General features: G+C 67.7%; 32 protein-coding genes (1 of these 32 cut by a window edge). 24 read left to right on the top strand and 8 right to left on the bottom strand.

The genetic code is table 11. The features are described 5' to 3' along the window. Positions 1-339: 339 nt before the first annotated feature. The gene (locus HUA78_RS39695; RefSeq protein WP_174478585.1) at positions 340-3510 is read right to left on the bottom strand and encodes a S8 family peptidase; all 3171 of its coding nucleotides are present in this window, start codon (positions 3508-3510) and stop codon (positions 340-342) included. A 289-nt stretch (positions 3511-3799) separates the two neighbouring features. Here HUA78_RS39695 and HUA78_RS39690 point away from each other — a divergent pair, with 289 nt between their 5' ends. Beyond that, positions 3800-4822 carry a hypothetical protein gene (locus HUA78_RS39690; protein WP_174455766.1) on the top strand — a complete coding sequence of 341 codons (1023 nt, stop codon included), beginning with the start codon at positions 3800-3802 and terminating at the stop codon, positions 4820-4822. A gap of 108 nt (positions 4823-4930) precedes the next feature. Then, positions 4931-5812, top strand: a complete 882-nt coding sequence (locus HUA78_RS39685) for an SMI1/KNR4 family protein (protein ID WP_174465094.1) — start codon at positions 4931-4933, stop codon at positions 5810-5812. A 176-nt stretch (positions 5813-5988) separates the two neighbouring features. On the opposite strand, the gene HUA78_RS39680 is transcribed toward HUA78_RS39685, so the two are convergent. After that, positions 5989-8004, bottom strand: coding sequence for a PQQ-dependent sugar dehydrogenase (locus tag HUA78_RS39680; protein ID WP_371745774.1), 2016 nt, complete (start codon positions 8002-8004; stop codon positions 5989-5991). 462 nt (positions 8005-8466) lie between these two features. Here HUA78_RS39680 and HUA78_RS39675 point away from each other — a divergent pair, with 462 nt between their 5' ends. Then, positions 8467-10110, top strand: coding sequence for a hypothetical protein (locus HUA78_RS39675; RefSeq protein WP_254624153.1), 1644 nt, complete (start codon positions 8467-8469; stop codon positions 10108-10110). 272 nt (positions 10111-10382) lie between these two features. Next, positions 10383-11858, top strand: coding sequence for a hypothetical protein (locus tag HUA78_RS39670; protein ID WP_174478584.1), 1476 nt, complete (start codon positions 10383-10385; stop codon positions 11856-11858). A gap of 455 nt (positions 11859-12313) precedes the next feature. Here the strand turns inward: HUA78_RS39670 and HUA78_RS39665 are convergent, their stop codons facing one another. After that, complete coding sequence (locus tag HUA78_RS39665; RefSeq protein WP_174478583.1) at positions 12314-16120, bottom strand: Ig-like domain-containing protein; 3807 nt, start codon at positions 16118-16120, stop codon at positions 12314-12316. A gap of 534 nt (positions 16121-16654) precedes the next feature. Here HUA78_RS39665 and HUA78_RS39660 point away from each other — a divergent pair. From HUA78_RS39660 to HUA78_RS39620, 9 genes are all read left to right on the top strand, one after another. Further along, positions 16655-17893 carry an MxcI gene (locus HUA78_RS39660; protein ID WP_174463502.1) on the top strand — a complete coding sequence of 413 codons (1239 nt, stop codon included), beginning with the start codon at positions 16655-16657 and terminating at the stop codon, positions 17891-17893. 33 nt (positions 17894-17926) lie between these two features. Next, positions 17927-18256: a hypothetical protein gene (locus tag HUA78_RS39655; RefSeq protein ID WP_174463503.1), complete on the top strand. Its 330-nt coding sequence runs from the start codon at positions 17927-17929 to the stop codon at positions 18254-18256. Beyond that, on the top strand, positions 18253-18528 hold the full coding sequence (locus HUA78_RS39650; RefSeq protein WP_246136997.1) for a hypothetical protein: 276 nt from the start codon (positions 18253-18255) through the stop codon (positions 18526-18528). Before HUA78_RS39655 ends, HUA78_RS39650 begins: the two co-directional genes overlap by 4 nt. Continuing rightward, complete coding sequence (locus HUA78_RS39645; RefSeq protein WP_174455760.1) at positions 18525-20075, top strand: PepSY domain-containing protein; 1551 nt, start codon at positions 18525-18527, stop codon at positions 20073-20075. The genes HUA78_RS39650 and HUA78_RS39645 overlap by 4 nt, the downstream gene beginning before the upstream one ends. A gap of 124 nt (positions 20076-20199) precedes the next feature. Further along, a complete protein-coding gene (gene mxcH / locus HUA78_RS39640) occupies positions 20200-22680 on the top strand; it encodes a TonB-dependent siderophore myxochelin receptor MxcH (protein ID WP_254614721.1) in 2481 nt (826 codons plus the stop codon). 226 nt (positions 22681-22906) lie between these two features. Further along, positions 22907-25018, top strand: coding sequence for a hypothetical protein (locus HUA78_RS39635; protein ID WP_174478582.1), 2112 nt, complete (start codon positions 22907-22909; stop codon positions 25016-25018). Positions 25019-25184: 166 nt separating this feature from the next. Beyond that, the gene (locus tag HUA78_RS39630; protein ID WP_174465099.1) at positions 25185-27455 is read left to right on the top strand and encodes a hypothetical protein; all 2271 of its coding nucleotides are present in this window, start codon (positions 25185-25187) and stop codon (positions 27453-27455) included. Positions 27456-27752: 297 nt separating this feature from the next. Next, positions 27753-29438 (top strand): LVIVD repeat-containing protein, encoded by a 1686-nt coding sequence (locus HUA78_RS39625; RefSeq protein ID WP_174478581.1) that lies wholly within the window; start codon positions 27753-27755, stop codon positions 29436-29438. A gap of 204 nt (positions 29439-29642) precedes the next feature. Then, a complete protein-coding gene (locus HUA78_RS39620; RefSeq protein ID WP_174463506.1) occupies positions 29643-31049 on the top strand; it encodes a hypothetical protein in 1407 nt (468 codons plus the stop codon). Between the two features lie 28 nt (positions 31050-31077). Here HUA78_RS39620 and HUA78_RS39615 read toward each other — a convergent pair whose 3' ends face one another. Then, positions 31078-32163, bottom strand: a complete 1086-nt coding sequence (locus tag HUA78_RS39615) for an aldo/keto reductase (RefSeq protein ID WP_174463507.1) — start codon at positions 32161-32163, stop codon at positions 31078-31080. A gap of 93 nt (positions 32164-32256) precedes the next feature. Here HUA78_RS39615 and HUA78_RS39610 point away from each other — a divergent pair, with 93 nt between their 5' ends. Next, a complete protein-coding gene (locus tag HUA78_RS39610) occupies positions 32257-32664 on the top strand; it encodes a MarR family winged helix-turn-helix transcriptional regulator (RefSeq protein ID WP_174455754.1) in 408 nt (135 codons plus the stop codon). A gap of 136 nt (positions 32665-32800) precedes the next feature. Next, complete coding sequence (locus HUA78_RS39605; protein ID WP_254624152.1) at positions 32801-33295, top strand: hypothetical protein; 495 nt, start codon at positions 32801-32803, stop codon at positions 33293-33295. Here HUA78_RS39605 and HUA78_RS39600 read toward each other — a convergent pair. Together HUA78_RS39600 and HUA78_RS39595 are read right to left on the bottom strand one after the other, a co-directional pair. After that, on the bottom strand, positions 33275-33799 hold the full coding sequence (locus tag HUA78_RS39600; protein WP_174478580.1) for a DoxX family protein: 525 nt from the start codon (positions 33797-33799) through the stop codon (positions 33275-33277). The genes HUA78_RS39605 and HUA78_RS39600 overlap by 21 nt on opposite strands. Positions 33800-33948: 149 nt before the next feature. After that, positions 33949-38886, bottom strand: a complete 4938-nt coding sequence (locus HUA78_RS39595; RefSeq protein WP_174478579.1) for a lamin tail domain-containing protein — start codon at positions 38884-38886, stop codon at positions 33949-33951. A 399-nt stretch (positions 38887-39285) separates the two neighbouring features. Here HUA78_RS39595 and HUA78_RS39590 point away from each other — a divergent pair, with 399 nt between their 5' ends. After that, on the top strand, positions 39286-40695 hold the full coding sequence (locus tag HUA78_RS39590) for a DUF4157 domain-containing protein (protein WP_174465103.1): 1410 nt from the start codon (positions 39286-39288) through the stop codon (positions 40693-40695). A gap of 53 nt (positions 40696-40748) precedes the next feature. On the opposite strand, the gene HUA78_RS39585 is transcribed toward HUA78_RS39590, so the two are convergent. After that, positions 40749-41174 (bottom strand): hypothetical protein, encoded by a 426-nt coding sequence (locus HUA78_RS39585; protein WP_174478578.1) that lies wholly within the window; start codon positions 41172-41174, stop codon positions 40749-40751. A gap of 240 nt (positions 41175-41414) precedes the next feature. On the opposite strand from HUA78_RS39585, the gene HUA78_RS39580 reads away from it, so the two are divergent. From HUA78_RS39580 to HUA78_RS39550, 7 genes are all read left to right on the top strand, one after another. Then, positions 41415-41639, top strand: coding sequence for a DUF1272 domain-containing protein (locus HUA78_RS39580; protein WP_217440736.1), 225 nt, complete (start codon positions 41415-41417; stop codon positions 41637-41639). A gap of 270 nt (positions 41640-41909) precedes the next feature. Next, entirely contained in the window at positions 41910-43217 is a 1308-nt protein-coding gene (locus HUA78_RS39575) for a glycerophosphodiester phosphodiesterase family protein (protein WP_174463511.1), read from the top strand. 32 nt (positions 43218-43249) lie between these two features. Then, complete coding sequence (locus HUA78_RS39570; RefSeq protein WP_174455747.1) at positions 43250-43606, top strand: twin-arginine translocation signal domain-containing protein; 357 nt, start codon at positions 43250-43252, stop codon at positions 43604-43606. A gap of 327 nt (positions 43607-43933) precedes the next feature. Next, entirely contained in the window at positions 43934-45091 is a 1158-nt protein-coding gene (locus tag HUA78_RS39565; RefSeq protein WP_371745773.1) for a hypothetical protein, read from the top strand. A 185-nt stretch (positions 45092-45276) separates the two neighbouring features. After that, positions 45277-45909, top strand: a complete 633-nt coding sequence (locus tag HUA78_RS39560; RefSeq protein ID WP_254624151.1) for a hypothetical protein — start codon at positions 45277-45279, stop codon at positions 45907-45909. A gap of 65 nt (positions 45910-45974) precedes the next feature. Beyond that, positions 45975-48110 carry a carboxypeptidase-like regulatory domain-containing protein gene (locus tag HUA78_RS39555; protein ID WP_174478576.1) on the top strand — a complete coding sequence of 712 codons (2136 nt, stop codon included), beginning with the start codon at positions 45975-45977 and terminating at the stop codon, positions 48108-48110. A 242-nt stretch (positions 48111-48352) separates the two neighbouring features. Then, positions 48353-49426 carry a PQQ-binding-like beta-propeller repeat protein gene (locus HUA78_RS39550; RefSeq protein ID WP_371745772.1) on the top strand — a complete coding sequence of 358 codons (1074 nt, stop codon included), beginning with the start codon at positions 48353-48355 and terminating at the stop codon, positions 49424-49426. Positions 49427-49489: 63 nt separating this feature from the next. Here the strand turns inward: HUA78_RS39550 and HUA78_RS39545 are convergent, their stop codons facing one another. Then, a complete protein-coding gene (locus HUA78_RS39545) occupies positions 49490-50194 on the bottom strand; it encodes a TetR family transcriptional regulator (protein WP_174478587.1) in 705 nt (234 codons plus the stop codon). A gap of 91 nt (positions 50195-50285) precedes the next feature. Between HUA78_RS39545 and HUA78_RS39540 the strand changes: the two genes are divergently transcribed. After that, on the top strand, positions 50286-50292 hold the 5' end (the start) of the coding sequence (locus HUA78_RS39540; RefSeq protein WP_174463517.1) for an O-methyltransferase. 659 nt of this gene lie beyond the right edge of the window; 7 of the gene's 666 nt are visible here — the first part of the coding sequence; it begins with the start codon at positions 50286-50288; its stop codon lies off the right edge, out of view.

Here is a 50292-nt window from a genome sequence, read left to right as displayed (position 1 = left end):
GGGGCTCATCCGGCGCAGCGCCGGACAGGCCCGCAGCATTGAACTGCTGCTGGCCCCGGAACTTCTGCCCGTCCTACGCTGAGTCGCTCAAAACCAATCGGTCAGAACCTCTGTGCCGAGGTACTAGCAGGAGTGAACTGAATGTGGGAATGAACCCACTCCCTCTTCGCTGCTTTCTCATGAAGGCCCTCCGCGACGACTGACAGCGGAGCACAACCTTCCCATCGAGGAGTCGGTCCACAAGCATCCTGCCCCCAAGGTGGACGCGAACGCCGCGAGGGCCCCGGGACTCCTGGGCGGATTGGGCTCGAAGGTCTACCCGGCCCAGGGAGCGCAGCTCTACATCCTCTCGCTGAGTGGCGGTGGCAGGACGCTCGTCAGCCCCCTGCAGCGCGACAACGTGAACCAGAGCCCCTCTGTCCAGCGGGCGGTGGTCTCTGGGGGCTCCCTCTTCTTCTCCCGTGTTCGCCCCGGGCGCCGGGATGGGCCGCGGCGCTGTAGCCACGGCAGGAGCGCGAGCAGCACGAGACCCCCAGGGAAGGCGCCCACCGTGGTGGAGCACCCGCCCTCATCCGGGGGCGCGGGGGGCGGTTCCGGCCGATACGCGGGGACCAGGACGACGGGGATGGTCGCGGACAGCCCTTCGTCATCGGTCACGGTGACGCTGAAGCCGAGCTGCTTCTCCCCTCGAGCCCACGACTCCGAGGCCGTCCAGGAGAGCCGTCCGGTGTCGCTCAGCTGGACCCACCTGGGGGCGTTCGCGCTCAGGGTGAACCGGAGCGTGTCACCCGCCACGTCATGGGCGGGGACCTGGTACTCCATTCGCTGCCGGGTCGTCACGACCTGCTCGGGGATGGGAAGGACAAGAGGGGCTGTGTTCTCGACGGGAACCTCGAAGGTCCGGTCGAAGTGGGTCGTCGCCGTCTCCGCGCGCACGATGCCCCGCTGCGAGGACTGGCCGGTGACGTTGTCCGCATACACATGACGGATGAAGGGGCTCTCGCTCTCCGCATCGAAGCTCCCGTCCGCGTCGAAGTCCCAGCGGTAGCGAAGGATGGGCTCGCAGGCCTGAACGGCGCGGGCGGTCAGCCTCGCGTCGACGGGCTCCACGCGCCCCGCGCTCTCCCACTCCACCTCCTGGATGAAGGGAGGGCCGCAGACCGCGACAGCGCCCCACGTCTGGATGGGAGAGGTCTTCCCTTTCGCGTCCATGACTCGCACGGCGAAGCGGTGGGGCCCCCCATGGGATGCGGAGAACACCCGCGTGAGTCGCCCGATGGCCTTGGGCCACTCCCCTCCCGCGGTGCTCAGGACGAGGTCCGCCGCGTATGGAGTGAAGCGCTCTCCGTCATGGAACAAGTCCCATTGCACGACCCAGGGACCGATGGTGCCGTTCGCCCGGAACCAGACGGTCAGCTCGAACGGATGAGAAGTCTCGGGCACCAGGATGTTCGCGTCGACCCGCACGTCGGAGGGATAGGGCTTCTGGTAGTCCGTCAAGAACTGCAGGGTGGGCGAGACGACCCCAAGGGAGTCGATGAGCTTCACGGCCGCAACCGTCGCCTCGGGGGCCTGTGGAACGAGCCGGACGGACGAGTTCGTCTCCTCGCCGGGGTGGGAGGTCCCTGGCGCCGCCGTCGAGATATCGACGTCGAAGCGGCCTTTGTAGTCGACATCCCACTGGACCTCCCAGGGCCCTGGAGAGCCACGTCCGCTGAAGTCGATGGAGAACAAGGCCACCTCTCCCAGGGCGGGATTCCAGGATGCGCGCCCCTTGTGGATGGAGGGGAGGGCAGGGAACCTGGGATGAACCGTCACCGCATCCTCTCCCGGGAAGGTGAAGGTGACGGCGCCCGTCTCCGGGGGGGACCAGTGCGCGGTGGCGATGCCATCACCGGCCACCAGGTCGGCGCCCAGGCCGTCGTCGAGGAGGTCGATGCTGCCAGGGGGGCTGCTCATGAGCACCGTCACGCGACCCGCGGCCTCGCCACAGCGGATGTTCAGCGCGGAGAGGGTGACGCGATCACCAGGCTCTCCCCAACTCGTGCCGCTGATGAACACCTCGCCCTGGGGCGCCAGTCGCCTTGCCACTGTCTGGTTCTCACAGCTCATCGAGCCCACTCCATCCGTACCGATGGCGCGGATGCGGCGGCCCGTCACGCTGACGTCCCGCAGGGCGGGCACCTGCTGCCCTCCGCTGAGCACCAGGTTGCGCAAGGTCCGCCAGTCGCGCGCGGGCACCTGCGCGGACAGGAGCGCCACGAGGCCGGCGACGTGGGGAGCCGCCATGGAGGTCCCGCTGTAGGCGGCATACCCGCCTCCCGGCACCGTGCTCAGGATGGCTTCTCCGGGAGCGAAGACGTCCACGCGCTGGGGACCGAAGTTGGAGAACCAGGCACGCCGGTCCGACGCGTCCGAGGCACCAACCCGGATGAGGTGCGGCAGCGAGTACTCCGCTGGATATTGGGAGCCCCAGTTCTCGTCGAGGCTCATGGCTGTATTGCCCACGGCGGTCACGAAGAGGATTCCCGCGGGCAGGTTGCGCGCGATGGCTCGTTCGAGCTCTTGCGAGGGGAGGCGCCCTCCCCAGGAACTGTTCGTGGCGACCACGTTCACCGGGTGTCGTGTCCGCGTCTTCAGCTCCGCGACGTAGTCGAGGCAGCGGATGGCGGCCGCGCCCGACAGGTTTCCATTCGCGTCCGTAATCCTGCAGGCGATGAGCTTCGTGCGGGGGCTCACACCCGTGACGCCGCGTCCGTTGCCACCGCGCGCGGCGATGATTCCAGCCACGTGTGTGCCATGGCCATCGTCGTCCCTGGGCGGCCTGGCCCCCGCCGCGTCCGTCGCGTCGATGCCGTGGATGTCGTCGATGTAGCCGTTGTTGTCGTCGTCGATGCCGTTGCCGGCGGTCTCCCCGGGGTTGACCCACAGGTTGTCGACCAGGTCCGGGTGCGTGAGGTCCACGCCCGTGTCGATGACGGCGACGACACCCAACTCACGCCCTTCGATGAGTTCCCACGCCTCCGGCGCATTGATATCCGCGTCCACGACGCCGAGCGTCTGCCCGACGTTGTGCAACCCCCACTGTTCGCGGAACCGTGTGTCGTCCGGCTGCGCGTTTTTCTCGAGGCGGTAGTTGGGCTCGGCGAACTCGACGCGAGGGTCCGCGCGATACTGTTCCAGGGCGCGCTCGACGCTCAATCCCACCGGAAGCCGGACGTGCTGAAGCCCGGGAGCCCCGCGGTACGCGTGGAGGACGCTCGCGCCCTTCACCACGTCAGCGCCGCTCGTGGCAAGTGCCTGCACGCCGCCACGGAACCGGACGAGGAGCTCTCCGTCGAAGTAGGGGCTCTCCTCGGTCGTGGGGCGGGACTCCGGCGACGGGGGCGGCGGCTCGGAGGGAGGGGACTCGCAACCGACCATCAAGACCGCCGCGAGCAGGCATGCCGCCGAGGGATGTCGAACGGGCAGCGTGGCACGCGAAGGCGTGTGCGGAGCAGAGCTGCGCATGGGGTTCTCCAAGGACGGGCCGAGGCCTGACTGACCCGGGTTCTCCCGTAGACCCCGCGCCCGCCCCGATTGCGCAACATGGGTTGTTGTCGCGTGTCGCGTGGCACTCATGGATGAGTCTGGCGAGCGGTGTTCAACGCGCATCCATTCTCGCGGCAAAATTGCGCGCCGCCGAGCGTGGGGAGTGGGTGGTGGATGTGTGGCTTGCGGTGATGCGGGAGGGGCATGTTAGCGGTGGGCCCTTCACGGGGTCCGCCGTCGCGCGGTCCCACACCCCGAGGTCCACATCATGAAGACACTGCTGTCGAAGACGGTGCGGCTGGCGGCGCTGGGCGGACTGGCGTTGGTCGGCGCTCCGGCCGTGGCGCAGACCGTGCCGTTCTCTCCCTTCGTTCCCTTCGAGCTGCGGGTGAACTTCCAGCCCGCCAACGTGGCGGTGCCCGCGGGCTTCGTCGCGGACTCGGGGCAGGTGTTCGGGAGCCGGGGCAATGGCCACACGTACGGGTGGAGCGCGGACAACACGGCCAACACGCGAGATCGCGATGACGCGAACACGCCGTCCCAGGCCTACGACACCGTCATCCGCACGCAGAACGGCGGCAACTTCACGTGGGAGCTGGCGGTCCCCAACGGCTACTACCAGGTCCGCCTGGTGGCGGGGGACCCGAGCTTCTTCGACAGCGACTACATCTTCAGCGTCGAATACTACGGCCACGTGCTGAAGGGCACGCCCACCACGGACAAGCGCTTCGTGGAGGCGGTGACCACGGTCGACGTGAATGACGGCCGGCTGACTATTCGCAATGACAGCGCCGCGGTGAACAACAAGCTGGCCTTCGTGGAGGTGACGCGGAAGTTCGGAGTGGACATCAACTTCCAGCCGGCCTCGGCCTCGCCCGTGGAGATCTACGCGATGCTCACCGACTACGGCCAGGTGTACGGGGGCCGGGCGTACGGCTTCAGCTATGGGTGGAACGTGGACAACACGGCCAACATGGTGGACGCGGGCTACGACATCGACATCCTGGCGCAGCGTCACGCGCGCATGCAGCAGGGGGGCGACCGGGTCTGGGAGATCGCCGTGCCGAACGGCGTCTACGCGATTGACCTCCTGGCGGGAGACCCGAGCACCAAGAACGGCTCATACCGCATCCAGGTGGAGGACTCGGTGCTGCTGAGCGGTGTGCCGACGGGTTACGGCTTCACCAACGGCTCTGGCGTGGTCGCGGTGTCCGACGGCCGGCTCACCGTGCGCAGCGCGCCGGGAGCCGCCAACAACAAGCTCAACTTCATCCGCATCCACCAGAAGTAGCCGCGCGCGCCCCTGCGTCAGCGCTGTTGGGGCGGAGTCGATGCGCGCCTGGAATCCATTTCCGGGCGCCGTGGCATCCCTTGAACGATGGGGTAGGGTGCGCGCCCCATGAGCAAATACTTCGCCAGGCTGAAGCCGCCCAAGGGGCTGACTGTTCCTCCGTTGCTCGCGCGTTTCGCCAAGTGGGTCGCGACGCAGAAGTATGGAAACTTCGGCTCGTTCGAACTCATGACCTCGGAGGTGCCTGGGGAGCTGAGCGACGCGTGGTGCTTCCTGTCGCTGCCAGAGGGCTCGTTGCTCGCGCTCGTCTCGACCGTGACGCCGCGGCCGGTCGTGCTGTTCGACTCGGAGTCGGACGTGCTGAAGGTCGTCGCTCCCAGCCTCGAGGCGTTCCTGCTGGCGCTCGGCGCGGGCAAGACGCGCTTGGATGACCTGGATGAGGGCGATGAGCGCGAGGCGCTGCGTGAGTGGCTCGCGAAGGAGAAGGTCAAGGCGCCGAAGCCCGCGAAGTTCAACGTGAAGGCGTACCAGCGTGACGCCGCGCCCGCTCCGGTGGAGAGCGAGGGCGTGAAGAAGCTGGCCCCCCTTCCGCGAGGGCTGGTGGCCCTGCTCGGACGGCCCGTGACTGACCCGAAGCTCTCGGCGGAGCTCAAGAAGCTGAAGCTGCCGACCAGGCCCCTGAAGGCCGGAGGCGCGCTCAGGGACAAGAAGCGTGGCATCACGGTCCACATCGGCCGCAATGGCGTGATTTCCGAAGTGCACCTCGGCGAGAAGTATGACGGCCCGCTCGCCTTCAAGCTGCCTCAGGGTGTGAACGACTTCACCGCGAAGAAGTTCCTCGGCAAGCCGACGGGCGTGCTCAAGAAGAAGGACGGCGGCAGCGTCTGGGAAAAGGTGCTCGATGCCGGACGCGGCATCTACTTCTCGCGGAGCCGAGGCCACTTCGACTGGTGGTCGGAGCACAGGTTCTTCATCAAAAAGAAGAAGTAGGCGAAAGCGAAGTCGGCACGCAGGCGCCCATTCAAGGGCGCCTCGTCGTCGAGTCGCTCGGGGTGTTGATACAAGCCGCCCGCTCTGCCTGGAACTGCGTGCGCGGAGCCCGCCTCTCGGAGCGAGGCGAGGCCTGCCCCCGGCGCCACAAGGGCCCCGGGGGCATTGAGCGCTCCCTACTGCCCGAGAACGACGCGGAAGATCTTCTCGTTGCTGTTGTCGGGGATGCTGTCCTTGTCGCCCTGGTTGGTCGTGGTCATCCAGAGGTTGCCGTCGGGCGTCGGCTCGACGGTGCGCAGCCGGCCGTAGGTACCGACGAAGAACTGCTGCACGTTGGTCAGCTCGGTGCCGCTGATGACCTCTCGGTAGAGGCGTGAGCCGCGGGCGCAGGCCACGTAGAGGACGTCGCGGACCACCGCGATGCCAGAGCACGAGCCTTCCGCCGTGGAGTAGGTCCGCTTCGGGGCGATGTACCCGGCCGTCGCGCAGCCCGAGCCTCCCTGGGACACCGTCCCTTCGCAGTTCGGCCAGCCGTAGTTCCCACCCCGTTGGATGAGGTTCGTCTCATCCATCACCGAGTTGCCGAACTCCTGCTCCCACAGGCGCCCCTGGGAGTCGAAGGCCAGCCCCTGCGGGTTGCGGTGGCCGTAGCTCCACACGAAGTTGCCAAAGGGGTTGTCGGACGGGCGCGTGCCGTCGGCATTGAGCCGCAGCACCTTGCCAGCCAGGTTGTTGAGGTCCTGTGCATAGGCGCCGTTCTGGGCATCCCCCGTCGACGCGTAGAGCTTCCCGTCCGGGCCAAAGCGCAGGCGCCCGCCGTTGTGGAACTTGTTGCGGCCGATACCCGAGAGCAGCACCTGGAGCGAGGAGGTGTTGAGGGCGCCGTTCTCATACTTGAGGCGCACGATGCGGTTGTCGGTGGGGGAGGTGTGCATCACGTACAGCCAGCTGTCGGTGGCGAAGGTGGGGGAGAGGGCCAACCCCATCAGCCCGCCCTCGCCGTCGGTGCTCTGCACGTTGGGGACGACTCCCACCGACGTCTTCTGGCCCGTCGCCGGGTCCAGGCGGACGATGTTCTGCGCGTCCCTGCGGCCGTAGAGCACCGAGCCATCCGGCAGGTTCACCAGTCCCCACGGGATGTCCGTGTCGGTGGCGACCTGGGAGACGGAGCAGACGTCGTTCGTGCAGGCCTGGCCGGTGGTGACCGTCGCGGCCGAGCTCTGGGCGGACGCATTGGCCTGGGCGTCACGGGCGAGCACGGCGTAGGCGTAGGTCGTGTTCGGGGAGAGTCCGCTGTCGACGAAGGTCGTCCCGGGCGGCGAGCCGGACACCGTTCCAATCTTCACGCCCCCTCGGAACACGTCGTACGCGCTCACGCCCACGTTGTCGGTCGACGCCGTCCAGCTCACCGTCACGCTGGTGCCCAGGGCGGTGGCGGTGACGCCTGTGGGAATGCTGGGGGCCTGGGTATCCACCTGGCATTGCGGCGGGGTGATGGTGAGCGTGGCGCTGCCCTGAGAGACGTTGCCGGCCGCATCCCGCGCATTCACATACAGGCCCCACGTCGCCCCGGGGACCACCGTGAGGCCGGTGGACACCACGGCGCCGGAGACTGCCTTCATGTGCTGTCCGTCGTGGTAGACGTCATAGAAGGCGACGCCCTCGTTGTCCGTGGACGGCGACCACGTGAGCGTGGCCGAGTTGCACGTCACGTTGGACAGGGTGAGTCCCGTGGGCACGGTGGGAGGCTGGGTGTCGACAGGCAGCGACCACTGCTGGTTCGTCTGGCCGTTGCAATTCCAGACCACCACGGGGGAGCTGTTGGCGGTGGCCTGACCGGAGACATCGAGGCACAGCGAGGTCGCCGTATGGACCACCGCGCCGCTGGTGTTTCGGACCCATCGCTGGTTGGCGGCCCCGGTGCAGGCGCTGATGACGGCTCGGCCCCCCGCGCTGGCGGTCGCGGGCTGGACGCACCAGGCGCCGTCGAACACGCGCAACTCGCCCTCGGGCGTGAACAGGAACCGCTGGTTCGCTTGTGCGTGGCAGTCGTAGATGTTGAGGCCTTGCCCCGACGTCTGGCTGTTCTGGGACACATCGAGGCAGCGGCCGGACTGCACGCCGATGAGCCGGGTGCCCGAGGTGACCGCGGCGGTTTGCGTTGAGAGTTCGGGATCGTTCTCCGTCTTCACTCCACAGGCAATAGCAGTGGCGAAGAGGAGGGCGAGTACGGCGCGGTGAGCTGCGAGGCGAAGGCGACCAACATGCATTGACACGCTCCTGGGTGTGCCACCTCCTTCCCGGTATTCCGGGTTGAGCTCAAGCAATCTTCTTGTGACTGCATCCTCGGATGTTGAACTCTCGGCAGCAGCGGCTCGCAATACCTCGCGCTCTGTCGCACCTCTCATCCGCTTCCCGCAATCCGCTCGCACCTTTTCGTCAGGGCGCGAAATTAATTTTCCACTGTCTGTCGATTTTTACATGAATGTCGAGTAAGACCATTTAAGGCGCGAGTGACGCCCGCCGCGAAACCCGCAGGCAAGACAGCGCCGATGGGACAGCCGACAGGCTGGCTCATCTGTCGAATTGTAACAGCCATTCCACTGCAAATGATGCGCAGCGCCATGCGGCCATGGGCCGCGAGAGGGAGAAGTATGCAGAAGCTGTCCATGACAGGCGTCCTGCTGTTCGGAGTTCTGGTATCGGCATGCAATGCAGGAGAGTGGGAGGAGCCCGCCCACGAACAGCCCGGTGGCACCGGCACCGAGGCGTCCGTCGGGTCCACCCGACAGGCCATCACCTCGCCTGAACTCATGGTGTCGCTCGCGTGTGTCGAGACGTATGTCAACGCGGGGACCTGCGACTGGGACCACTGGAGTGAGCTGTGGGAGACGTGCGCGACCTACGATCACCCGGCGCTCGAGGATGGCTACTTCCTGGAGGAGGTGCAGTCTGGGAACTGCACGGCGGCCAACTGGCCCACGATGCGCGAGTACCTCAGCACCCCTCGCTCGATGGAAGTCCGCCTGCGCGAAAGCTGCCACAGTGATTCCCAGGTGATTCAGGGGGCCGAGGCCAATGGCTGCTATATGCTGGAGCCAGCCGCTGGCGCCTCCTACGTCAACGTGGCGTCCGGCAAGGCCGTGACGCTCCATGCCGGCACGGGCTGCACCGGGGACTCGGTCACCGTTCAATCCGACGCGAGCCTCTGTGATACCTCGTTCGAGTCGGGCGCGAGCGCGGACGGCAACGTGCAGTCGTTCCGGATCGCGGACGCCGAGGTGCCGTCATCGGATTACAACTACACCTGCGCCGTCGGGGAGTCGGAGTGCGTCAGGAACTACAATCCCAGATTGGGCGTCGTGAACAGTGCGCACAGGGTCAATGTCGTTCGCGTCGCGCTCGCGGGCAAGACCACGCCTTCGATGAGTTCCATCATGGCCAACGTCCACAATATGTACGACTTCTTCGTGGTCGCGTCTCGCAATCAGGTGCACCGGAATATCATCGGCACGCAGACCGTGCAGGTGACGAGCAGCAACTGCGGGAAGGCGAAGGAACAGGCCGTCGCCCAGATCAGCGCGACCGCGTTCATGACCGTGTATGTGCTGCCCACCGGGCTCTGCTCCATCTCGCACGCCACCGGGGGCAACATCTACCTCAATGACAACCTGTTCCGGACCTACGTCCACGAGACCGGGCACATCCTCGGCCTCGCGCACGGCAACGCGCGAGATCCTTCTACCAACAAGCCCATCGAGTACCGCGACGCGAGCACGTTCATGGGCAGATTCCCGTCGGATAACTACAACCTCCCGCAGCTCCACTGGCTGGGATGGACGAAGAAGGCGGAGCTCACCCAGGTCAATGCGGTCCTCGAGCGCGATCGCTTCACCGAGGTCATCCTCCGGCCCGTGGACGTAAACGCCAACAAGCCCGACAGCCCCATCGACCACAAGCTGGGCGCGGTCTGGGAGACTCCCGACGGCAAGAATCGGCTGTTCATCGTCGTACCGAAGGCGCGCCTCAACAGCGCGAACGATATCGAGGGCGGCACGGTGATTGTGTATCGTGCTCCCACGTGCAAGCTGAGGGCGGACTGCCCGACTGTCATGGTCATGGGGACGTTGACGCTGGCGCGCTTCATCGCCACGAACACCAATGTGCACGCGGTGTTTGAAAGTCCCCTCAAGCTCTCCGTGGTCGGCTCCAAGAGCAAGAACGTCCAGGTGGCTGGAAAGACCGTCAAGGAGTACGAGTGGGTCAAGCTGCGCATCGCGCTTCCGCCACTTCCGTAACGCTCGCGCTCCCCGCCGCACGTTCACGGAGCGGCCGGTGCGCCTGCTGTCCGCGCAGGCGCACCGGCCACGCCGGCTGGCCACCGAGGGGTGCTCCGTTGCAATCACAGCGGGAGCAGAAGCCGGGGCCCGGCTGCTCAAGCCCCTGGCCACGCCCACCAGTCTCGCTCCCCTCCTGTGGCTGAGGCGCCGCGCCCCATTGCTTCCTGCCAGCCCCGCTCGAGTCCTGGGCCTCGACGACTGGGCGCTGCGCAAAGGGCTATGCTGGCGAAGTGAGCCACATTCTGAACGAGCTCCTGGCTCGCGCGACGGAGTCCTTCGAGCGGCACGAGGAGGAGGAGGCGCTCCAGAGGCTGTTGGAGGCCTGGGCTGAGGCCCGCGCGGAGCCCATCATCGCGCTCGCGCAGCAGCTCTCGGACCGCCTCGTGGTCGGCCTCACTCCGCTCGACGTCAACGCCTCTTGGTGGCAGAAGCGGGATCCGAGGCATCTGATGGACCTACCGAGGGAGCTGATGCCGCTCCTGGCGCATGCGCGGCAGGGTCATGGGCAAGAGACCGCGCGGCAGATCCCGAAGTTTCGAGAGCGGGCCGCGGACCCCCGGCTCATTCAACCGCTGCTCGCCATCGCGCTCATGCCGGTGGCCAAGCACTCTCAGGTCCTGGACGAGCTGTGCGGCCTGTTCATGCACGTGGGGCCGCCCTACGACGTGAACGTCCTTCATGCGCTGAGAGTGAGACTCCCCGCCGAGCTGTTCTTCGTGGCGGAGAAGCTCGACATCGTCATCCGTCTGGGGACTGGCTGGGTCCCTCCCATTCTCGACGAGGAGACCCAGGCGCGGTGTGAGGCGTTGAGGGAGGCCATCGACGCGCGCACGGCCGTGGAGCAACGGATCTCCTCCACCCGGGATGTGCTGCTCGCTCGCATCCATGCCGTGCCGGAGGATGACTCCTCGCGCAGAGTGCTGGCCGACCAACTGCTCGAACTGGGCGACCCGTTGGGTGAATTCATCGTGCTCCAATGCGCCGAGGTGCCCGACGAGGACCGCATCACTCAGTTGCTGGTGGCGAACAGGGAGAAGTGGGAGGCCCCGCTGGGGGCCGTCATCGAGCGAGGGTATGCACGCTTCGCACGAGGCTTTCCGGTGGCGGTCCGGATGATGGAATCCAACGTCATGGAGGGAGCGCCCGCGCCAGGACCGGCCTGGGGCACGGTGGAGGAAATCGACTGGAACGGCATTGCCGACTGGACTGGCCCCGCCGTGCATTGGAGCCGGTGGCTTGCCCATCCGCACCTGCGCGGCGTGACACGGTTGAGGAACGTTTCGGAGGCTCTGGCGCGTGAGCTGGGCGCCCACGCGTTGCCGGTGCGGCGCCTGGAGGTGACGGGCGCACGCGGGCCTGGGCTGTTCGAGGCACTGGCCGCCCTGCCGCACCTGTCCTGGCTGGAGTTCCCCAGGGCTGAGCCGGGCACGGTGGTCCTCTGTGCCGATTCTTCCCTGGCGCCCAGGCTGCAACGCTTCGATGCCGCCCTGGCTGGAGCCTGGAAACTCTCGGTGGACCTCGGCGCGGAAGTGCCTGTCCAGGCGACGCTGGTGAGTGAGCGGCACGTTGAATCGCTCGTGACAGTCCTTCGCGCGGCGGTGAGGTTCAGTGACCGGGGCCTTCACCTTCGCTGCCAGCGAAAGCTCGATGCCAAAGCCATGGAACGGTTGAGGGGCGCCGCCTCCCTCTACTCGCGTGTCGACTGAGAGGAGTTCGAGCCGAACCCATCACCGCGGTCATCCATCAGCTCTCGGACCTCCTCGCGGTCTGTCTCCCTCCGCTCGAGATGGCCTTGCCCGAGCGCCACTGCCAGGGATGGTCAAACCCGGAGGGCTCGGCTTTCATTGGCCGGCGCCAGTCCTGTTCCGGCACACTCCGAAAGGCCCCCCCGTGAAGCTCCCCAGGACGCGGACGTGGGAACGGTGGACTCCTCCCTATGTGAGGGCTGGGAGGCGGGTGGGCGCCGCTGCTGCTTCATCTGCACCCCGGGGTTCCCCTGGATGTGCATGGGTGAAGGGGTCCCCTATGAACAGTGCCAGAGTGTCGCGAACACCTATTGTGGGAGTCCCGCCATCAATGTCTGCTGGAGCCGCTGAACGCCGAGGCGCATGGGCACGCGGCGCGCGCAGCTCCGGCGCATCCTCGTGGAGGTTGGAAGAATCTAGAGGCCCGTGCTGGCGTGGAGCGCGTGCACACCCTGCTGCGCGGGCTGGAGCCAGGTGGCTCGGTAGGAGCCCGCCGCGAAGTCCCAGCTCACGCTGCCGTCGATGACGGGCTGGGACGGCTCGTGGGGCGAGGCGCCCTGCTGGAAGGCGCTCGTGCCCGGCGCGTAGGACAGCGCCAGGTTCACCGGCGTCCCGAAGACAGGTCCTGTCGCCAGTCCACAGCCCTTCGTGTCGCACCGCAAGGAGCCCGTGGCGTGAGGGCGGCTGACCTGGGTCGCCTCCTTCACCCACTCCGACCCGCTCCACTTCCACCAGCTCATGCCCGTGTGGAGCCGCAGTCCCTGGGGCGATGCGGCCAGCAGTCCCTTGCCGTCCGCGGGAGAGGAGAGGGTGCGCTGCGCAGACCAGGCGGTGCCGTTGTGGACGAGGTACCGGAACTCGTTCTCGAAGCCGGTCAGCAGCATGACGGTGCTCGCGTCGGCGGCGAAGTCAGGCGCCGTGTTCGACGCGGTCGCATCGGCCCGTGTCTGCCAGGCGCCCCCTGCGTGGACGCTCGCGCTCAACGAACTCCCGCCACGCTGGACCGATATGGCGTAGGAGGTGCCCGCCACCACGAGTCGCAGGCGGGTCGCGCTCCCGCCGGACACCGCGCGCGGGATGGCGGTCACCGGCGCGGACCATGTCTGTCCATCCACGCTCTGGGCGGAGCGAATCTCGAGGTCACCCCACACGGCCATGAAGCCGCTGGGGCCATGGGCCAGGGCGAGGTCCGCGTTGGCGTAGGTGGCCGCCACGCTGTCCAGCTTGAGGGGCGTCCCCGGTACGCCGGCCTCGTGCGTCACCCTCCATGCCTCCACATTGCCGGCGGTTCCAGGCTGGAGGTACGCGACGACGGCCAGGTTGTCGTCCACGGCCACGCGAGGCCTGGAGCCACCTCGCGCCACGCGCACGGGCTCGTGCCAGGCCGTCCCGTCGAACTCGGCGAGGAGGATGCTCCACGCCCCCGCCTCGAACTGCTCCCACGCGGCGGCGCCATGGCCGTCGGCGGCGAAGTGGACCGACGGGTTGCGCACGCTGCCCACGAGCTCCGGAGTCACCAGTGCGTGACTCTCCTCCCACTGCCCGCTGCCCAGATAGGCGCGCAGGGCCACCAGACCCGGAGCCGCGAAGACGGCACCCACGCGGGCGCCTTGCATGGCGAGCCTCGCGCCGGCCTTCTCCATGTCGCGCAGTCGGACGCTCGGCCGCCAACCCTGGGACGTGAGCGCGGTGCCCCAGATTTCATACGCGGAATTGTCGACGTTGTTCCTCTCGGTGAGGACCAGCAGGTCGTCACCGGCGGCGCGGACGTCGCGCACGCGGTTCGCGCCGGTCGTCACCACTCCCTTCGCGGCGGACGCCCAGGAGCCACCTGTCTGCGCCGCGGCGTGAAGCTGCGTGGCGGTGCTGCTCCACAACGCGACGGAGTTGCCATGGTGCTGGACGAGCGCCCAGAGCTCCCGGACTGGAGTGCTCTCCAGCAACACCGCGGGCTGCCAGGTTCCGTTCACGCGGTCGGCCCCGAAGAGCCCCGACGAGGCACCGAAGACGGCGGTGATGGTATTTCCATCCGAGGCGATGCGCACACTGCTCGCCTGCGTGGAGGAGATGAGTTCGGGGGCGCTCCACTGGTGGGTGTCGGCGTTGAAGAGCGCGAACTCCGTGCCTCGGCTGGACACCCACGCCCGGCCGAAGCGCGTCCCCACGCGGATGTACTGTGCATCCACGTTGGAGATGACGGAGGACTCCGACCACCGCGCGCCGTCGAAGACGACCGCGACCTCGGGGCTCGTGCCCCACCCGGAGCTCACCAGGATGGAGTCTCCATTCTGGAGGAGGGAGAGGATGGGGGAGCCGAGGTTCGGGCTCGTGTGGACCTCGGTCCACTGGGTGCCATTGAGGACCCTGAAGGTCTTCCCGTTGAGGACGTAGAGGTTGTTGCCCAGGCCGAACAGGTCACCGCTGACGTTGGGTGTCACGGAGGTGAACGACGTCCCGTCGAAGAGCATGACGCGTTTGCCCAGGGCCCACGCGTCCGACCAGCTGACGATGAAGCGATTGCCCCACGAGGACACCTCTGGCGGCAGTGTGTTCGCGCCTGCCTCGCCAAGGACGGTGGAGTCCGCGAAGCCCGCGCCGGTATCAAAAGCCGCACGGACCTGGATGCTCGTGCCGGTGTCCACGCTCCAGACGGCCAGTGTTCCCAGCGGGCCGGTGGCGAACGCTGGCAGGGCGGGCTGTCCAGGGAGGTCCGCGCTCACCTTCGTCCTCGAAGCCACCGTGCGGAGGGCGTACGTGAAGGGCGAAGCGAGGCTGGCGCCCTGCGGAGTGCGCACGTCCCTCACCGTCACCGTGTAGTCCGTGGCCGGCGCGAAGGGTGGCACGGGTCGGAACACCACCGTATTCGTGGAGGCCTCGTAGTTGACGAGCCCGGTGACACCCGCGACGCCAAAGTTCGCCGCGTTGACGGTGGCCGGGTCCAGGGGGCGGTCGAAGCTCACGCGGAGCGGGCCTCCGAGTGAGACGAAGCGCATGTCCGGAGCAGGCACTGCGCCACGGACCATCGGAGGCGCGGGCGGCAGCTCCGTGATGAAGTCGAAGTCATTGAACACCCCCAGTGAGTTTCCGGCGAGGTCCTCCACGGCGTGAGCCCGACCCCGGTAGCGGGTCTGGTACTTCAAGGGCGCGCTCGGAGAGAAGGCGGCCTGGAGTCTCGCGTCGTCATACCGCACGGTGCCCGCGATACGCCGCACCGCCTGGGTCCCCGCTTCGTTCAGCTCCTCCAGGTAGACGGCGTCCGTCGTCACGGACTCGGGCCGAAGCGGCTCATCGAAGCTCACGGTGAAAGGGGCGTACCGCACCGCGACACCCACGGTCTGCGAGACGGGCAAGGTGCCCAGCACGCGCGGGGGCGAGGTGTCCCTTGATGCTGTCACCGCGAATGAGAACGAGTACGCCGCGACGAGCGCGTTGCCCGCGAGGTCCTTCGCCTGGGTGGACAGCGCGCCCGTGACACGGGCTCCGGGAGCGGGAGCGGGGCTCGTGCGGAAGTACACCGATTGGGTCCGAGGCTCGTAGGAGATGACACCGGAGAGAGGGGCGGCGGGATTGGCTCCCAGCACCTGTTCGAACCGGAGCGACTCGGCCGTGAGCGACCGGGGGTCCATCGGTTCGCGGAAGGTGATGACGTACACGGGACGCGTCGGCGCCACGCCCGCGGCGTTGTCCAAAGGCAGCGTCGTCAGTACGGTCGGTGGCGTCGTGTCCCTCTCTTTCCCCACGGAGAAGACGAAGACGTGGGGCGCGGGCAGGGACCTACCCGTCACGGTGCGCAGCCCGGTGGAGACCGCGACTGTCACCAGCGAGTCGGCGGTGAACGGCCGCGCCGGGACGAAGCTCAGGGTGCGGGTGGCGGCGTCATGACTCACGGCGCCCTCCAGCGCCACGCCGTTCTCCGACAGCGTGAGACTGGTGGCGCTCACCGAAGTGGCCTCGAGCACTTCCGTGAAGGCCACGATGACGCGCGCGTTCAGGGGCACGGCTTCCATGTCCGCCGAGGGGAGCGTGTAGTCGATGAAGCCCACGCCGTCCGAGGTCTGGGGGCCGCCATCGACGGGCCCTCCATCGGGGTTCACGCCTCCATCGGAGCCACCCGCGTCGGGCTCTCCGTCCATGGAGATGGGAGGGTCCTCGTCGCCGGGCGCGGCGTTCTTGCAGCCGGGGGTGAATGCCCAGAGGCCAAGGACGGCGAGGGCGCATCTCATCCAAGTGGTATCGAAGGTCATTGGGGGGCGGGCATGGCGCGGCGAGAGGCGAACAGGTCGCCCCCCTCATTCGCAATCAAGCTGCATCAGTAAGAACGTAGGGAATGCGTGAGGTCGCACGAACTCCCGTTCAATTGCGACCGCTCGACGCCTCGGGGGCCCCATGTCGCGGGCAACCCGCGGAGTCCAAACCCTGTTTGCTGAAGCCACCTTCGGGCACACCGGACCAGGGTTGAAGTGCCCCCTCCACCCACGGCTCCGCTCCCGCCGGGTGATGCCATGCGTGCGGCCCCCTCCACTCCCAGTCCTCCGCGGCCACCGATATCGAGGAATACCCGCGACAAGCCGAGTGGGTCCTCGTGTCTGTTCTGTCCTCCTCCCTGACGTTGCTTGACACCTGGCTTGCGAGAGGGCTACTCCAGCACGCCTGTATTGATTTTGATACTGAGTCTCAAATTCATATCGGGAATTGACCGGATCTCACGGTGCTGACGGACAGCGCTGGGAGGCCGGTCCAGGTTCGAGGAGAGCGCGATGCACCGCGGAGCACTGAGGATTGGCAAGGGCGGTTTCTCGAAGGGGCTCGTGGCGTGTGCCGCCCTGTTCCTGTCCGCGTGCGGCGACGATGAGCCCACCCTCCCTGGGGGGCCGGGTGGAGGCGAGGAGGGCGCGCTGTACCTGGTGCACTCCGCCGTGGAGACGAACGGCAGCCGGATGAACTACTTCACGCTGGTCGACTCCCTGGACGAGCCCAAGACGCTGGACTACTCGAAGTCGCTGGAGCTGCCGGGCCGTCCCCGGCTCTACGCGGCCAAGGGCGTGGGCTTCTTCGCCATTGGCGCCGGAGAGTCTCCCACCATCACCCGCTACGAGGTGAAGGACGGCGCGCTGACGCCGGGTGCCAGCATCTCGTTCCAGAACCTCGGCGTGAAGCGGATGGGCGCCCAGGCCGTGCACTTCGTGAGCGCCACGAAGGCGTATTACAAGGACGACGCCCAGGGGCAGATCATCGTCTGGAACCCCGCGGAGATGGCGGTCGAGAAGACGCTGGCGCTGCCGGCGGAGTTCACCAAGGCGGGCTACGTCACGGGGCTGAGCCAGTGGGCCACCCGCGAGGGCGAGGCGTTCTTCGCGGTGGGCTGGTCGACGTCGACGTACGACACCGTGCTTCCGGGCTCGGTGCTCGTTCGCATCGACACGGCGACGGACGCGCTGAGCTGGTCCTCCGACGAGCGCTGCCGCGACCTCACCAAGACGGGCCGGCAGGGTGACACGCTCTACTTCTTCAGCGGCGTCATCAACGGCCTGGGCTACGCGGTCAAGGGGGCCCAGGACGCGGGCCAGCAGGACTGCTTCCTGCGCATCCCGGCGGGGCAGCAGACCTTCGACACGGGCTTCGTCGGCAGCGTGGCCTCCGCGCTCGGCGAGAACAAGGTGGGCACCATCATCGCCCTCACGGAGAACGGCACCGCGTGGCTCCAGGTGGCGGACACCACCATCACCCCGTCGGCGCCGGGCACCACCTACAGCGAGTGGTACAGCAAGGGGTGGAGCTGGTGGCAGGTGCCGTTGGCGACGCTGAGTGCCCCCTCGCGCGTGGACGCCGCGCCCGGGGCCTACAGCGGCTTCACGCTCACGTCAGGCTCCAGCTTCTTCGTCAGCCAGAGCGCGGCTACCTACTCCACCTCCACGCTGATGGACCTGTCCTCGGGCACCCCCAAGCCCAGCATCTCGTTCCCCGGCTTCGTCCTGGACGTCGCTCGCATCCGCTGAGCGCTCGCCCTCGATTCCCGCGAGGTCTCCTGGATGGATGTCCTGGTTCCCACGCTGCTCTGGCTCGGAGTGGTGGGTCTCTACGGCGCGTGGTGGTGTCGCCACGCGGGCCGGTGGCCGGACTCCTCGCGCGTGCCCTCCGGCTTGAAGGGCGGGGGGCTGGTGCTCGTCCTCGCGGGTTTCGCCATGTCCCTGTCGACGGCTCCCACTCCGGGGGCCGCCCTGGGCTCGGCGATGGCGTACGTCATGGCGGGGGGCACTTCGCTGGCCGTCCTTTCGCCGCTGGTGCGCCGTCCCATCCGGGCCATGGTGCTGCTGGCCCCGGTGGGCCTGTTGCTGGGTGTGCTGGAGCGCGCGTCGTGAGCGCCAGGACGCGGCGCCAGCGGGGCGTGAGCTGGCTGCTGGCGGCCGTGCTGGGGGCTCCGCTCGCCGCGCTGCTGGTCTCGGTCGCCTTGCCCGCGGTGGTGCCCGCCTCGTCGGACGTGCGCTACCTGGTGGCCTGTATCGTCGTGATTCCCCTGATGGCCGCCGCGCCGTGCATGGCGCTCCTGGCTCGCTCCGCGGCGCGTGCATGGGCCGGCGTCCTGGTGGCGAGCGGGGCGGCGCTGCTCGTCCTCTGGAGATGTCTCCCATGAAGCTTGGGTCTGGGACGTACCGCGTCCTCTGGGAGGCGCATGCATGGGCGGGCGCGGTGGCTTCCGTCCTCCTGGTGGGCATGTTCCTGCTCGGCGTCGTGTCGCTGTTCCGCCACGAGCTGATGCCCTGGCAGGAGCCGCGCTTGAGGACGCCCGTGGCCGCGGACGAGGCGCGGGCGCTGGAGACGCTCCAGCAATGGCTGGACGCACGGGTGGGAAAGGACGGGCCCTCCCAACTGGACGTGGACCTGCCCGCTCCGTATTCCCCCTGGCTCCGGCTCGAGTGGAAGGAGCGGGGGGGCGAGAAGACCGCCGTCTGGGTGAACCCGCTCTCCGGCGAGCAGGCCCCGGAGCGCAGCGACCTGGGCTACTTCCTGTTCCTGGTGCACTTCCTCTACCCGCTGCCGGGGGGCATGTTGATCGCCGGCCTGGTGGCCATCGTCCTGTTGCTGGTGGTGGGCACGGGGCTGGTCATCCAACTGGGCCGCTTCCGCAAGGACTGGGTGCGCTTCCGTCCGCGCGAGGCCCTGCGCACCGCGTGGGGGGACCTGCACAAGGTGCTCGGCAGCGTGGGGTTGCCCTATCAGGCGGTCATCGCCTGGACGGCGGCCATCATCTGCCTGAACTCCGCGGTCCTCCAGCCGGTGGTGGTGCGCACGGCCTTCGACGGTGACGTGGACGCGGGGCTCAAGAGCATCGGCTACCCGCGCGGAGCCAAACCCTCCAAACAGCCCGCCGAGGCGCCGCGAGTGGCCACGGTGCTGGCGCGGGCGCGCGAGGCGCTGCCGGATGCGCGGCACTACCGCTTCTCCATGCGCAACCTGGGGGATGCCCAGGCGTATGTCGATGTCCGAGGCTACGCGCGTCAGGGTCTCCACGAGTTCACCACCGTCCGCGTGTCGGGGAAGGGTGAGGTGTTGCACGTGCGGCAGGCTGGAGGGCCTGGCGCCACGGCGCGGCTGATCGAGTCCGCGTACGTGCTCCACTCCGGGCTCTATGCGGGGATGGGGCTGCGGCTCACCTATGCGCTGCTGGGCATCTTCAGCGCCCTGTGTGTGCTGACCGGCAACCTCATCTGGTTGGAGCGGCGGGCGCGCGACATGCGCCGGGTGGACGTCCTCCTCGCGCGCTTCACGGCGGGCGGGTGCGGAGCGGCGGCGTTCGCGCTCGCCGCCGTCTTCCTGGCCAACCAGCTGCTGCCCGACACGCTGACGCGTCGGGCGGATTGGGAACACACGATTTTCTTCGGGAGCTGGTGCGCCTGCGTGCTGGGTGCGCTCCTGTTTCCCCGCCCCAAGGTGTGGTCCCGGTGGTCGCTGGCCATCTCCGGCGGCATCCTGTTCCTGTTGCCCTGGTTGGATTCCTGGCGCAACGCCCGGCGCGTGTTCGACCCCGCGGGCTCACCCTATGTGTTCTGCGTGGAGCTGGGACTGGCCCTGCTGGGCGTCCTGTTCCTGGTCTCCGCCTGGGCCATCGGGCGCATCGTGCCGAGAGATCCCAGGGACGCGCGGGCGCCCGCGCCGGTTCTCGCGCATGAGTCGCCGTGAATGTCCGGACTCCCGACGCACCCTTCACTCGCGTCCCGCTCGATGTGCTCGGGCTCGCCTTCTTCCAGCGCCCCCCCCGTCGTTCGCGGGGCCCGGACTCCTCTCGTGTTTCATGCAACGGACCATGACCCTCCTCGTTGACGCGTTGGCCCGCGCGAAGTGCTCGGTCTCCTGGACCTGTCCCCCGGTGTCCCTCGGGCGGACGTGGCGAACCGTGGGTCTGCTGGCCATGGTCGTGGCGCTTCCCTCCGCCGCACAGGACGCGGCGCAGGCGCCCGCCGTGGAGGCTCGCGCGACGGTGGGAGACCTCGCGGGACGGCTGTCCGCCTGTGAAGGGGGAGAGCTGGAAAAGGCCGAGGTCCTGCTGCTCGAGCCCGAGGGGCGCACCCAGACGCCGCGCCTCGATGCGCAGCGCCGCTTCGAGGTGAAGGGGCTCGCTCCGGGCACCTATGAGCTGCACGCCTATGTCCCGGGCTGTGAGCCCCAGGCGTACCGCGTCCAGGTGGCGGCGGGGGAGCGCACGGAGGTGGACGCGGTGCTCGCGGAGAGCGTCAGCCTGGAGACCACCATCGAGGTGACGGGGCGACAGTTGAGCAAGGGCGAGGAGCGCGCCCTCTCTGCCGAAGCGGTCAAGGTGGTGGAGTTGGAGGAGGCGCGGCAGCAGACCGCGGACCTGGGCGAGGTGCTCAGTCGCAACACGGGTGTCAGCGTGCAGCGGACCGGAGGGCTCGGCTCCGCCAGCCGCTTCTCGCTCAGTGGCTTCTCCGGCGAGCAGGTGCGCTTCTTCCTCGACGGCGTGCCGCTGGAGCTGGCCGGCTTCGGGCTGGGGCTCGCCAACGTGCCGGTCAACCTGCTCAAGCGCGTGGAGGTCTATCGAGGCGTGGTTCCCGTGCGCTTCGGCGCGGATGCGCTGGGAGGCGCGGTCAACCTCGTCTCCTCGGACGGAGACGAGCCGAGCGGGGCCTCCGTCTCGCTGCAGGCGGGCTCGTTCGGCACATACCGGGGGTCACTCGCGGGACAGTACAAGCTGGGGACCGGCGGGCTCTTCGTGAAGGGCCACGCCTTCGGCGACGTCGCGCGCAACGACTACATGGTGGACGTGGAGGCCGCCGATGACCGGGGGCGCCTGGTGCCCGCGCGCGTGCCGCGCTTCCACGATGGCTTCACCGCGGGCGGCGTCGGGCTGGAGGTGGGGGTGCTCGAGCGGCCCTTCGCGGAGCGCCTCTCCCTGCGTGTCTTTGGCACGCGCACGCGCAAGGAGCTGCAGCACAACGTGGTGATGACGGTGCCCTACGGCGAGGCCCGCTCCGCCGAGTCGAGCTACGGCGCGCTGGCGACGTGGTCCCAGGGAGGGCTGCTGTCCGGCAAGCTTCGGCTGGAGGGCGTGGGGGGCTACAGCCGGCGTGACACGGACTTCCGCGACATGGCGGGGTTCGTCTACGACTGGTACGGCAACGCGGGCGTGGAGCGTCGCCAGCCCGGAGAGCTGGGCACCACGCCGGCGGACCAGGTGCAATGGCAACACAGCGCCCTGGCGCGCCTTCATGCCGCCTACGAACTCACCGCGACGCAGTCCCTGCGGCTCTCGCTGGCGCCCACCTTCGTGACGCGCCAGGGTGAGGACCAGCTCAAGCTGGGGACGGGCCAGCGAGACCCCTTGAGCGCGCAGCGCGACCTGCTCACGCTGGTGGGCGGGCTCGAGCACGAACTGGCGCTGGGCGACGGACGGCTCAAGAACGTGGCCTTCGTGAAGGGGTACGTCATGCGCTCGGACTCGGAGGAGGTGCTGCCCGGGGGGGTCTTCCGGCGGGCCGACCAGGCCAGCGAGCATCTGGGCTTTGGAGACAGCCTGCGGATGTTCCTCCCGTATGGCGTGCTGGCCAAGCTCTCGTACGAGTACGCCACGCGCCTTCCCGGTCCGGATGAGCTGTTTGGTGATGGCGTGCTCGTGATGGCGAATCTGGGGTTGCGGCCCGAGGTCAGCCACAACGCCAACCTGGATTTCTCGGTGGATGACTGGCGCACGGGGATGGGGAGCTTCCGCGGAAGCGTGGGAGGCTTCGCCCGGCTCGCCGACGACTTCATCGTCAAGCTGGGAGACGACTCCACGGTGTCCTTCCAGAACGTGTATGCGGCGCGCTCGCTCGGAGTCGAGGCTGCCGCGGGATGGACGGTTCCAGGGGATTGGTTGTGGCTGGATGCCAACGTGACGTGGCAGGACTTCCGCAACACGGGCGGGCAGGGGACGTACGCGGCCTTCAAGGGCGACCGCATTCCGAATGTGCCCTGGCTCTTCGCGAACTTCAGCGCCCGGCTGCGGCGCCGCGCGCTCATCCTCCCCAGCGACTCCGCGTCGCTCGGCGTCACCTCGCGATTCATGAACGGCTTCTTCCGGGGATGGGAGAGCCAGGGCCTGCGCGAGTACAAGCAGGACGTCGATGCGCAGTTGACCCACTCGCTCAGCCTCACCTACGTGCGGGAAGGCTCGCCCACCCTGGGGGGCACGCTGGAGGTGCTCAACCTCACGAACGCGAAGACGTATGACTTCTTCGGCGTCCAGCGCCCCGGCCGCTCCTTGTCCGTCAAGCTGACCGCGGACTTCTGACCGCCACGGCGAATGCCCCGCCGCCTTTCAGCGGGTCGGAGTCCACCTACCTCGCCGCACATTGTCCATGGCGCGGGCCCCTGAAACCCGGGAACCCGTCCGCTGACGCCAGAAAATTGACCACTGACAGCAACTTTCACCCGGACGCGCGGAGAATCGACTAAAACAAATTGGTCGATTGGTTTTTTATCCGCGTTCGCAGCCCGCATCCGAGGAGTGAGAGTCCATGGCCCCGATTCGCCGCGCCGCCACCCCGACACCTTCCGCCGTGCCTCAGCAGCCGACCGTCGCCGCGCCCCCTCCGCCGCCTCCGCCTCCGCCTCCAGCGCCGAAGCAGGAGCCCGCGGCGGGCCACTCGGGGCGCAGCAGCTTCCAGTCGGGTCGGCGTCCCTCGATGGACCTGTTCGGCGGCGCGGGGCCGGCGAGCACGCTGCGCACGGAGGTGTTGGGCGACGGCAAGGCCAACTGCCTGGAGAAGGCCAACACGCTGTCGAAGCCAGGGGACCAGGTGCTGCTGCTCAGCGACTCGCGCGACAGCGTGGGCCACGCGCTGGTGCGAAAGCCGGGCGGTGCCGTCGTCGACCCGAACGAGCCCGGCAAGACGTACGCGAACCTCGCCGAGTGGAAGGCGACGCATTCATCCTACGGCCAGCCGGTGGCGGTGCCGGACGCGCAGCTCGCGCGCATCCTGTCCGTGCCTCCGGGCCCCGCGCGTGAGGCGCTCATCCACGGCTTCGGTCTGACGGGCGCCGCGGCGCGCTCGGTGGCGGACGACGCGGCGGCGACGACGACGGGGGATGCGGCGGACCCGACAAAGAAGAAGGAGCTGGTGGACCTGACGCCGTCCGTCAACATCTCCACCGATGGCACCCTCGAAGTGGGCATCAAGGCCGAGTTCAAGCCCGCGGAAGGGGAGAAGAAGAAGGGCGAGGTGAAGGGCACCATCTCCGGCGGCGCCTACGCGGAGACGGAGGTCAAGCTGAGCTGGAACCCCACGGAGCCCACCGCGGACGGCCGGCACCTCATCACCGTTACGTTCGATGCCACCGGTGGCCTCAAGGGCGGCGCGGGCATCGAGGCGGGCGAGGTGGGCCCGTTCGGCGTGGAGATTGGCGCGGAGTCCGGGAGCAAGAAATCGGTCAGCTTCCAGCTCGCGCTCACCGAGGGGGAGATTGGCCAGCTCATCATGAACCCCGGCGGCTTCCAGGTCCCCACGTTGAGCGACCCGCTGGCGCTGCCGCCCGGCAGCAAGCTCGTCATGGACGCCTCTGACTTCGTGACGACGTCGAGCGGTCTGTCCATCGGGCCCCTGAAGCTCAGTGGGGAGAATGGCAAGGAGCAGACCCAGTCGGTGGCGGTGGAGCGCACCGGAGACACCACGGTGCGCGTGACGGTGGGCCCGGAGGAGACGCTCACGTCGAAGCTGGAGCTGGGCTTGGAGTTGACCCTCAAGGGACACAAGGTCGGCGGCGGCATCGGCTCGGAGCACAGCTACACGCAGGGCAACTCCGCGAGCGTGGAGTTCGACCTGGCCACGCCAGAGGGCCGCACGGCCTACGAGACTTTCGTCCGGGAGGGCACGCTCCCCACGCAGACGGGCCCGGGGGTCCTGGACGTGCGCACCCAGCAGACCTGGTCCGAGGAGGGCTCGCTCAGCGCGGAGCTGCACCTGACGAAGTTCGTCGGCTTCGAGCACCAGTTCTGGGATGAGAGCCTGACGCAGACGGTGACGACGGTGAATGGCCAGACGACGGTGACGGCCGAGGGCAAGGTGGCCGGCACGGACAACTCGTTTGAAATCCAGTTCTCGCTCAACCCGGACGGCTCGCGGAAGTTCGAGGGGATGAGCATGGACATCCTCCAGTACGGCGGCACCGAGTACACCACCATCACCGTGACGGGCGCGGAGGGGCTGGCGAACGTGCAGAACGTCGCGGCCCGGCAGGCGCAGGACATGGTGGTGGGCTTCTTCGCGGACTCCAGCGACCCCGCGGCGCTCGCGGCCCAGCGTCAGAAGCTCAAGGCGGAGGGCGAGCCCTTCGCCACCCTGGCGATGACGCCGAATGACCCGGGCTACAGCCACGAGGCCTGGCTCACCGCGTATCGCGACTTCGACGCGACGCACGACTACCTGCCCGATGTACCCTCCACCACGATGATGTTGATGGAGGCCACGCCGGAGTCGATGCCCACGACGCTCTTCATGAGCCTGGGCACCGCGGGCCACGTGGACCAGAACCCCCTGGCCACGAGGACGGACGGCACGACGGCCAGCTACAACATGCCGGGGTGGATTGACCTGGGCCTCGGCCAGATGCCGGGCGTCGAGGTGAAGTGACGCGAGGACCGTAGGCGGCCGCGGCCCGCTCCTGAGTTCCGGGGTGGGCCGTCAGCCTTGGGATGAGGGAACGACCAGTCCTCACCCCTCCCTCCGTAGTAACTCCAGGGGTCGTGCACGGACGCGTGCCTGCCCGCGCGGAGTTCCTTCAGCGGAGGCGCCTTTCATGTCTCGAAGTAGAAGTCTTGGCAGCAGTGTGCTGTTGGCCGCCGCATTGGTCTCCACCCCCGGCCTCGCTGATGAGGAGGTGACGAACGTGCTCGCCTCGGACCGGTATCCGGTCCCCGCCGTCCGGGAGGGCAAGTACCGCAACCGCATCGCCTTGGAGCTGGGAGGAGGGGGCTGGCAGACGTTCGTGGGGGACCTGCACAACCACCCTCGCGGCCATGACTCCCTGGGCGGCGGGTCGCTCAGCTTCACGCCCCAGATCATCCGAAGCGAGGTGCTGCTGTCCGCCTTCCGCCATGGCTATGACTTCTTCGGCACCAGCAACCACACCACGTCGTGGAAGTCCTATGACGACGATGACCCCATCTCCCAGCTGAGCCCCGTGTTGGATGCGAACGGGCAATCCGAGCTGCTCGTCGTCAGGGGCAGGGAGTCCCATGTGGGCCCGGATGATGGGACGGGCTCCAGCCATGACCACCACTTCAACAGCTTCAACCGCAATCTGCATGTCAACTCCTCCAACATCGGGAACATGCACGACGAGATCGTCGACAACTACTCGGCGGACCCGCTGCTGAGCACCCACATCCAGCTGAACCATCCGAATGACGACGTGTATTTCACGCTCCCCACGGCGCCGGACCGACGCCAGAAGGTGAGAGATGCCGTCGAACTCGCCGAGTACAACGGGCTCCCCAAGTATTTCGAGCTGCTGCGGCGCGGCTTCCGCGTCGCCCCCGTCTCCAATACCGACGCGCACGCCTCCGTCCGCGCGCAACTGGGCTCCGAATTCCAGGCGCAGAACCCGGACGGCTCCTGGGTGCTGCCCTACATCGATGAGCCCGGTGTGCCTCGCGAGAAGATCCAAGGCTTCGACACGGCCCAGGGCCGCGCCGGTGTCGTCCTGCCTCCCGGTACGCCGTGGAACTACGAGAACTTCCTCACCGCGCTGCGCAACCGCTCGGTGTTCCGCACGGCCCTGCCGCCTGCCTCCGGCTTCTTCATGGCCAACGGCCGTCCCATGGGCTCCGAGTTCGCGCTGAGCCCCACCGAGCGGCGCCTGGACTTCACCGTGTGGGGGACGACCAAGGATGGCACCGGCGGAGGCAACCAGTGGACGGTGCTCCAGGTCTGGAGTCCCTTCCAGCCCGACGCCCCCATCAAGGAGATTACCTACGAGGATGAGCATCTCATCAACCTGAAGGAGGTCTTCTCGCTGACGCCGTACGAGTCCATCTACGTCGTCACACTCCGGCAGAATTGGGAGAATGCCGACGTCGTGATGGCGCCCATCTGGGTCACCAATCCCATCAGCAAGCCCATCCTTTCCCTCCCTGTCTCAGTGGTCACCCGTGGCTCCCAGCACCCATTCCTGTCCATCAGCGGCGGAGGCGACACCTTGCTCCTCCAGCGCGCGACAGAGCAGGCGCCCAATTCCTGGCAGACCGTCGCGACCATCACCAACAACTACCTCTATCCTATCGACCACCGCAGCCAGCGGAGGGTCTCCCACTGGCGGGTCGTGGACGCCTACCAGCAGACCGTCGTCTCCAATCCGGTGACGCTGACCGTCACGGATGTGATTGACGTCGACACGCCGTCACTGCCCACGCCCATCCTCGATGGCGTCAACGTTACGATCCACTGGACCTTCCCCACGCCCCTGAACGTCGACTACTACGCCTCGCGCGACGACGGCCTCACGTGGACCAAGGTTGGTGAGGATTCCTCCTGGGCGTATACGAATCGAAGCTGGAATTTCTACACGGGTGGATGGGGCAACTCAAACGTGATGATCAGGGTCGTGGAGCAGGGAGGCGCGGGCAGCGTCGGAGTCACGGCTCCCTTCTTCGTCGCCCCCGCCGTCGAGTACCTGATTCCCGTCTCGTTCACGCATGCCTCCATCAACCCCAGCACGGCCTACAAGGCGACGGATGCCGACCCGGGGACCTGCTGGTACACGAACAACGGCAATGAGCAGTTGGTGTACGTCGACCTGGGCCAGGTGCATCTGGTCAAGCGAATGGAGCTCCTCTTCGGTGCGTCGAATCCGCCCAGCTGGTCCCTGGGCATCAGCGCGAACCAAAGCACCTACACCACGACCGACAGCGGAACGCTGACCTACGCCGCCAACCAGGCGCTTGTCAGGGATTACAGGCTGCAGCCCGGAGGTGGACTCAGTACGCGCTACCTGCGCTTCTCGCTCTCGGGGACCTTCCCGGGCGTCACCACCCAGTCCCAGATCTGCAACCTCCGGTTCTACCGGTAGCCCCGTCACCCATGTCTCGCGCCCTCCTTCCGCCCCTGTTGGGCTGGAAGGAGGGGACATGCCCTATACCCACCTGGAGGATCCCGGGGAGCCCTGTCTCCGTCGGTGCCCGAGTCCCCACCTGAACTGCAAGGGGAGGACCAAAGAGGCTCGAGGTGGGGCGGCCCGGCGCGCTGGCGGGGATTCCGTTGCCAGATGACAAGCATCGGCGGCTCGCTGGGGAACATGGCGCCTCCCTCGCCGTATCGGGGATGACCCTCCACGCCTTCGTGGATGGCTTTGTCACCGAGGCTCCACATGAAGACTCTTTCGCTCTCCCTGGGAGCATGGCGCTCTCTTTGCGTCCTGCTCCCGGCCCTGCTCTCCGCCTGCGGTGGGTCTTCCGCCCCAGGCGTCGACGCCGGCCCTCAGCCCGATGACGCGGGCACCCCCGACGCCGGGCCTCCACCGTGGGACGGCACCGCCACCGCGCTCGAGGACCTGGGCGACTGGGTGGATACCGGCCGCTATGACGCGTGCCAGTTCGTCAATCCGGAGAGCCTCGACCCGCTCCTCTGCGAGAGCCTCACGGCCTTTGATTCATCCAGTTGCTCCGCCCAGGAACTCTCCGGCGTGGAGGGCCGGGGCATCTACCAGGTCAACCTCCGAGGGGAGATGCGCGTTCGCGCCAACCGCCCCACCACCACGACGGTCTCCCGTTCCGCCATCAGCATCGGGCTCCACGACGACGGCACCCCGGACGCGCTGGGCAGCGGGCCGGTCATCGCCCGCGTGACGGAAGGCGGCACGTTCTTCCTCACGGGAAGACGCGGCCTTGCGACTCCCGAGGGCGACATCATCACCACCGCCTCGTTCGCCGGCTGCCATGTTCCGTCGCCCGGCGTCATCACGGGCTGCTACGTGTCGTGTTCCAGCGACGCGCGGTTCGGCAAGACGCTCGGGACCTTCGTGGCCCATCGCATGACCTGGGCGGCCGGAGAGGGAGAGTCCTCCGGTGGCCTCTCGCTCATGTCGGAGGCCGCCACCTCCGTCGGCAGGCCCGCGGACCTCTTCGTCGCCAAGGAGCACGCCTACGTCGTCTCGCTGGATGGTCCGCCTCGGGTGGGCGGGCTCAGCGTCTTCGACGTGAGGGACCGGCGCAACCCCGTCCTGAAGAAGACGGTGAGCCTTGCTGGCGACACGTCCTGGAACGGCGTCTGGGCCAGGGGAGATGCGCTCTACATCGCCAGCAATTCCTCCGGGCTCGTCATCTTCGACATCAGCGACCCGGCCAATCCCGTGTTCGTGCGCCGAGCCGAGGGCCCTCACACCGTCCACACCGTGCTCGTCGACGCGGACCGGCTCTACGCCAACGCCCCGGGCACGGGGACCTATGTCTACGACGTCTCCAACCCCCTGGAGCCCACGCTGCTCCAGATTGTCACGCCGACGCCGGGAGGCTTCAGCAGCGGTCCCCATGACGTCTTCGCCTACCAGGGCCGCCTCTACATCAGCAACGCCGAGTCGGGCTTCTCCATCATGGACATCACCGACCTGAACGACGTGCGCCACCTGGGGGACTACTTCCGGCCCGACGCCATCAGCTACGCGCACCACAGCGCGGTGGGGACCTTCGCGGGTCGCACCATCGCCTTCGAGGGCGGCGAGTTCAATGGCTCCCACGTGCGCGTGCTCGACGTGACGGACCCGGCGAACATCGTCCTCATCGGCACCCACCGCATGCGGCCCGTCGTGTCCATGCACAACCTGCTGCTGCGGGGCCAACTGCTCTACGTCGCCTGGTACCACGAGGGCCTGCGCGTCCTGGATGTCTCGAACCCCACCCAGCCGAGACAGGTCGCCCACTTCAACACCTTCCGGGAGACCGACCCGGGACGAAGCCATGGCGTCTTCGAGGGCAACTACGGAGTCCGTATCCCCGGCGACGGCTACGTGTACCTCGTGGACTCGGTGCGCGGGCTCGTCATCGTCAACGAGTTGTAGCGGCGGACGCACCCCGGAGGTCGTTGGTTCGGCAGGTCGCCCGAGGCGACGACTTCCCTGACACCGGGGGCTTTTCCGCGTCCTGGCGGAACGCAGGCTGGGCGCGTTGGAACGCAACGCTCCGCCCCGACGACGGGCATTCCCGTGGCAGGACCCCTGGCATGGCGGTTGCTGTAGCGGCGGCGTCTCTCAAGGGGCTTCCGCATGAACTGCTACGGGTGTCGGAAGTGCGAGCTGATCTGGTTCTCATCGAAGAAGAGCAGTGTCTGCCCCTACTGCGAGCAGTCCAACTGGCTCATGCTCCTGGAAGACATTCCGGATAACCTCCCGAAGCTCTCGCGCTACAATTGTACGGGCTGTAACTCCAAGATGGATTACGTCGCGGGCATGTCCGTGCAGTGCTGCGGCAGTTGCAGCCAGGTATACGAGGATCCGGATCTCGACATGGAGGTCGTCACCACCGTCACGACCTCCAGCCCTTTCAAGCCATTCAAGGCCCCTAGCAAGAGTATCACGCCCAAGAAGACCGTCGTCATCCAGTCCCCGAAGGTCACCCTCTCCCGGGAAGAGCGCATCGAAAAACAGACGCTCTTCCACATCTATCAGTGCAAGGGCTTTGATTGCCTCAATCTCTGGGCCTCGGATACCCGGCACAAGAGTTCGCGCTGTCCCTTCTGTGGAAAGGGTCTCTTCGAGCTTGTCAAAGCCGACGAGAAGAACGTGGGGGCGATCGGGCTGGCCTGTCTGATCTGTGGCTGTATGATCTGTTACAGCATCGAGCAGTCAGCCCCCCAGCACTGCCCTTACTGTGGGGAGAACAACCTGTCGCGGCAGTCCAATGAGATTCGCAAGGCCCTGCTGGCCTCGGTGCGTGCGCGGAAGGCGAAGTACCTCGTTGACGAAAGCCTCCAGTCCACGTGCCGCATCAACTTCCGGCAGGACTTCAAGAACTCGATGCCCAGCATCAAGGACATCAGCGGCGTCTGGATGCATCGGCGTCACGTCATCCCCCAGCACCTGCTGCGGGCCGTCTGGAACGCCGCGGTCAAGCAGAACAACGCGGGCGGGAAGCACTTGGAGGTACTGGCCTCGGCGTTGGGGCTGAATGGCAAATTCAAGAACGAACAACACCTCGCCTCGGCCATCCTCTACACCCTCAACGAGAACGCCAAGAACCTCTTCCTCGCGGAAGGCACCCCCAACTCCGCCATTGGCGCGCTGGCTCATTCCCTCCATGAGCTCGCCGCGAAGTACTCGAACCTGACTGTCTCCTCGTCAAACCCCTTGAGTGGGCTCATTGAGGAGTTCAAGTCCATCAAGTCTCCGCCCCAATGGGGCAAGGCCGTCGGGCAGTTGGTCCACGAAATCATTCAGACCTACACCGAGGTCCTCGAGGAGGCGTCCTCGCTCCAGGAGGCCGTGAGCATCGTGGAGGACCTGGCGGACACCGCGAACCTGGACCTCGACACCACGGCCCAGGGGCTCGGCAATCAGAACAAGAACGCCGTGACGCTCTACCTGAAGTTCCAGCAGTGGGAGCAGTCGCCAGGGAGCTGGGATGACTTCATCCAGCTGCTCCTGGCGTTCATGTCCACGGACATGGTGGGCTGAGCGCCATGTCGGCTCACACGCTGGCCCCTCAGTAGGGCTTGTCGCCCTTCACCACGCCGAAGCCGGACGCCTCCGCGAAGACGCCGTTCACCGTCGTGCCTCCATTGTGGATGCTGGGGAACATGGGCTGCATGCTCTGGGGGAACCCGAAGGTCGGCTTCGTGAGCGCGTCGAGGCGGCCGAGCTGCTCCGCCGTCAGCTTCACCTCGAGGGCGCCGACGTTGTCCTCCAGCTGCGACAGCCGCCGCGCTCCGATGATGGTGGAACTCACGCCCGGCTGTGCCTGCACCCAGGCCAGCGCCACGCGCGCCACGGTGCTCCCCTGCTCGCGGGCGATGGCCGCGAGCGCGTCGATGAGGGCGTAGGTCTTCTCGTTCAGGTACGGGTCCAGGAAGGCGCCTCGGTCGCCCTTCTGCTGTCCGGCGTTCGCTCGGGTGTACTTGCCGCTGAGCGCGCCGCTCTTGAGCGGGGACCACGGGGTGATGCCGAGCCCGAGCTCGAGCGCCATGGGCACCAGCTCCTGCTCGACGCTGCGCTCCAACAGGGAGTATTCAATCTGCAACCCGATGAAGGAAGACCAGCCCCGGAAGTGCGCCATCACATTGGCCTGGGCAATCTTCCACGCGGGCGTGTCCGAGACGCCGAGGTAGCGGACCTTGCCAGCCCGGACCAGGTCCTCGAGCGCGGCCATCGTCTCCTCGATGGGCGTGTGGATGTCCCAGTTGTGCAGCCAGTAGAGGTCGATGTAGTCGGTCTGCAGCCGGCGCAGCGAGTTCTCGCACGCGGAGATGATGGACTTGCGGCCCGAGCCACCGCCGTTCGGGTCCCCCGGGTAGAGGTTGCCGCTGAACTTCGTCGCGATGACGAGCCTGTCCCGTCGCGCCGGGTGGCGCCCGACGTGGTCGCCGATGATCTTCTCGGAGTGGCTCTTCGTGTAGAAGTTCGCGGTGTCGATGAAGTTGCCGCCGAGCTCGATGTACCGGTCGATGATGTGCTGGGATTCCTCGACGCTCGTCCCCCAACCGAGGTCTTCACCGAAAGTCATGGCACCGAGGCACAGCGGGCTCACGCGCAGGCCTGAACGGCCGAGCGTCACGTAGTGGTTGAGAGGCATGGACGGCTCCAGGGGCGTGCTACATTGTAGGGACGACGAACTAGTTCAAGATGGAATTGGATTAATGTTGAACCAATTCCCGCGCAAGGTGCCATGGCGAAAATCGACGCGGCGAGAATCTGGTCGCTCAACCACCGGCTGTTGATGGCGGTGATTTCCAGTGTCGCCTCCGACATCACCGCACTGGGGCTCGAGACGAAGGAGCTGTTCGTGCTCGCGGAGGTGGACGCCCACCCCTATCCGGCCGAACTGGCGGCATCCCTCTGCATCCCCAAGCCGTCGGTGACGCTGTACGTGAAGCGGCTCGAGGCCGCGGGCTTCCTGCGCCGTGAAATTGACACCGAGGACCTGCGGCGGCACCGGCTGCAGCTCACCCCGGCTGGTCGCAAGGTGATGCAGCAGGGCACCGCGCTGCTCTCCGAGGCGTTCGGCGAGAAGCTCGGGCGGCTGAGCGCCGCACAGCAGGCGGAGCTGCGAGCCCTCCTGGAGAAGATGAGCTGACCGGCCAGGGGTGCGGGCCGGGGTCCGTCAGGCAAGCGCCCCTCGAAGGGGCGGAATTCGTGCGCGGGGATGTCGAATTCGCGCGGCCCATTCCGACCTCGAATTGAAAGCGGATTCGAGGTCGGAGGTTCTGCGCATGCGAGCGAAGGCGTCGGTCGAGGCGGATGTGTCCCAGGTGGCGGTGAGAAATGACTCGGGTGTCACGGGGACGGGGCGGCCCGCCCGTCGCGTCGCCCGGAGCGTGGGTGCGGTGCTCGCGGGGCTGCTCGTGAATGCCCTGCTCTCCACGGGGACGGATGCGGTGCTGCATGCCACGGGCATCTATCCCCCGGTGGGGCAGCCCATGTCGGATGCGCTCTTCGGGCTGGCGACGGCGTACCGCGTCGTCTTCGGTATCCTCGGGTTCTATGTGACGGCGAGGCTCGCGCCGGACAGGCCGATGCGCCACGTGTTGTGGCTCGGTGTCGTGGGGCTGGCCTTGAGCACCCTGGGCGCCGTGGCGACATGGGGCAAAGGTCCCGAGTTTGGCCCCACCTGGTATCCGCTGCTGCTCATCGCCACGGTGATGCCGTGCGCCTGGGTGGGCGGACGGCTGGGTGAAGCCCGGCTTTCAGCCGCGAGGCGGACTTGAACGAGGGTGCCCGGTCCCGCGAGCCGCGCTCGCGAGGAGGAGTGCTCCCGCGGAGGCCGAGAACACCGAGTAGTCCAGCGGTGACTTGAGTCCCTGGGAGACGGCCATGGCCGTGCCGAACACCGCCAGGAGCAGGGCGCTGCCGAGGGCCACCCGGCGTGGCCAGAGCCCGAGGACCAACGCGGTGCCCAGGAACAGCTCGGCGGCGGTCGCGGACCAGGCGAGGAATGGGATGGTCGACGCGGGCATGAACGCGTTGACCTCTGCCGTGTAGCGAATGAAGTTGTCGAACCTCGCCAGACCGAGGTTCCCCGTCCATACGCCGAAGCGACTGGCGACCGCCGACAGGAACGCGGCCCCGAGCGCGAGCCGCGCGTAGAGGACTCCCACCCGGTCAAGACTCGGGATGGGTGTTCCATGGGCCGCCACCGGGGCCGCGCTCCCTTCCTCGCGGATGCGGTCGGTGGCGACGGCGGGGGTTGAGATGGACGGTTCGCGAGTCATGAGGTCTCCCGGGCCTGGTGAGCTGCCGGGGAGATTCTCGCGTCGCTGGCCACCTGGAAGGGCCAGTTCCGACGGAAGTCACTGGGCCAAACTTCCGACGGACACACGCGGAGGTGCCCTGGCGTCCAGGGCACCTCCGGTCCTTGCTGTCAGTGGAAGAACTCGACCGGGCTGGTGGAGTTCTGCGGCTGCCGCGAGGCGCGAGTCACGATGTCAGCGCTGTTGTTGTCCGTGTCCTGCCCGTTGCCGCGCGTGGCGTGCGCGCCGCCCACGGCCATGACGGCGGTGGTGGAGGAGACGACGGCCTTTCGCTCCAGGCTTCCACCGGAGGCAGGGTGCGAGGGCGCGGCGGTGCCCTCGGGGGCGTTCCCGGTGCCGTAGCCCAGCCGGTCCACGTCGATGTAGACCGTCCCCGACAGGCGCTGGAGGCGGATGTGACCGCCCCCGGTCGTGGACGAAGACGAATCGATGTTGTGGGTCGTGTCCGCGGTGACCGCCCCTGCGTAGGCCGTGCCGCCCAGCAGGAAGTAGCCGTGGGCCGGTATGCTCTTGCCAGCGGGGATGGTGTACGCCGTGCCGTAGTTGGTGCCGGTGGCGGACTTGTAGCTGAGCTGCCAGCCGGACAGGTCCACCGCCGCGCTCGTCGGGTTGTAGAGTTCCACGAATTCATCGCGCGCGTTCGCGGTCGTTCCTCCGCTGAACTCGCTGATGACGACGTGGTCCGTCTGCGGCCCCGCGAGCACCGTCACGGAGCCGTATGTGCCGGCGGGGGGCACGGCCACGCCGTTCTGGTCGCAGTACGTCCACGGCGCGCCCGCGTCCGTGAACCGGTAGCGGAAGCCGTAACGGTACGTGCCTGGGGTGGAGATGCTCAGCGCGGCCTTCACCTCATCGTTGTTGGACCCGGGCGGGTTGTAGCTTGCGTTGAAGTCCGCCGACGTCCACGTCCAGCCCGCGGGGTCGGTCGCATCCGTGCCATGGCCAAGCTGCGCCTCGATGCGCGGGTAGATGTCGTTGCCCGTCTGGTTCCTCGTCGTGACATCGAAGCTGTAGAACTGGCTGTAGATGTCATACGGGTCGAACGCGAGGATGCTCGCCGGGTAGGTGCCATCCCCGGTCGGGAACGTCTTCGGGTACTGGATGGCGCAGTAGTTCACCGGCTTCTCGACGTTCATCCCGCACTCGTCGTTGGCCCCGTGAGGGGTGCCCCGGTCGCCGCCCTCGAGGACGCCGGTCGAGTCACACCAGTACCAGGGCTTGGAAGCCGCCGCCGTGCCCACGATGCTGGACGCGAGGCTCATCGCGCGGCCGACCGTCTGCGGGAACGCGTTCGTGTACTGGAGGCTGGCCACCGGGGTGCCTTCCTGCGTGAAGGTGATGGACCCGGTGTTGTCCAGATGCACGTTCGTGCCGTACGCGTGGTTCGCGAACACGCCGCCGTTGGTCCCGAAGTTCGCGTTCTGCGCGAGCACCACCCTCGCACCCGGGTCGACCACCAGCGCGTGTCCATGGTTCATCGTGAAGGTCGTGGCCGTGCCCACGCCGTCCACGAAGCTCACCGACATGCCATTCAGGTCCAACAGCTTCGTGCTGGTGTTGGTCAGCTCCACGTACTCCGTGGTGCCCGTGGACGGGGAGTGCATCACCTCCGAGATGGCCAGCTCACCCGCGCCCGGATGCGGCGCATTGGCGCACGCGCCCGCATGGCAGACGGCGTCCGCGCCAGGGCAGGCCTGCAGCTCCAACTCACCAAGCTCGCAGGTCGGCTGGCCTGAGACGATGACGCACATCGACGGGTACACCTCCAGGGACGTGCCATCCTCCGCGCAGGTCGGGGCCGGCGGAGTGCAGACGTAGTCATCACAGGGATTGGTGGTGCTCGCGCTCGCGGTGGTCAGGGCACTGCCGTTGCCCGCGCCGTCGAACGTCTTCAGGGCGAAGAAGTACGTCGTTCCCACCTCCAGGCCGGAGACAGTGAAGGACTCCGACGTGCCCGGGGCCTGGGGAGCGCTCACCCCCGTCACCACCGTGGCGGCTTCGAAGGTGGCCTCGGTGATGGCCGCCGTGGCGTACCGGAGGTCGTACCGCGTCGCGGTGCCCAGGTCGCCGTCATCGCCAGGGGCCGCCCAGTCCAGGCGGATGCTGGTACCCGAAAGCACATGGGTCGCGAAGCCAGTCGCCACGGCGGGCGCCACCGTGTCGGAGATGAGCAGGTCCGCGGAAGAGGAGGGCGGCAGGCTGCCCGCGTTGGCCTCGAACCGATACGTGCCCTCGTCGACCACGATGAGGCCGGCGAAGGTCGCCACGCCGTCCACCGGGGTGCGGGTGGGCGAACCCTGGGTGAAGCTTCCACCCGTGAGCGACAACGTCACGTCGGTCTCGGCGTCGGTCACGGTGTTGCCGTACGCATCCCGCAGCGCCACCTGCACGTCCGCCAGCGCCTGTCGCACCGAGCCCGTCGTGGGCGCGGAGACGAACGCCAGGGCGTCGAGTGCGGCCGGAACGATGGACCAGGTGTGCGTGCCTCTCAGGGTCGCGGTCACCACGTCCTCCGCGATGACCTCCTGGTCACCGGCGGTGCGCGGCTCCACGCTGAATACGTGCCGCCCCGCGTCCGCCAGGGTGAACGTGTAGGCGCCGGGAAGCACCGCCTGCGCGTCCGAGGACGAGAACGTCACCGTGGAGGCGTAGCCCGTCGCGACGTTGCCGTAGGTGTCGCGCGCCACCAACTCGTAGCTCTGCGTCTGGCCCGCGACGAACGGCCCCGCGCCCGCGATGACCTCGAAGGACGCGGCGGCGATGGAGCGCACTTCGGCGTCCACCGTGGCGGAGAGGTCCGAGGTGACGGTGTCCGTCGCGGTGAGGGACTGCGTCCCCGCCGTCTTGAACACCAGTCCGGTGAGGAACTTCTGGCCCTGGTCCGCCGAGGTGAAGGTCGCATCCGGAGGCAGCTCCGCCTGCGCGTCCGAGGACGTGAAGTGCACCGTGCCGGCGTAGTCCCGCGCGAGGTTGCCGAAGGAGTCCGTCAGCGACACGCCCGCTTCGAGCGCCTGGCCCGCATCCACCGGCGCCGAGAATTGCCACAGCACCAGCTTCGACACCGGCCCCGCGCGCACGGTGAAGGACTGGCTCTGCTGACTGATGGCTCCCGCCGTGGCGGTGAACTTGAAGGCATCCGCCGTGTCCACGCGCAGCCCCTGGAAGGTGGCTACGCCGTTGATGGCCGACACCGTCGCCGCCGGGAAGGAGGCCTGGCCCGTCAACGTCAGCGTCACCGCGGAGGTGGCCGTGGTGACGACGTCACCGCGTGCATCCTGGAGCGCCACGCGCACGTCCGCGAGCGTCGTGCCCGCCGTGCCGTCCGCGGGCTGCGTCACGAACGCCAACTGCGTCACCTCTGGATGGGCCGTGGACACCGTCAGGCTGTCCGAGCGCGCGGTGTTGCCCTGCTTGTCCGTCACCTTCAGCGCCACATGGTACGTGGTGCCCGTCGCGAGCCCCGACAGCGTCACGGTCTGCACGGTGCCGGGAGGCACCGGACTTCCGCTGGCCACCAGCGTGCCGGCCTGGAAGGCCGCGTCAGAATCGATGGGAGACGTGGCGTAGCGCAGCTCCTGCGCCGTCAGGGTCCCTTGGGTGCCGTCATCGCCCACGCCTGTCCACTGCACGGTGAGGCCCGTCTCCGTCGCCGCCGTCTGCGTCAACACCGGCTTCGCGGGCGCCACGTCATCCACCACGGTGAGGTCCGCGCTGCTCGTGCCCTGCAGCCCATCCGCGGTGGCGTTCAGGCGAGCGACTCCATGGCCCGCGATGCTGAGTGTCGTGAACGTCGCGACGCCGTCGACCGGGGCCGCCTCCGTCGTGCCCGACAGCGTGAAGCCCGCCTGCGAGAGCGACAGGCTCACCGTGGGGGTGCTCACGCGGGCCGTGTTGCCGAAGGCGTCCTTCAAGGTGACTGCCACGGTGCCCAGGGATGCACGCGTCGACACGCGCGTGGGCTGCTGCGTGAATGCGAGGAGCGCGGGAGGCCCGGCGGTCACGTTCACATGAAGGGTGAACGAGATGGCGCTCGTGCCGTCATCCAGCGTCAGTCGCTGGCTCCCGGCGGTCTTGAAGGTGATGCCCGTGAAGGTGAACTGCCCCGCGTCCGAGGGCGTGTACACATGCGCGGCGGGAAGACTCGCCGCCGCGTCCGTGGACGTCAGCGCCACCGTGCCCGTGTAGTTCGTCACGGTGTTGAAGTGCGCGTCCTGCACCGTCACCTGGAGATCCCGCGCCACGCCCGCCACCGCCGACTCCATCTGCGTACTCAGCCCCACGGCCGCCGGAGCGCCGGGGTTCACCTTGAAGGAGGAACTCGTGGCCGGCTCGAGCCCCGGGGCGTTCGCGGTGAACTGGTAGGTGTCGCCCGCCCGCTTCAGCACCACGTCCGGAAAGAGCGCCACGCCGTCCACCGCCGTCACCGTCAATTGGCCCTCCGGGAAGACGACACCCACGGAGGCCAGCGACAGCGTGACTTCCGCCGTGGCGTTGGAGACCGTGGCCCCGGTGGCGTCCTGGAGGACGACCTCCAGGCCAGCGAGAGGAACACCCGCCACGCCATCCGGAAGGGCCTGCCGGAACGCGAGGCGCGAGGCCGTGGGGGTGACCGCGACAAACTCCACCGTGGCGGTGGCGGTGAGCGGAACCGTCAGGCCTTTCGCGTCCTTGACCGACGCCCTCACCGTCTTCACGCCTGGAGCCGTCGATACCACCAGCGCACGCGCCGAGCCGTCGCTGCCCGTCTGCCCCGGAGGCACCGCGATGGAAGCTCCCTCGCCGTCCACCGTCACCGTCACGGCGCGCCCGGACATCCGCGCGCCGTCCTTGCCCACCACCGTCACCGTGACGGCGGCCTGGTCCGTGCCGTTGGCGAGCACACCCGTGGGCTTGTCCACCGCCACCGAGGAGGCCGCCGCGTCCACCGTGTCCTCCGCTACGGGAGGCGGTCGCGGTGCGCTCCCGGAGTCGTTACAGCCAAGCGACAGACCCAGACACAACACGCTCAACCCCAGACAGCGGGCGAGCCCTTCGAAACGTGGGGACATGGATGTCTCCGTCCAGCGGGCGGCCCCCGCGCGGCAGTGCCTGCGTTCGCGGGGTTGCACTGCTTTCTAGCAGACATCCCTCGTTGCCACGACAGCGGGGATGGAACATTGTGGTTCAACTGGAGTCCTGAAATTCCCCGTCTGTCTGGAGGAGCGGGGCGTGACCTGGGGTGTCGAGGGGGTGATGACGGACTCGCCTGGGTCGCGGGACATCGATGACACCGTGGGGCTCCTTTGTGTTCGGGCAGGTACCGTCAGGGCTGCCGGGCGGCTCGTGGCGCTGGCGTTCCGCCTCCGCGGGTCTGGGCGGATGGGGGCGACCTGACCGCTACTGTCTTTGTGTCGTGCGAGCCTCCACACTGGCGTGCTCCCACGCTGTCTTGAAAAGGCTCCTCTTGCATGAGTGCCTACACCCCCAGGATTCCGAAGGACCTGGCGACGATTCACGACGCCGCGCGGGGGCAAGGCCAGGGTGGCACGACAGTCCAATGTCTGGCGAACTCCTCGCATCCTGTGAGCCGGCTCAGCGCCATTCAGGACACCGCCACCCAGAGCCCTCGTGTTCAGCGGTTGGTGCAGATGAAGGCGCGGCTCCAGCATGGGGGCACCGCGCAGCGGAAGCCGGTTGAGGCAAACAGGACCGGCATGTCGGATGAACTCAAGACTGGCATTGAGTCGCTCTCTGGCGTGAGCCTGGATGACGTACGCGTTCACTACAACTCCACCAGGCCGGCCCAGCTTCAGGCGCTTGCGTACACCCAGGGGGCGGACATCCATGTGGGACCGGGCCAGGAGCAACACCTGCCCCATGAGGCCTGGCACGTGGTGCAGCAGAAGCAGGGCAGGGTGACTCCCACCCGGGACTTCAACGGCGCGCCGGTGAATGACTCGCCCGCGCTGGAGTCAGAGGCGCAGGTCATGGGCGACAGGGCCACCCTTCAGCCCATGATGGCGGGCTCGCTCCACGAACCTCCCGTGCAGCGGATGACCGGGACGCAGGGGGCCGCGCCAATCCAGTTGATGCGCGTGGTCCGTTGGATGGATGCTGGAAAAGAGAGTGATTATATCTCGAAGCTGGGGGCCCAGGACCCCGAGGCCTATGCCAGGCTTCATCGCGAGCTGGTCGGTGGCGGGCGAGGGGGCATCCTGCAAGCGATAGACAGGCATGGGCAGGGAATGCTGGGGGACGAAACGCCCTTTGTCTCCGTGGCTGTCAACCCCTACTCCCTTTCCTGGGGGACTGACGACTCGGAGAGTGGCGTGGGTGATATCCTGCAGGGCGCCCGCCATGATGTCTGGTTCGATGTGCCTGACGAGTACCTGTATCCGGGCTCGACCGAGCTGTCTCAAAGTGAGACGGAATTGCTCGTCCTCCTGCCGCCGGGTGTCAGCCTTGAACGCTACATCGCGACCCGCGCAACGCAGCGGGGCCAGGAGCCATTGATCAAGGGCAATCCGTGGAGGGGGATGACGACCGAGGAGCGGCGGACCGAACTAAGGCGGTTGAACCCTGAGTTCACGAGATTGGCGGTTCGCGGCTCACGTGAAGGCGAGCCTGGCTCGTTCGTGATGCGGCAAGAGGTGGTCCCGGCCCCATGGGAGGCGCAAGCGGGGGGCAATGGAGCGCTCGACTTCGGCGGGTTGCCCAGGGGCATCCAGGAGCGAGTCATCGACCTCGCGGCCGAGAACTGGGCAGGGGGCGCGGCTGCTTTCAGGCAGGGACTGGCAGGGGGCCAGGCATGGGCGCGCGCGCATCTGGAGAGCACCCTGCGCGACAATGAGGCCGGAATCCGGAGGGCCATGTCGTAGCGGTGGACCATGCGGGCCCATGTGTGGGGCCCGCGCGGCACGCAGGGACTTCGCTAGTCGTCGCCGTAGTACGAGGCGGTCGCGGTGAGGGTGGCGGACCACTGGCCCGTCAAGTTGTCGTAGACGCGGATGCGCTGCGTCAGCGTGTCGTACTTGTTGATGACGGTCATGCAGCTATAGCCCGTGTCCTGGTAGTAGCCATGCCCGTAGCAGGAGTCGAGGAACTGGATGGTGTAGCGGCCACCCGTCTGGTCAATCCCGAGGACGCCCCAGGAGACAATCGTCGAGTACGCGCTGCCACTGGCGGAGCAGGCATATGCGGAAAGGTAATCCCAGTTTGACGTGTCCACGAAGCAGGCCGGCATGGCACTGGAGACATTCAATCCCTGGGGTTCGGATGCGCGAGGCTCCTCGGCCAGCACCGCGGAGGACAGCGACATCGCGGTGGCAACAGCGACTCCAGCAAGCGAACGGTGCATGGACACCTCTCCTGTGAGTGGCGCGGGCATGGTAGTGATTGTGGTCTTGAATGACAATCGCCGGGCGCGTGGGACAAAGGCGCGCTCCAGGGCGTGAATTGGACCCACGGCAACCACTTACCGCGGCTGTTCGCCCTTCGGGGGGAAGGTCCCCGGGCGGCTGGGGTCAGTGGGTGATGACCCGCGCCCCTTTTCCGTGCTCTTTTCGGATCCTGCGTCCAAGGAGGTTACGTGCTTCAAATGCGTCCAGGCTGTGAGTGCTGTGATCGCGACCTGCCACCCGACTCGACGGATGCCCGCATCTGCACCTTCGAGTGCACGTTCTGCGTGAGCTGCGCGACGGAGCGACTGAAGGGCATCTGCCCCAACTGCGGCGGCGAACTCACGACGCGCCCGCGTCGGCCCGCCAGCAAGCTCGCGGCATACCCTCCGTCCACCCAGCGCGTGTTCAAACCGCAAGGGTGAGCTCGGCGAGAGGGAAAGCCGGTTGCTTCGAGTACGTCTCACCCCGCGCCGGGTACGGAAAAACCGGGGGACACCTCGTTGTCACAAGTCATTGTGACAAACGGAGTGGGCCTGGTTTCCCGGCCGAGGCACCGCGCGACGCCGCTCTGCTCGCGTCGTGGCATGTTCTTGAGAGAATCGTCGCTCAACCTTGACGTTTCCGTCGGGGAAGGAGGGTGCATCTTGCGCGGGCCTGGATGTCCAGCAACCCATGAAGGAGCCGGAACTCTCATGTATCCCCGAAGATTGGTGACGCTCCTCGCGGCGACGCTCGCCGCGTGCATCACGATTCCCGGTGCGGCCCCCGCCGGAGACGACGCGCTCGCGGTGCGCGCGGCCGAGGAATCCCGGTCGGAGCACGCGCCGCCGCGCCGACTCAACGTCCAGGTGGGCGCTCGTCCCTACTACCTGGTCGAGGACATGGATGAGAGCCCCCTGAAGCGCAGGCTCCAGCAGTGCTCGGAGGGGCCGTTCTCCCGGACGGAGTTCTCCATCGGCCATCGCGGCGCGCCGCTCCAGTTCCCGGAGCACACGAAGGAGTCCTACGAGGCCGCCGCGCGCATGGGCGCGGGCATCCTCGAGTGCGACGTCACCTTCACGAAGGACCGGCAGTTGGTGTGCCGGCATTCGCAGTGCGACCTGCACACCACGACGAACATCCTCGCCATTCCCGCGCTGGCGGCGAAGTGCACGCAGCCCTTCCAGCCGGCGGACCCCACCACCGGCAAGCCCGCCTCCGCGCTCTGCTGCACCAGCGACATCACGCTCGCCGAGTTCAAGCAGCTGTGCGGGAAGATGGACGCCGCCAACCCCTCGGCGGCCACGGTGGCTCAGTACCTGGGTGGAACGGCTCCCTGGCGCACGGACCTCTATTCCGCGTGTGGCACGGTCCTGTCCCACAAGGAGAGCATCGAGCTCTTCAAGCGCCTGGGCACGAAGTTCACTCCGGAGCTGAAGGCCCCGAGTGTCCCCATGCCGTACCAGGGCACCTATACGCAGGCCGCCTATGCCCAGCAGATGCTGGATGAGTACAAGCAGGCCCGCGTCCACCCGAGCCAGGTGTGGCCGCAGTCCTTCAACCTCGACGACGTGAAGTACTGGATTCAGCGCGAGCCGCAGTTCGGCAGGCAGGCCGTCTACCTGGACGGGCGCTATGAGATTCCGGGCACCCGGTTTGATCCGAACGACCCGAGCACCTGGGTGCCGGGCATGGACGAGCTGGCCGCGTCGGGCGTGGAGGTCATCGCGCCGCCCATCTACGTGCTGCTCACGCTGGATGCGCAGGGGAGAATCATCCCGTCCGCGTACGCCAGGGCGGCGAGGGCCGCGGGTCTGGACATCATCGCCTGGTCCCTGGAGCGTGACGGCCCGCTGGCGAAAGGCGGCGGCTTCTATTTCCAGTCCGTCAAGCAGGCCATCAACAACGACGGCGACATGCTCGTCGCGGTGGACGTGCTCGCCCGGCACGTGGGTGTCATCGGCATCTTCAGCGACTGGCCGGGCACGGTGACGTACTACGCCAACTGCATGGGTTTGTAGACCGGGTTCAGGACGTTCAAGGAGGATTCTGTATGCGATTGGACCGTCGTGACTTCCTTCGTCTCTCCGCGCTGGGTGGCGGGGCGCTGGGCATGGGACCTGGATTCTGGAAGGGGGCGTATGCCGCGCCCGCGCAGCCGGGGCCGAGCCCGTACGGGGCCATGTCCGGCTCGCCGGATGCCAACGGGGTGAGACTGCCGGCGGGGTTCTCGTCGCGCATCCTCGCGCGCTCGGGGCGGGCCGTGGCGAGCACGGGCTACACGTGGCATTCCGCGCCGGACGGGGGCGCCTGCTTCGCGCTCTCCGATGGCGGTTGGGCCTACACGTCCAACAGCGAGCTGTCCTCGGGGGGCGGCGCGAGCGCGCTGCGCTTCGAATATGTGCAATGACTTGGCGCGGCCAGTGAACTGGCGGATTGAAATGTGTCGTTGCTCGGGAGCGGGGTGAGAGGGTCGGCGCCAGTTTGTCATCGTCCCCATGGACGGCAGGCGCGGAGGCGCTGCTGCTGGCTACGGCGCGGACGCGGAGGGTGAACGTGGAGCTGGCGCGGCAGGAGGAGTGGTTGACGTGGCAGGCCCGGACCTGCGTCCCGGCGCGCGTTTCTGTTCAGCAACCGACCTCAACTCATCGAAGCCTTCACTCCTCCTGTCGCTTCGACCCGCGCGCCTGTCGTCCCAGCGACCGCTGCTGGAAAAGGCCTTGATTCACCCGCGCGCGTGCGCTCCAAGCTTCACCACTTCACGAGCACACGCCGCGAGGGCGTGTCGTTGCGCAAGGTGGCGGGCTTCATGGTCTCGATTCGTTCCAGCGTTCTCTCCTGCATCGTCGTGCTCGGCGTCATCGTTGCTTGCGGGAAGGACTCCACTCCGCCTCCCGTCGATCCACCCGACGCGTCCGTGCCGGAGCAGTGCGACGGCGGCGGAGTCGTGCTGTGTGGCGGCTCCTGTGTGAACACCGGGGCCGACCCGGCGCACTGCGGTGGCTGCGGCAATGCCTGCGCGGCTGGCCAGGGCTGTGAAGGGGGCGTCTGCGTCCTGCGCTGTCAGATTGACGGCCAGCAGGTCGCGTCAGGGACGGTGAACGCGGCGAACGCGTGCGAACAGTGCGTACCTGAGACCTCCGCGACCGCGTGGACGCCACGGGCGGACGGGACGCAGTGCGGCGCGGGACAGGTCTGCTCGGCGGGCGCGTGCGGCCCGAAGTGCTTCATTGACGGCAGCCTCTACGACGAAGGCACACCGAACCCGGCGAACGCTTGCGAGGCGTGTCTGCCCACGACGTCGACGACGCAGTGGTCGGCGCGGGGGAGCATTCCCCTGCTGGTCGGCGGTGAAGACATCACGGCGCAAGGTTGGAGGGCGATCACCCAGGCGCCGAACACGCTCACGTACGGCGAGGACTACGTTCGCCTGGAGACGTCGACGAACAGCGGAGCGCGGACGAGCGGGCAGTTGCTCCTCACGCGGGCGAACGTGGTCGACGCAACGAAACCCTTCAAGCTCGTGGTGACGGCGCAAGTCGAGTCGGCGAGCCGCCACAACCAGCTCGACAGCGGCGCCGCCATCCTGGGGAGCTTCACGTCGCCGTTCGGCAACTCCGTGGACCGTTCGCAGATGATCTACCTCGACAGCGCGGCGATCGGCTGGGCGGATGACACTCAGTCCGCGGCGTTCCCGGTGATCAGCGGCGGGTATCATGTCTACGAACTGGCGGTGGATGCGGCGAAGGTGGCCACGGTGAGCATCGACGGCGTCGCGAAGCTCACGCGGAACAACTTCATGGCGGACGGGAACATCGCCATCGGCGACCAGACCAACGACCCGAACGTCGATGGCGTGATGCGCATCAAGTCCGTCGAGCTGCTCTGCCCCTGAGGCTGGTGGGGGCCGCGACGCATGCGAGGGGTGGGGCCCGCTCGGTCCTGCCCGCGGAGCCTTCCATCCCAGTTGGAAGGCACGGGGTCGTCCTTGCCAGAGAGGTGCTTCCCCGCGGCGTCCCGTCCGGAGGCCCGCGCGCGGAGGGGTTGGCAGATACGGGCCGAACGGGGATGCTTACGGGAATGACCTGGACACAAATTGGCATCTTCGCCAGCGTCTTCGGAGTCGGCCTTGGGGTAGCGAGTGTCATTGGCTACGTCCGTTGGCGGCACTGGACGCAGCAACTCCAGACCTGGCAGGACTTCGCCAACACTCGCGGCTGGTCCTTCACTGCGACGTCCGGGTTCATGTACTCCGCGGGGACGCTGGAGATGAAGGGCCGCCACGCCGGGCGGACGATCACCGTGGAGACCGAGCACCGGGGCTTTGGCAGGAGTTTCCACATCGTCACCATCATCCGGCACGGGCTGGGTGACGGCTTTCCGCGCGAGGTGACCATCCGGCCCGAGACGCTGGGCGACACGTTCCTCCGACTGTTCGGCGTGAAAGACGAGGATGTTGGAGATGCCGGCCTCGATAAAGCGTTGGACCTGAGGAACGTCACTCCCAAGGCCCGCGCCTTCCTCCTCAACGCGGAAATGCGGCGGCCCCTGCTGAACCTGGCCCACGTCTTCGAGACCTTCTCCATCGAGAGCGGCGTCCTGACGGTGGAGGTGATCTCCGTCCCGCGCACCTCCATCGATCTGTATGGATTGCTGACGCCCGTGCGTGAACTGGCCGACGCTGTCCGGGGCGCGCGCGGCCCTACCGACTGATGGCCCCGACGAATCGCGCGAGCACCTCAATGGGCAGGCGAGGGTAGAGTGGCCTCGGAGGTGGCATGCGCCTTCGTCTTTTCCATCACGCGTTGTGGGTCCTGTCGGTCCTGCTCTTGACGTCCGCGGTGGCCGAGGAGCCCTCGGCCAGGGGCTCCCATTTCATCGAGGGGCTCGTCGTCTCCTCCTCGGGGCCGGTGCCCGACGTGGAGGTGCGAGCCACCTTCCGTGAGCACGTCCTGAGCACCCGCACCGACGCGCGTGGCCACTTCGTGTTCCGAGGCGTGGCCGGCGCACCATGGGTCCTGACAGCGACGCGTGGCTCCGAACTGGGGACCCAGAGAGTGACGATGGTGATGGGCAACGAGCGCTTCGTGGGAATCGAGCTCGCACCGCCCCGGGTCGTGAAGGGCCGTGTGCGCGGGGCGGCCGGCACTCCCCTGAAGGGCGTTCGGGTCCGAGCAGGAATCCAGCAGCGGCTCGGGCTGCTGAAGTACCAGGAGGTGCTCACCGGCGAGGACGGCGGGTTCGAGGTGCCTGTGCCCGGGTTCTCGCCCATCGCGGTCCTGGTGAATGCTCCCGAGCACGTATCGCGGTACATCGCCCCCGTCTCGGTGGTGGCCCCGCTGGACGTGGTCCTCGAGCGCTCGGAGACGCTGCGGGGCGAGGTCGTCGACAGCGATGGGAAGCCCGTGGTCGGCGCCTGGATTCACCTCAAGCACTACGGCCGAGTGGGCTTCCCCTCGACGTGTTTCTGGCCGCCGCCGCTCTCGGCCCAGACGCGGGCCGACGGCTCCTTCGAGCTGCCGGAGCTGGCGCGGGGCCGCTATTCCTTCCTGGTCGAGCCCAAGGACCGGCTCTCCGCGCTGGGCGAGGTGGTGATTCCCTCACAGAAGGTGCGCTGGGTGGTGCCCGCGGGTGGGCGATTGACTGTCGCCGTCGTGCTCCCCAAGGGATTGATTCACCCGATATGGGTGCACGTGGACGGGCCGCTCGGGCACCGCGATGTCCGAACCTCCTCCAGGGCTCGGCGTCCGGATGAAGCCGGGAGCGCGAGCTTCGATGGGATGGTTCCCGGCAGGTACCTCGTGTCCTTGAGCTTCGACGTGCTGGAGGAGTATCGGAGGGTCTCCCGTGAGTTTCGCTTCGAGGGCGAAGCGCGGACGCTCACGTTGGACCTCCAAGGCGCTCGCCGCTTTCGTGGCCGGCTCGTCGACGAGCGCGGCGTGGCCATCCAGGGCGGGCACGCGGAACTCAACCTGGAGCTGACAGGAGGGACGAAGCTGCTGATTCGCCGGGCGACGGCGCGCAACGGGGGCTTCGCGTTCGAGCACGTTCCGCCGGGCGAGGCGAGTGTGTTCGCGGACGCGCAGGGCCATGACGAATCGCAGCGGGTGAAGGTCCTGGATGAGCAGCCCGAGCCGGTCAGGCTCGTATCGAAGCGCGAGGCGAGCGTCCGCGACGCGGTCCGGGTGAGTGGCCGGGTGGTGGATGCTCGGGGCCGCCCCATCCCGTCCTTCCAGGTGGCGCACCAGTCATTCGAGAACGCGCAGGGGCGCTTCTCCTTGTCCTTCCCTGTCGAAGGGAACAAGCCCCTGTACGTGAGCATCTCCGCGGAGGGGTTCGCTCCCGAGCTCCGGAAGCTCGCGCCTCGCGCCGGGGCGACAGTCCGTATCGGGGACATCAAGCTGGGGATGGGGCGGCTGCTCACGGGGCGCGTGGAGGCACCGAACGGGCAGGGGCTCTGGGAGGCCACGGTGCGGTGCAGATGGCCCGAGCTGCCCGGACGTGACGGGCCGGATGTCTGCTTCGGAGCCACCTATCCGGATGGAAGTCTCTATCTCTCAGGCGTTCCCGACGAGCCCTTCCTGCTGGAGATCCAACATCACGAGTGGCCGAGGACGCGGCGGCTCATCCCCGCGGGTGTCGACACCGCGCACCTGCGTCTGTCGCCCGGGCTCACGCTGGAAGGCGTGGTGAGGGATGCCCGGGGCCTGCCCCTGGAGTCGGGCGGCGTGCTCGCGCGAATCGATGGAGAGGACCACTTCGGGACGCTCTCGACGGACGGGACCTATGTCCTGCGGGTCCCGCCCGGGGCCGGCGCCATCGAGGTGCTCAATCGACCCAGTGAGCCGGTGCCCTTCGAGGGCGCTGAAGGCCAGACGGTGCGCGCGAACCTGGTGGTGTTGACGGGAAATTGATGTGAGGCCGACAGGGGCCGGGTGAGAGCTACTTGGGGGCGCGGGCCGGCGTCTCAATCTCCCGCCGGGCCCTGGCCTCGGAATCGTCACTCGAGCAGCTTCCCATTCAAGTCGTACCGCTCGCGTCCTTGGCCGACTCACCGGCCGCACCCAGCGCCACGCCTGGCGCGACGAATCACCTCCAGCCGCGCTCCTGGCGTGACGCCGCGGCCCCGCTGCCCACCCAAGCCGGAGAACCTCCCGTGTCAGACTCATCTCGCTCCCTCTTCTTTGGCGCCAATGCCGCGCGGACCGGTCACTTCGAGGGAGCGGGACCTCTCGTGGTCAAGAGGGCCCGCTGGAAGTTCGCGCCGAGTTCGCCCGTGACCACTCGCAACACGCCTGCAATCCATGATGGCGTGCTGTTCGCGAACTTCGATAACGACAAGCTCTACGCGCTCGACCTCTCGAAGGGAAAGGAGCTGTGGAACGTGCGGGTCGGAGGGGGCGTTCCCGAGAGCATCTCGAATCCGATGGTTGCGCATGGGTTGCTCTTCGTCGTCGGTGGCGGGCAGTGCCACGCCGTTGACCTGGGCACGCACGCCATCCGCTGGAGCGTCTCGTGCGACGCCGAGGCGACCTCCTCTCCCATCGTTGTCGACGATGACGTCTACGTGGGAACGCGGCTCGGTGAGGTGGTCGCCATCGACGCGCGCACGGGAGCCGAGCGATGGCGCGTGCAGCTGCGCCGTGGTGAGAGCGTGCAGTCCGCGGTCGGCGTGACGCGCGAGTACGTCGTCGTCGGGACCAGCCAGGGCTTCGCCGAGGGCCACGTCGTCGCGCTCGACCGCGCCACGGGAGTCGAGCGATGGTCGGCGAAGGCCGGTGCGATGGGTCATGGCGGAGCGCCCGCCATCAACGGCAGCACGGTCTATGCCCTGTCCGGTATGGGGAAGCGCCTTCGCGCGCTCGACCTCGCCAGCGGCAAGGAGCGTTGGTCCTACGAGACGCGCGGCGCGCTGTGGGGGACGCCCGCCGTCGCGGATGGCGTCGTGTGCTTCACCGGCGATCACGCGATTCTCCACGCACTGAACGAAAAGACCGGGAAGGAGCTTTGGTCAGTCACGCTCGACAAGTCGCCTGCCGCCACGGTCTCGCCGGCAATCGCAGGGGACGTCGTCTACATGGGGGCTGGCAACGCCATCCACGCCTGGACGCTTCGGGAGGGAACAGAGCGCTGGCGGTGGAAGGCGCCCTACCGCGTGACGACGGCGCCGCTCGTCGCCGACGGCACGGTCTACGTGGGCTGTGAACGCGCGGTCATCGCGCTGGCGTAGCGTCCGGGTCCGGACCCGCCCCTGAATCGTGTGCGGTGGGTTCGGAGGGGCAGCCGAAAGGCATCACGGCCGCCTTGCCGAGGGGCGTCGTGAAGGAGGGGGCTGTGCCGCGTCGACCGCGGTCGAGGGAGCGATGTCCTTCCCCGAGAGTGTCTCCAGGTACGCACAGAGCATGTCGGCCAACGCATCGGAGTAGCTGGCAATCTCCGCGGGCGTTCGAGGCCTCTCCGAGAAGGATTTCCCCACTGCGCTGAGCGTCGTCATGACGAGATCTCCCGCGAGCATGCGCGCCGGTCTGGGTGTTGTGGGCAGGGCCTCGCGCATGAAGCCCTCGAACGTGGCCTTGCTCGAGGCTCGCACCTCGCGGGCTTCGGGCGCATCCCGATAGAGAGGCGCGGCGTCACTCAGCGCGACGCGGACCGCGGCCTCGTCGCACTCGGATTGGATGAAGGTGTGAACGAGAGCGCGGAGCCGTGCAAGCGGCGGACGCGTTGTGTCCTCGAGCAGCTTCCGAGTGAGCGCGGTCGTCTGTCGCCACTCGTCTGCCTGGAGTCGGAAGAGGACCGCCGCTTTGTTCGGGAAGTACTGGTACAGCGACCCGACGCTGACGCCGGCCTTCTCGGCCACGCGTGCCATCGTGAAGCGCGGGGCTCCCTCCTTCGCCAGAACCTGAATAGCCGCGCGGAGGACCGCGTCGACGAGGTCGTTCGAGCGCGCCTGTTGGGGCTCTTTTCTCGTGGAGATTCGAGGACTTCGTCGCGGGCTCATGCGCACTCCCGTCAATGCGAATTGTGAACCTGAATGATTCGTCGCATTTTGTCCAGCGTCACACTTGATGCCGCACGGAACGGAGCAACCGATGACCA

The organism is Myxococcus sp. CA033, from assembly GCF_013336625.1.
In the GTDB taxonomy this organism is placed as follows: Bacteria; Myxococcota; Myxococcia; order Myxococcales; family Myxococcaceae; genus Myxococcus; species Myxococcus llanfairpwllgwyngyllgogerychwyrndrobwllllantysiliogogogochensis.
This window is presented reverse-complemented; position numbering and strand designations above follow the sequence as displayed.

Excerpts from the sequence above, each read along its gene's own strand:
- HUA78_RS39605 (WP_254624152.1), top strand. The coding sequence starts at position 32,801 with ATGCGAGCGAAGGCGTCGGTCGAGGCGGATGTGTCCCAGGTGGCGGTG.
- HUA78_RS39570 (WP_174455747.1), top strand. The coding sequence starts at position 43,250 with ATGCGATTGGACCGTCGTGACTTCCTTCGTCTCTCCGCGCTGGGTGGC.
- HUA78_RS39625 (WP_174478581.1), top strand. The coding sequence starts at position 27,753 with ATGAAGACTCTTTCGCTCTCCCTGGGAGCATGGCGCTCTCTTTGCGTC.
- HUA78_RS39685 (WP_174465094.1), top strand. The coding sequence starts at position 4,931 with ATGAGCAAATACTTCGCCAGGCTGAAGCCGCCCAAGGGGCTGACTGTT.
- HUA78_RS39695 (WP_174478585.1), bottom strand. The coding sequence starts at position 3,510 with ATGCGCAGCTCTGCTCCGCACACGCCTTCGCGTGCCACGCTGCCCGTT.
- HUA78_RS39590 (WP_174465103.1), top strand. The coding sequence starts at position 39,286 with ATGAGTGCCTACACCCCCAGGATTCCGAAGGACCTGGCGACGATTCAC.
- HUA78_RS39620 (WP_174463506.1), top strand. The coding sequence starts at position 29,643 with ATGAACTGCTACGGGTGTCGGAAGTGCGAGCTGATCTGGTTCTCATCG.
- HUA78_RS39555 (WP_174478576.1), top strand. The coding sequence starts at position 45,975 with ATGCGCCTTCGTCTTTTCCATCACGCGTTGTGGGTCCTGTCGGTCCTG.
- HUA78_RS39600 (WP_174478580.1), bottom strand. The coding sequence starts at position 33,799 with ATGACTCGCGAACCGTCCATCTCAACCCCCGCCGTCGCCACCGACCGC.
- HUA78_RS39655 (WP_174463503.1), top strand. The coding sequence starts at position 17,927 with ATGGATGTCCTGGTTCCCACGCTGCTCTGGCTCGGAGTGGTGGGTCTC.
- HUA78_RS39575 (WP_174463511.1), top strand. The coding sequence starts at position 41,910 with ATGTATCCCCGAAGATTGGTGACGCTCCTCGCGGCGACGCTCGCCGCG.
- HUA78_RS39585 (WP_174478578.1), bottom strand. The coding sequence starts at position 41,174 with ATGCACCGTTCGCTTGCTGGAGTCGCTGTTGCCACCGCGATGTCGCTG.
- HUA78_RS39660 (WP_174463502.1), top strand. The coding sequence starts at position 16,655 with ATGCACCGCGGAGCACTGAGGATTGGCAAGGGCGGTTTCTCGAAGGGG.
- HUA78_RS39645 (WP_174455760.1), top strand. The coding sequence starts at position 18,525 with ATGAAGCTTGGGTCTGGGACGTACCGCGTCCTCTGGGAGGCGCATGCA.
- HUA78_RS39560 (WP_254624151.1), top strand. The coding sequence starts at position 45,277 with ATGACCTGGACACAAATTGGCATCTTCGCCAGCGTCTTCGGAGTCGGC.
- HUA78_RS39665 (WP_174478583.1), bottom strand. The coding sequence starts at position 16,120 with ATGAGATGCGCCCTCGCCGTCCTTGGCCTCTGGGCATTCACCCCCGGC.
- HUA78_RS39610 (WP_174455754.1), top strand. The coding sequence starts at position 32,257 with ATGGCGAAAATCGACGCGGCGAGAATCTGGTCGCTCAACCACCGGCTG.
- HUA78_RS39615 (WP_174463507.1), bottom strand. The coding sequence starts at position 32,163 with ATGCCTCTCAACCACTACGTGACGCTCGGCCGTTCAGGCCTGCGCGTG.
- HUA78_RS39675 (WP_254624153.1), top strand. The coding sequence starts at position 8,467 with ATGCAGAAGCTGTCCATGACAGGCGTCCTGCTGTTCGGAGTTCTGGTA.
- HUA78_RS39545 (WP_174478587.1), bottom strand. The coding sequence starts at position 50,194 with ATGAGCCCGCGACGAAGTCCTCGAATCTCCACGAGAAAAGAGCCCCAA.
- HUA78_RS39630 (WP_174465099.1), top strand. The coding sequence starts at position 25,185 with ATGTCTCGAAGTAGAAGTCTTGGCAGCAGTGTGCTGTTGGCCGCCGCA.
- HUA78_RS39690 (WP_174455766.1), top strand. The coding sequence starts at position 3,800 with ATGAAGACACTGCTGTCGAAGACGGTGCGGCTGGCGGCGCTGGGCGGA.
- HUA78_RS39635 (WP_174478582.1), top strand. The coding sequence starts at position 22,907 with ATGGCCCCGATTCGCCGCGCCGCCACCCCGACACCTTCCGCCGTGCCT.
- HUA78_RS39595 (WP_174478579.1), bottom strand. The coding sequence starts at position 38,886 with ATGTCCCCACGTTTCGAAGGGCTCGCCCGCTGTCTGGGGTTGAGCGTG.
- mxcH (WP_254614721.1), top strand. The coding sequence starts at position 20,200 with ATGACCCTCCTCGTTGACGCGTTGGCCCGCGCGAAGTGCTCGGTCTCC.
- HUA78_RS39580 (WP_217440736.1), top strand. The coding sequence starts at position 41,415 with ATGCGTCCAGGCTGTGAGTGCTGTGATCGCGACCTGCCACCCGACTCG.